The organism is Bacillus sp. FSL W8-1202, assembly GCF_038006165.1.
GTDB lineage: Bacteria > Bacillota > Bacilli > Bacillales > Bacillaceae > Bacillus > Bacillus subtilis.
Window position 1 is genome coordinate 1 of sequence record NZ_JBBOUR010000003.1, and the last position, 57671, is coordinate 57671.

69 protein-coding genes are annotated in these 57671 nt (G+C 35.9%); 20 read left to right on the top strand and 49 right to left on the bottom strand.

The window, feature by feature from the left end:
• Window positions 1-585 (bottom strand): hypothetical protein (locus tag NSQ09_RS21590; protein WP_341032644.1); only part of this gene is annotated, 585 nt, incomplete at its 3' end.
• Window positions 586-609: 24 nt separating this feature from the next.
• The gene (locus NSQ09_RS21595) at window positions 610-786 is read right to left on the bottom strand and encodes a hypothetical protein (protein WP_009966645.1); all 177 of its coding nucleotides are present in this window, start codon (window positions 784-786) and stop codon (window positions 610-612) included.
• A gap of 340 nt (window positions 787-1126) precedes the next feature.
• On the opposite strand from NSQ09_RS21595, the gene NSQ09_RS21600 reads away from it, so the two are divergent.
• From NSQ09_RS21600 to NSQ09_RS21660, 13 genes are all read left to right on the top strand, one after another.
• Complete coding sequence (locus tag NSQ09_RS21600; RefSeq protein WP_282281371.1) at window positions 1127-1543, top strand: hypothetical protein; 417 nt, start codon at window positions 1127-1129, stop codon at window positions 1541-1543.
• A 71-nt stretch (window positions 1544-1614) separates the two neighbouring features.
• Window positions 1615-2298, top strand: a complete 684-nt coding sequence (locus NSQ09_RS21605; protein WP_086343985.1) for an immunity protein — start codon at window positions 1615-1617, stop codon at window positions 2296-2298.
• A gap of 53 nt (window positions 2299-2351) precedes the next feature.
• Window positions 2352-9242: a transglycosylase CwlP gene (gene cwlP, locus NSQ09_RS21610; protein ID WP_341032645.1), complete on the top strand. Its 6891-nt coding sequence runs from the start codon at window positions 2352-2354 to the stop codon at window positions 9240-9242.
• A gap of 40 nt (window positions 9243-9282) precedes the next feature.
• On the top strand, window positions 9283-10044 hold the full coding sequence (locus NSQ09_RS21615) for a distal tail protein Dit (RefSeq protein WP_042976268.1): 762 nt from the start codon (window positions 9283-9285) through the stop codon (window positions 10042-10044).
• A gap of 12 nt (window positions 10045-10056) precedes the next feature.
• Window positions 10057-12699, top strand: coding sequence for a DUF7359 domain-containing protein (locus NSQ09_RS21620; RefSeq protein ID WP_068947497.1), 2643 nt, complete (start codon window positions 10057-10059; stop codon window positions 12697-12699).
• Window positions 12700-12713: 14 nt separating this feature from the next.
• Window positions 12714-13532 carry a hypothetical protein gene (locus NSQ09_RS21625; protein WP_068947646.1) on the top strand — a complete coding sequence of 273 codons (819 nt, stop codon included), beginning with the start codon at window positions 12714-12716 and terminating at the stop codon, window positions 13530-13532.
• 12 nt (window positions 13533-13544) lie between these two features.
• On the top strand, window positions 13545-15779 hold the full coding sequence (locus tag NSQ09_RS21630) for a tail fiber domain-containing protein (protein ID WP_068947496.1): 2235 nt from the start codon (window positions 13545-13547) through the stop codon (window positions 15777-15779).
• Between the two features lie 177 nt (window positions 15780-15956).
• Complete coding sequence (gene blyA, locus NSQ09_RS21635; protein WP_072692676.1) at window positions 15957-17060, top strand: N-acetylmuramoyl-L-alanine amidase BlyA; 1104 nt, start codon at window positions 15957-15959, stop codon at window positions 17058-17060.
• Between the two features lie 116 nt (window positions 17061-17176).
• Complete coding sequence (locus NSQ09_RS21640) at window positions 17177-17569, top strand: hypothetical protein (protein ID WP_017696898.1); 393 nt, start codon at window positions 17177-17179, stop codon at window positions 17567-17569.
• Between the two features lie 20 nt (window positions 17570-17589).
• A complete protein-coding gene (locus NSQ09_RS21645) occupies window positions 17590-17841 on the top strand; it encodes a phage holin (protein WP_017696899.1) in 252 nt (83 codons plus the stop codon).
• 127 nt (window positions 17842-17968) lie between these two features.
• Window positions 17969-19105, top strand: coding sequence for a Rap family tetratricopeptide repeat protein (locus NSQ09_RS21650; RefSeq protein WP_068947494.1), 1137 nt, complete (start codon window positions 17969-17971; stop codon window positions 19103-19105).
• Window positions 19095-19244 carry an aspartate phosphatase gene (locus NSQ09_RS21655; protein ID WP_341032651.1) on the top strand — a complete coding sequence of 50 codons (150 nt, stop codon included), beginning with the start codon at window positions 19095-19097 and terminating at the stop codon, window positions 19242-19244. Before NSQ09_RS21650 ends, NSQ09_RS21655 begins: the two co-directional genes overlap by 11 nt.
• 72 nt (window positions 19245-19316) lie before the next feature.
• Window positions 19317-20564 (top strand): IS256-like element ISBsu2 family transposase, encoded by a 1248-nt coding sequence (locus tag NSQ09_RS21660; RefSeq protein WP_031600262.1) that lies wholly within the window; start codon window positions 19317-19319, stop codon window positions 20562-20564.
• 124 nt (window positions 20565-20688) lie between these two features.
• Here the strand turns inward: NSQ09_RS21660 and NSQ09_RS21665 are convergent, their stop codons facing one another.
• Both NSQ09_RS21665 and NSQ09_RS21670 read right to left on the bottom strand, forming a co-directional pair.
• Window positions 20689-21939 (bottom strand): Y-family DNA polymerase, encoded by a 1251-nt coding sequence (locus tag NSQ09_RS21665; RefSeq protein ID WP_072692677.1) that lies wholly within the window; start codon window positions 21937-21939, stop codon window positions 20689-20691.
• Window positions 21932-22264: a YolD-like family protein gene (locus tag NSQ09_RS21670; protein WP_041336419.1), complete on the bottom strand. Its 333-nt coding sequence runs from the start codon at window positions 22262-22264 to the stop codon at window positions 21932-21934. The genes NSQ09_RS21665 and NSQ09_RS21670 overlap by 8 nt, the downstream gene beginning before the upstream one ends.
• 167 nt (window positions 22265-22431) lie before the next feature.
• Here NSQ09_RS21670 and NSQ09_RS21675 point away from each other — a divergent pair, with 167 nt between their 5' ends.
• Both NSQ09_RS21675 and NSQ09_RS21680 read left to right on the top strand, forming a co-directional pair.
• Entirely contained in the window at window positions 22432-23430 is a 999-nt protein-coding gene (locus tag NSQ09_RS21675) for a hypothetical protein (RefSeq protein ID WP_068947491.1), read from the top strand.
• Between the two features lie 155 nt (window positions 23431-23585).
• Window positions 23586-23675 carry a putative holin-like toxin gene (locus NSQ09_RS21680; RefSeq protein WP_341032652.1) on the top strand — a complete coding sequence of 30 codons (90 nt, stop codon included), beginning with the start codon at window positions 23586-23588 and terminating at the stop codon, window positions 23673-23675.
• 76 nt (window positions 23676-23751) lie between these two features.
• Here NSQ09_RS21680 and ltrA read toward each other — a convergent pair whose 3' ends face one another.
• The 8 genes from ltrA to NSQ09_RS21720 form a co-directional block, all read right to left on the bottom strand.
• Window positions 23752-25455, bottom strand: coding sequence for a group II intron reverse transcriptase/maturase (ltrA, locus tag NSQ09_RS21685; protein WP_065118570.1), 1704 nt, complete (start codon window positions 25453-25455; stop codon window positions 23752-23754).
• 860 nt (window positions 25456-26315) lie between these two features.
• Window positions 26316-26849, bottom strand: a complete 534-nt coding sequence (locus tag NSQ09_RS21690; RefSeq protein WP_014479996.1) for a GNAT family N-acetyltransferase — start codon at window positions 26847-26849, stop codon at window positions 26316-26318.
• Window positions 26850-26908: 59 nt separating this feature from the next.
• Window positions 26909-27463 (bottom strand): SMI1/KNR4 family protein, encoded by a 555-nt coding sequence (locus tag NSQ09_RS21695; protein ID WP_041336412.1) that lies wholly within the window; start codon window positions 27461-27463, stop codon window positions 26909-26911.
• 55 nt (window positions 27464-27518) lie between these two features.
• Window positions 27519-27977 carry a YrhA family protein gene (locus tag NSQ09_RS21700; RefSeq protein ID WP_014479998.1) on the bottom strand — a complete coding sequence of 153 codons (459 nt, stop codon included), beginning with the start codon at window positions 27975-27977 and terminating at the stop codon, window positions 27519-27521.
• A gap of 89 nt (window positions 27978-28066) precedes the next feature.
• Window positions 28067-28525, bottom strand: coding sequence for a type VII secretion system immunity protein YobK (yobK, locus tag NSQ09_RS21705; RefSeq protein WP_041336410.1), 459 nt, complete (start codon window positions 28523-28525; stop codon window positions 28067-28069).
• Between the two features lie 9 nt (window positions 28526-28534).
• The gene (yobL, locus tag NSQ09_RS21710) at window positions 28535-30337 is read right to left on the bottom strand and encodes an LXG family T7SS effector ribonuclease toxin YobL (protein WP_242304358.1); all 1803 of its coding nucleotides are present in this window, start codon (window positions 30335-30337) and stop codon (window positions 28535-28537) included.
• A 132-nt stretch (window positions 30338-30469) separates the two neighbouring features.
• On the bottom strand, window positions 30470-31003 hold the full coding sequence (locus NSQ09_RS21715; protein WP_041336408.1) for an SMI1/KNR4 family protein: 534 nt from the start codon (window positions 31001-31003) through the stop codon (window positions 30470-30472).
• 90 nt (window positions 31004-31093) lie between these two features.
• A complete protein-coding gene (locus NSQ09_RS21720) occupies window positions 31094-31345 on the bottom strand; it encodes a SunI/YnzG family protein (RefSeq protein ID WP_041336407.1) in 252 nt (83 codons plus the stop codon).
• Between the two features lie 181 nt (window positions 31346-31526).
• Here NSQ09_RS21720 and yokF point away from each other — a divergent pair, with 181 nt between their 5' ends.
• Complete coding sequence (yokF, locus tag NSQ09_RS21725) at window positions 31527-32417, top strand: endonuclease YokF (protein WP_041336406.1); 891 nt, start codon at window positions 31527-31529, stop codon at window positions 32415-32417.
• A 76-nt stretch (window positions 32418-32493) separates the two neighbouring features.
• On the opposite strand, the gene NSQ09_RS21730 is transcribed toward yokF, so the two are convergent.
• The 3 genes from NSQ09_RS21730 to NSQ09_RS21740 form a co-directional block, all read right to left on the bottom strand.
• Window positions 32494-33375 carry an HNH endonuclease gene (locus NSQ09_RS21730; RefSeq protein ID WP_041336404.1) on the bottom strand — a complete coding sequence of 294 codons (882 nt, stop codon included), beginning with the start codon at window positions 33373-33375 and terminating at the stop codon, window positions 32494-32496.
• Between the two features lie 92 nt (window positions 33376-33467).
• Window positions 33468-34307, bottom strand: a complete 840-nt coding sequence (locus NSQ09_RS21735) for an SMI1/KNR4 family protein (RefSeq protein ID WP_144461776.1) — start codon at window positions 34305-34307, stop codon at window positions 33468-33470.
• Window positions 34308-34685: 378 nt separating this feature from the next.
• Window positions 34686-35099, bottom strand: a complete 414-nt coding sequence (locus tag NSQ09_RS21740; RefSeq protein ID WP_181219641.1) for an NUDIX hydrolase — start codon at window positions 35097-35099, stop codon at window positions 34686-34688.
• Between the two features lie 450 nt (window positions 35100-35549).
• Here NSQ09_RS21740 and sprA point away from each other — a divergent pair, with 450 nt between their 5' ends.
• Window positions 35550-37187, top strand: coding sequence for a serine-type integrase SprA (gene sprA / locus NSQ09_RS21745; protein WP_017696910.1), 1638 nt, complete (start codon window positions 35550-35552; stop codon window positions 37185-37187).
• A 78-nt stretch (window positions 37188-37265) separates the two neighbouring features.
• Here the strand turns inward: sprA and sprB are convergent, their stop codons facing one another.
• From sprB to NSQ09_RS21775, 6 genes are all read right to left on the bottom strand, one after another.
• On the bottom strand, window positions 37266-37442 hold the full coding sequence (gene sprB / locus NSQ09_RS21750; protein WP_181219375.1) for a recombination directionality factor SprB: 177 nt from the start codon (window positions 37440-37442) through the stop codon (window positions 37266-37268).
• Window positions 37443-37444: 2 nt separating this feature from the next.
• Complete coding sequence (locus NSQ09_RS21755; RefSeq protein ID WP_341032655.1) at window positions 37445-38032, bottom strand: hypothetical protein; 588 nt, start codon at window positions 38030-38032, stop codon at window positions 37445-37447.
• Between the two features lie 362 nt (window positions 38033-38394).
• Window positions 38395-39069, bottom strand: a complete 675-nt coding sequence (locus NSQ09_RS21760) for a DUF559 domain-containing protein (protein WP_069322649.1) — start codon at window positions 39067-39069, stop codon at window positions 38395-38397.
• Window positions 39070-39103: 34 nt separating this feature from the next.
• Window positions 39104-39265 (bottom strand): hypothetical protein, encoded by a 162-nt coding sequence (locus NSQ09_RS21765; protein WP_155118623.1) that lies wholly within the window; start codon window positions 39263-39265, stop codon window positions 39104-39106.
• 38 nt (window positions 39266-39303) lie between these two features.
• Window positions 39304-39609: a hypothetical protein gene (locus tag NSQ09_RS21770; RefSeq protein WP_341032656.1), complete on the bottom strand. Its 306-nt coding sequence runs from the start codon at window positions 39607-39609 to the stop codon at window positions 39304-39306.
• 186 nt (window positions 39610-39795) lie between these two features.
• The gene (locus NSQ09_RS21775; RefSeq protein ID WP_061891166.1) at window positions 39796-40623 is read right to left on the bottom strand and encodes a metallophosphoesterase family protein; all 828 of its coding nucleotides are present in this window, start codon (window positions 40621-40623) and stop codon (window positions 39796-39798) included.
• 120 nt (window positions 40624-40743) lie between these two features.
• On the opposite strand from NSQ09_RS21775, the gene sspC reads away from it, so the two are divergent.
• The gene (sspC, locus tag NSQ09_RS21780) at window positions 40744-40962 is read left to right on the top strand and encodes an acid-soluble spore protein SspC (protein ID WP_009967454.1); all 219 of its coding nucleotides are present in this window, start codon (window positions 40744-40746) and stop codon (window positions 40960-40962) included.
• Window positions 40963-41069: 107 nt separating this feature from the next.
• Here the strand turns inward: sspC and NSQ09_RS21785 are convergent, their stop codons facing one another.
• From NSQ09_RS21785 to NSQ09_RS21850, 14 genes are all read right to left on the bottom strand, one after another.
• The gene (locus NSQ09_RS21785) at window positions 41070-41354 is read right to left on the bottom strand and encodes a hypothetical protein (RefSeq protein ID WP_033884587.1); all 285 of its coding nucleotides are present in this window, start codon (window positions 41352-41354) and stop codon (window positions 41070-41072) included.
• Window positions 41355-41390: 36 nt separating this feature from the next.
• Entirely contained in the window at window positions 41391-41612 is a 222-nt protein-coding gene (locus NSQ09_RS21790; RefSeq protein WP_032721847.1) for a hypothetical protein, read from the bottom strand.
• A complete protein-coding gene (locus NSQ09_RS21795; protein WP_032721845.1) occupies window positions 41613-41909 on the bottom strand; it encodes a hypothetical protein in 297 nt (98 codons plus the stop codon).
• A 3-nt stretch (window positions 41910-41912) separates the two neighbouring features.
• Window positions 41913-42275: a hypothetical protein gene (locus tag NSQ09_RS21800; protein ID WP_032721843.1), complete on the bottom strand. Its 363-nt coding sequence runs from the start codon at window positions 42273-42275 to the stop codon at window positions 41913-41915.
• Window positions 42276-42399: 124 nt separating this feature from the next.
• On the bottom strand, window positions 42400-42921 hold the full coding sequence (locus NSQ09_RS21805) for a dihydrofolate reductase (protein WP_041336479.1): 522 nt from the start codon (window positions 42919-42921) through the stop codon (window positions 42400-42402).
• Window positions 42921-43760, bottom strand: coding sequence for a thymidylate synthase (locus NSQ09_RS21810; protein WP_072692897.1), 840 nt, complete (start codon window positions 43758-43760; stop codon window positions 42921-42923). Before NSQ09_RS21810 ends, NSQ09_RS21805 begins: the two co-directional genes overlap by 1 nt.
• Window positions 43761-43816: 56 nt before the next feature.
• On the bottom strand, window positions 43817-44161 hold the full coding sequence (locus tag NSQ09_RS21815; protein ID WP_042976089.1) for a hypothetical protein: 345 nt from the start codon (window positions 44159-44161) through the stop codon (window positions 43817-43819).
• A 142-nt stretch (window positions 44162-44303) separates the two neighbouring features.
• Window positions 44304-44597, bottom strand: a complete 294-nt coding sequence (locus NSQ09_RS21820; protein WP_033885274.1) for a hypothetical protein — start codon at window positions 44595-44597, stop codon at window positions 44304-44306.
• Window positions 44598-44614: 17 nt separating this feature from the next.
• Window positions 44615-44770 (bottom strand): hypothetical protein, encoded by a 156-nt coding sequence (locus NSQ09_RS21825; RefSeq protein WP_033880504.1) that lies wholly within the window; start codon window positions 44768-44770, stop codon window positions 44615-44617.
• 217 nt (window positions 44771-44987) lie between these two features.
• A complete protein-coding gene (locus NSQ09_RS21830; protein WP_033880480.1) occupies window positions 44988-45902 on the bottom strand; it encodes an IS3 family transposase in 915 nt (304 codons plus the stop codon).
• Window positions 45899-46216 carry a transposase gene (locus tag NSQ09_RS21835; RefSeq protein ID WP_014479904.1) on the bottom strand — a complete coding sequence of 106 codons (318 nt, stop codon included), beginning with the start codon at window positions 46214-46216 and terminating at the stop codon, window positions 45899-45901. The genes NSQ09_RS21830 and NSQ09_RS21835 overlap by 4 nt, the downstream gene beginning before the upstream one ends.
• 72 nt (window positions 46217-46288) lie before the next feature.
• A complete protein-coding gene (locus NSQ09_RS21840) occupies window positions 46289-46507 on the bottom strand; it encodes a hypothetical protein (protein ID WP_341032661.1) in 219 nt (72 codons plus the stop codon).
• On the bottom strand, window positions 46497-47384 hold the full coding sequence (locus NSQ09_RS21845) for a hypothetical protein (protein ID WP_341032662.1): 888 nt from the start codon (window positions 47382-47384) through the stop codon (window positions 46497-46499). The genes NSQ09_RS21840 and NSQ09_RS21845 overlap by 11 nt, the downstream gene beginning before the upstream one ends.
• Window positions 47385-47432: 48 nt before the next feature.
• Entirely contained in the window at window positions 47433-47654 is a 222-nt protein-coding gene (locus NSQ09_RS21850) for a hypothetical protein (RefSeq protein ID WP_114168573.1), read from the bottom strand.
• A 67-nt stretch (window positions 47655-47721) separates the two neighbouring features.
• Here NSQ09_RS21850 and NSQ09_RS21855 point away from each other — a divergent pair, with 67 nt between their 5' ends.
• Together NSQ09_RS21855 and NSQ09_RS21860 are read left to right on the top strand one after the other, a co-directional pair.
• Window positions 47722-48396 carry an SOS response-associated peptidase gene (locus NSQ09_RS21855; protein WP_341032663.1) on the top strand — a complete coding sequence of 225 codons (675 nt, stop codon included), beginning with the start codon at window positions 47722-47724 and terminating at the stop codon, window positions 48394-48396.
• Window positions 48397-48465: 69 nt separating this feature from the next.
• On the top strand, window positions 48466-49278 hold the full coding sequence (locus NSQ09_RS21860; protein ID WP_341032664.1) for an ATP-dependent DNA ligase: 813 nt from the start codon (window positions 48466-48468) through the stop codon (window positions 49276-49278).
• 65 nt (window positions 49279-49343) lie between these two features.
• Here NSQ09_RS21860 and NSQ09_RS21865 read toward each other — a convergent pair whose 3' ends face one another.
• From NSQ09_RS21865 to NSQ09_RS21930, 14 genes are all read right to left on the bottom strand, one after another.
• Complete coding sequence (locus NSQ09_RS21865) at window positions 49344-49757, bottom strand: hypothetical protein (protein ID WP_341032665.1); 414 nt, start codon at window positions 49755-49757, stop codon at window positions 49344-49346.
• 332 nt (window positions 49758-50089) lie between these two features.
• A complete protein-coding gene (locus NSQ09_RS21870; protein WP_213383362.1) occupies window positions 50090-50611 on the bottom strand; it encodes a hypothetical protein in 522 nt (173 codons plus the stop codon).
• Window positions 50612-50789: 178 nt separating this feature from the next.
• Entirely contained in the window at window positions 50790-51704 is a 915-nt protein-coding gene (locus NSQ09_RS21875) for an IS3 family transposase (RefSeq protein WP_033880480.1), read from the bottom strand.
• A complete protein-coding gene (locus NSQ09_RS21880; RefSeq protein WP_014479904.1) occupies window positions 51701-52018 on the bottom strand; it encodes a transposase in 318 nt (105 codons plus the stop codon). The genes NSQ09_RS21875 and NSQ09_RS21880 overlap by 4 nt, the downstream gene beginning before the upstream one ends.
• A gap of 277 nt (window positions 52019-52295) precedes the next feature.
• Window positions 52296-52451, bottom strand: coding sequence for a hypothetical protein (locus tag NSQ09_RS21885; RefSeq protein ID WP_157883194.1), 156 nt, complete (start codon window positions 52449-52451; stop codon window positions 52296-52298).
• Window positions 52452-52465: 14 nt separating this feature from the next.
• On the bottom strand, window positions 52466-52681 hold the full coding sequence (locus tag NSQ09_RS21890; protein ID WP_061187773.1) for a hypothetical protein: 216 nt from the start codon (window positions 52679-52681) through the stop codon (window positions 52466-52468).
• Between the two features lie 187 nt (window positions 52682-52868).
• Window positions 52869-53051, bottom strand: a complete 183-nt coding sequence (locus NSQ09_RS21895) for a hypothetical protein (protein WP_268400818.1) — start codon at window positions 53049-53051, stop codon at window positions 52869-52871.
• A 19-nt stretch (window positions 53052-53070) separates the two neighbouring features.
• Window positions 53071-53745 (bottom strand): SLOG family protein, encoded by a 675-nt coding sequence (locus tag NSQ09_RS21900; protein ID WP_341032671.1) that lies wholly within the window; start codon window positions 53743-53745, stop codon window positions 53071-53073.
• A gap of 35 nt (window positions 53746-53780) precedes the next feature.
• Window positions 53781-54032 (bottom strand): hypothetical protein, encoded by a 252-nt coding sequence (locus NSQ09_RS21905; protein ID WP_101502248.1) that lies wholly within the window; start codon window positions 54030-54032, stop codon window positions 53781-53783.
• A 34-nt stretch (window positions 54033-54066) separates the two neighbouring features.
• Window positions 54067-54207, bottom strand: a complete 141-nt coding sequence (locus NSQ09_RS21910; RefSeq protein WP_154817148.1) for a hypothetical protein — start codon at window positions 54205-54207, stop codon at window positions 54067-54069.
• A complete protein-coding gene (locus tag NSQ09_RS21915; protein WP_032721704.1) occupies window positions 54197-54403 on the bottom strand; it encodes a hypothetical protein in 207 nt (68 codons plus the stop codon). Before NSQ09_RS21915 ends, NSQ09_RS21910 begins: the two co-directional genes overlap by 11 nt.
• A gap of 44 nt (window positions 54404-54447) precedes the next feature.
• Window positions 54448-56646, bottom strand: coding sequence for an RNA ligase (locus NSQ09_RS21920; RefSeq protein WP_341032675.1), 2199 nt, complete (start codon window positions 56644-56646; stop codon window positions 54448-54450).
• A gap of 44 nt (window positions 56647-56690) precedes the next feature.
• The gene (locus NSQ09_RS21925; RefSeq protein ID WP_326247918.1) at window positions 56691-57107 is read right to left on the bottom strand and encodes a hypothetical protein; all 417 of its coding nucleotides are present in this window, start codon (window positions 57105-57107) and stop codon (window positions 56691-56693) included.
• Between the two features lie 223 nt (window positions 57108-57330).
• The gene (locus NSQ09_RS21930) at window positions 57331-57489 is read right to left on the bottom strand and encodes a hypothetical protein (protein WP_326247890.1); all 159 of its coding nucleotides are present in this window, start codon (window positions 57487-57489) and stop codon (window positions 57331-57333) included.
• Window positions 57490-57671 lie beyond the last annotated feature (182 nt).

A 57671-nucleotide genomic window follows, 5' to 3' on the forward strand; every position in this document is an offset into this window, starting at 1 on the left:
ATACCAGCTATCAGTCATTGCCCCTTTTTCATATAAATCATATTTATAATACGCATCAGGGATTTGTTCTTTAGCCCAATAAGAGAATAAAATTGTGGCAGCCTTACTCCCCCATCCCAGCCCAGGGACAATACCGACTAATGACATTGTAACTGATAACGCATTTTTAGCTGCTTTTGTATGTCCAGATAAAGTCCCCACATAATGGTATCCTTTTTTAGGTTTTGCAGCCTGTGTTGTGAATTCATTAGAATTTAAATTATTGTTTTCATAATTTGTTCTGTTAGCAACATTTTCATCATACTCAAAGTTCAAGCCTTTTTGTTCTATGCCATCGACTTTTACAGTGTGATCATTTCCGTTCATCTGAACTTTGTGAGATTCATTTCCACTCACATACTCAATTTCAACTAATTTCCCGTTCGATGAAATCTTTTCACTTTTCATTTTGTAATGTTGTGCTAGTTCTTCGTAAGAAGGGGTTTTCTTAGAGTCCTCCTTAGCAGAAGCGTAACCTGCAGGTAAAAGTGAGCCTAAAGTCAATGATGCAGCCATAACACAAGTAATAACTCTTTTCTTTCTCAATTAAAATCCTCCTTGTGTTACACCTTAAGAATCTGAATTACTAAATACTTGCTTAATTTTATAAGCAATTACTGCGAGGTATAAAATTGCAACAAACACTAAAACTCCAGTGCCATAATCAGTTTTTGCAACTAGAAAAAGACTTAACACACCGAAAATAATGTACATTACAATATCAAAGATATTTTTCTTGTTGTTCATTTAAACTCCCCCGTTTAGCAATTGATTCCAGGTGCATATTTGATTGCAGCCCCAGTGTATTAAATACTTACAATTTTGTCCAATCCGAACTCTCTGGCAATATTACTTTAATCATATCGCAAAATAATTTTTCGAATTATTTTCAGCACACCTACTCTAACATGATTCTTTTTTGATTTACATAAAAAATCGAAAAATTGAGTCGTTTTTCCTTGGAGAATAACTGTGTATAAATCTTAAAAAGGACTATTCATTCATTTTGATAATTAGAGAAACGTACTCTTAGAAATCTAATTTCCATTAAAATCCTTTGCGTATTTGTCGATAATATGGAGAGGTGATGAAAATGTTCAATAAGAAAACAGTTAGACGAAAATTGGCGGAACTAGATGCATCAGAATTAATAAAATTTATAAGAACAGAATTTCCGTCTACTGGACAAGACTTCAATTCATTAAATACAAAGCTTCAGGTTTTAAAATCGTTAAACCATGAGGAATTATCCTCAGCAATAGCAAGGATGTCAAGAATTGAAACAGCATGCGATGTTTCAAAAACGATATCTTTATCCGCAATTGTTGTAACAAGTATAACGCTTTTATTTAAAACAGTGTTCGGTGATAATAGCTCAGTAATGTCCTTTTTGGTAATTTTTTGTGTCATAGCCATATACGGATACACTTTACTTGATAAAAGGACTCATACGACTGCTGTATATTTTAAAGACCTTCTCACTAGAATAAAAAGTGATAAATAAATCCTCTGCATTCATATAGCCCTACTGAAAACCATGGTATAATGTAGGAAAATGATACCGGCGGTGGTTGAATGGGATATAAGTTAATGGCTTATGGTGGCTATTTTTTATTCTGTCTTTTCTTTTTGCTAATGGATGGCTGGAGAGGCATGGGAATTTGCTTAATAATTGCAGGATTAGCCCTATTAGCACTTGAACCTTACAAAATTAAAAGCCAAAAAAATATAGATAAACTAAAAGAAAATGCGGAAACACTTAAGCACTTCGACGTTGGTTTTAAACCAGACAATTTCTTTAATACTTACAAAACTAAAATTGCTTTTAAAGAATCTGATTCTCTTGTGAAAATATATCTGCTTAATAGAGATGAACATATTGAAGAATACACAATCCCTTTTTCCAATATTATTGAATCCGAAATTACTTTGGACAATCAAATAATTTCTAAAGTATCAAAATCGGGAATTGTAGCTGGTGGCCTGTTAGCTGGAGGCATTGGAGCTGCACTTGGAGGGTTGTCTGCCTCTTCAATACAAAATGAAATGGTCAAATCCGTCACGCTAAAGATTACGGTTGAAGACCTCAGTAAACCTATCCATTACATCGATTTTCTCCCCACACAAGAAGTTGAAGGGTATAATACTCAGGGGTATAAGAAAGATAGCAATATCATTCAACAAGCACTTAAGAATGCAGAATATTGGCATGGTGTTATGGATGTAATTATTAAGAAAGCAAACAAAGTCGCTCAATAACTGAGTGGCTTTTTTCTTTGTCCTCTCCCCTACTGAAAGGAAGTGATTCTTACTTGAGTCAAAACCTCAAAATTATACTAACCCCACAAGCTGATACCTCATCTAAAACTGTCGAACAGTTAAATCAGCAAATTAAATCTCTGGAAAAGAAACTCAACTCCCTCAAGCTCAATACGAATATTGATTCTACAACCTTAAAAGCTCTGCAAGAATTCTCCTCTGCTGTCGATGCATATCAGAAAAACCTAAAATCCTATAATCAAACAGTTAGAGAAACCTCAACAGTAATTAAGAATGCTGACGGATCGGTTGAAAAACTCACCCAGCAATATAAGAAGAATGGTGAAATACTTCAACGCGAAACGAAAATAATCAATAATCGCAATACTGCTCTAAAGCAAGAAACTCAAGAGGTTAACAAGCTTACACAGGCCACTGAGAAACTAGGACAGGTTCAAAAAAAGACTGTGCAGAGAAATCTGCAAGGACAGTCAACAAAGGTTGTGCAGAAAAATCGTCACGGGTTCGATGATATTGTTTATACAACTGATCCTAAAACTAATTCGACTTCTTCAAAAACTACAACTAATTATGACCAACAAAGGAGAGCAATTGAGCAGCTTAAGCAAGATCTAGAGAAGCTTAGACAGCAAGGTATTGTTACTGATACGACCATCTCATCTCTTGGCCGAAAAATAAACACAGCTCAATCCGCTCAACAAATTGAAGCACTGCAAAATAGGATAAGGATGTTAGATGATAAATCTGCTGCAGTTGCGAAGAACAACGAATTAAAGAAAACCATTGAATTATATCAGCGACAGGCACAAGTAAATGTCCAAAACCTAAATACACGGTATGGCAGTTCAATGGGCTCTAGTAATAGACAAGCTGTTCAAGATTATTTGAATGCAGTAAATAGTCTTAATGTAAGCACTGGAAGCAATAATGTCAGATCACAAATTCAAAACTTGAATATGCAATTTAGAGAATTAGCCTCCAGCGCTCAAGCAGCTGCTAATCAAGCCTCTTCTTTTGGAGCAGAACTAACCCAAACCTTCAAAAGCATGTCCACCTATTTAATCTCCGGTTCTTTATTCTATGGGGCTATCTCTGGACTTAAAGAAATGGTATCCCAGGCAGTTGAAATTGATACGCTCATGACAAATATCCGCCGTGTTATGAATGAGCCGGACTATAAATATAATGAACTTCTCCAAGAATCTATTGACTTAGGTGATACACTTTCAAATAAAATCACAGATATTCTCCAAATGACAGGCGATTTTGGGAGAATGGGCTTCGATGAAAGTGAACTCTCCACGTTAACGAAAACTGCTCAAGTTCTTCAAAATGTCTCCGATTTAACTCCCGATGATACAGTTAATACTCTTACGGCAGCAATGCTCAACTTTAATATTGCAGCCAATGATTCAATATCAATTGCAGATAAATTAAATGAGGTTGATAATAACTATGCTGTTACAACACTCGATCTAGCGAATTCTATCCGGAAATCAGGTTCAACTGCTTCTACATTCGGGGTCGAGTTAAATGATCTTATTGGTTACACAACCGCAATTGCTAGTACAACACGTGAATCAGGGAATATCGTCGGTAACTCTTTAAAGACAATTTTTGCACGAATTGGAAATAATCAAAGCTCAATTAAAGCGTTAGATGAAATCGGTATTTCTGTCAAAACAGCTAGTGGAGAAGCTAAATCAGCAAGTGATTTAATTAGTGAAGTTGCTGGTAAGTGGGATACTCTTACTGATGCTCAAAAGCAAAATACTTCAATTGGAGTAGCTGGTATTTATCAGTTATCTCGTTTTAATGCAATGATGAACAACTTCTCTATTGCTCAGAATGCGGCAAAAACTGCAGCTAACTCTACGGGAAGTGCATGGAGCGAGCAACAAAAATATGCTGATAGTCTACAAGCTAGGGTAAATAAGCTTCAAAATAACTTTACTGAATTTGCTATTGCTGCTTCAGATGCTTTTATTAGCGATGGATTAATTGAGTTCACTCAAGCAGCAGGTTCTTTACTTAACGCTTCAACAGGAGTAATCAAATCAGTAGGGTTCCTACCTCCCCTTTTAGCTGCAGTAAGCACTGCAACCCTTTTGCTCAGTAAGAATACCCGCACATTAGCCACCACCCTAATTTTGGGCACACGTGCAATGGGGCAAGAAACTTTAGCAACTGCTGGGCTAGAAGCTGGTATGACTCGTGCAGCAGTTGCCTCAAGAGTTCTAAAAACTGCTCTTCGAGGGTTGCTTGTTTCAACATTAGTTGGCGGTGCGTTTGCTGCTTTAGGATGGGCGCTAGAATCATTAATTTCTTCTTTTGCAGAAGCTAAAAAAGCTAAAGATGATTTTGAGCAGAGCCAGCAAACCAATGTCGAAGCAATTACGACCAATAAAGACTCCACTGATAAACTAATACAGCAATATAAAGAGCTTCAAAAAGTTAAAGAGTCAAGATCTTTAACTTCAGATGAAGAGCAAGAATACCTTCAAGTCACTCAGCAATTAGCACAAACATTCCCTGCATTAGTTAAAGGCTATGATTCTCAAGGAAATGCAATTCTTAAGACAAATAAAGAGCTTGAAAAAGCGATTGAGAATACTAAAGAGTATTTGGCTTTAAAGAAACAAGAAACAAGAGACAGCGCAAAGAAAACATTCGAAGACGCTTCTAAGGAAATTAAAAAGTCTAAGGATGAACTAAAGCAGTACAAACAAATAGCTGATTACAACGATAAAGGTAGACCTAAATGGGATCTCATTGCAGATGACGATGACTATAAGGTTGCAGCTGATAAAGCTAAACAAAGCATGCTCAAAGCTCAATCTGACATTGAGAGTGGAAATGCTAAAGTTAAAGATAGCGTCCTTTCAATTGCAAATGCTTATAGTTCAATTGATATCAGTAATACTTTAAAGACGAGTATTAGTGATGTTGTCAACAAACTTAACTTAAAAGATGATTTAGATCCTGAAGAATTAGAAAAATTCTCCTCTTCTTTAGGAAAGCTTCAAGAAAAAATGCAAAAAGCTTTAGATTCAGGTGATGAAAAAGCTTTCGATAACGCAAAAAAAGATCTTCAAAGTCTCTTAGAAACATACTCCAAATCCGATTCTTCTATTGATGTTTTTAAAATGAGCTTCGACAAAGCACAGAAGAACATAAAAGATGGAGATAAGAGTTTATCTTCCGTCAAATCTGAAGTTGGTGATTTAGGTGAGACGCTGGCAGAAGCAGGTAATGAGGCAGAAGATTTTGGTAAGAAGCTAAAAGAAGCTCTGGATGCAAATAGTGTTGATGATATTAAGGCAGCTATTAAAGAAATGTCAGATGCTATGCAGTTCGATTCCGTTCAAGATGCCTTAAATGGGGATATTTTTAATAACACCAAAGATCAAGTAGCTCCTCTCAATGATCTTCTGGAAAAAATGGCTGAAGGTAAAAGTATTTCTGCAAATGAAGCTAATACCCTTATTCAAAAAGATAAGGAACTTGCCAAGGCTATTAGCATCGAAAATGGCGTTGTGAAAATTAACCGTGATGAAGTTATCAAACAAAGAAAAGTTAAACTTGATGCTTATAACGACATGGTTACCTACAGCAATAAATTGATGAAAACAGAAGTTAACAACGCTATCAAAACTTTAAACGCTGATACCTTACGGATTGACAGCCTGAAAAAGCTACGAAAAGAACGAAAGCTTGATATGTCTGAGGCCGAACTGTCAGACCTAGAAGTTAAGTCAATTAATAATGTTGCAGATGCAAAAAAAGAACTTAAAAAGCTTGAAGAGAAAATGCTTCAACCTGGTGGATACTCCAATAGTCAAATTGAAGCAATGCAAAGCGTTAAATCAGCTTTAGAATCTTATATTTCTGCATCTGAAGAAGCCACCAGTACACAAGAAATGAATAAACAGGCACTTGTTGAAGCTGGAACTTCATTGGAGAATTGGACAGATCAACAAGAAAAAGCCAATGAAGAAACCAAGACTTCCATGTATGTTGTTGATAAATACAAGGAAGCATTAGAAAAAGTTAATGCTGAGATTGACAAGCACAACAAGCAGGTCAATGATTATCCTAAATACTCTCAGAAATATCGAGATGCAATCAAGAAAGAAATTAAAGCACTTCAGCAAAAGAAAAAGCTTATGCAGGAACAAGCTAAGCTGCTTAAAGATCAAATTAAATCTGGTAACATTACTCAATACGGTATTGTAACCTCTACAACTTCTTCTGGCGGAACCCCCTCCTCAACTGGTGGTTCCTATTCAGGCAAGTACTCAAGCTACATAAATTCAGCAGCTAGTAAATACAATGTTGACCCTGCCCTTATTGCAGCTGTAATTCAGCAAGAATCAGGGTTTAATGCTAAAGCACGATCTGGTGTAGGTGCCATGGGATTAATGCAACTGATGCCAGCAACAGCGAAAAGCTTAGGAGTAAATAACGCTTACGATCCTTATCAAAATGTTATGGGTGGAACAAAGTACCTCGCCCAACAGCTTGAAAAGTTTGGCGGTAATGTTGAAAAAGCATTGGCTGCATATAATGCTGGGCCTGGTAACGTAATTAAATATGGTGGTATCCCTCCTTTTAAAGAAACACAGAATTACGTCAAGAAGATCATGGCCAACTACAGCAAATCCCTCTCCTCTGCCACTTCTTCAATCGCCAGCTATTATACAAATAATAGCGCTTTTAGGGTAAGCTCCAAATATGGACAACAGGAATCTGGTCTCCGCTCCTCCCCACATAAAGGAACTGATTTTGCTGCAAAAGCAGGTACAGCAATTAAATCTCTTCAAAGTGGTAAAGTCCAAATTGCTGGCTACAGTAAAACTGCAGGTAACTGGGTTGTTATTAAACAAGATGATGGAACAGTTGCCAAGTACATGCACATGCTTAACACTCCTTCTGTTAAAACAGGTCAATCAGTTAAAGCCGGTCAAACTATTGGTAAAGTTGGTAGCACAGGGAACTCAACTGGAAATCACCTTCATTTACAGATCGAACAAAATGGAAAAACAATCGATCCTGAAAAGTACATGCAAGGTATTGGAACTTCTATTTCAGATGCGTCACAAGCTGAGGCAGAACGGCAACAAGGGATAGCCCAGGCTAAATCTGATCTTCTCTCCCTTCAAGGAGATATAGATTCAGTCAATGATCAGATTCAAGAACTTCAGTATGAACTAGTTCAATCCAAACTCGATGAGTTTGATAAAAGAATTGGGGATTTTGATGTTCGGATAGCTAAAGATGAATCAATGGCTAACCGATACACTTCTGACAGCAAGGAATTCCGCAAATACACCTCTGATCAGAAAAAAGCTGTTGCAGAACAAGCTAAAATCCAACAACAAAAAGTTAATTGGATTCAAAAAGAAATAAAAACAAATAAAGCATTGAACTCCGCTCAACGTGCCCAGCTTCAAGAAGAGCTTAAACAAGCCAAACTAGATTTAATTTCTGTTCAAGATCAGGTTCGTGAGCTACAGAAGCAACTTGTCCAATCTAAAGTTGATGAGACGCTTAAGTCAATTGAAAAGTCATCTTCTAAAACCCAAGGGAAAATTAAAGATGTTGATAATAAAATTTCAATGACTGAAGAAGATGAGGACAAGGTTAAGTACTATAGCAAACAGATAAAGCTCATTCAGCAACAACAAAAGGAAGCCAAAAAATATATCAAACAGCTTGAAGAGCAAAAGAAAGCTGCGAAAGGTTTCCCTGACATCCAGGAACAGATCACTGAAGAAATCGAAAACTGGAAAGATAAACAGAAAGATTTTAACCTTGAGCTTTATAACACCAAGAAGTCGATCAAGGATATTTATAAATCATTGGCTGATGAAGTTGTATCCATCTACAAAGAGATGTACGAAAAAATGCGGGATATTGAGTTAGAAGCCCATCAGAAAGCGACACAAGATAAGATTGATGAGATCGACAAAGAAGACGAAGAAGCTAAATATCAAAAGGAATTGAAGGAGAAAAACCAAGCAATACAGGAAACAAAAGATAAGATCAGTAAACTTTCCATGGACGACTCCTCTGAGGCTAAATCACAAGTCAAAGACCTAGAGAAACAACTTCAAGAACAACAGGAAGCTTTGGATGAGTACATAAAAGATCGCAGCAACACAAAACGGAAAGAAGCCCTTCAAGATCAGCTTGATAAAGATGAAGAATCAATTAACAACAAGTACGATGACCTGGTAAATGATGAACGAGCATTCAAAAAGCTTGAAGATAAGCTTATGGATGGTAAAATCACTGATATCGCTAAACAGCTTAATGAATTCACCAAGTTCATTAACGAGAATATGAAGTCGATTGGGAAAAGTATTTCTAATAACTTGATTGATAAGCTTAAGGACGCTGCCAGTGCATTAAATACCGTTACAACTGGAAATACAACAGGTAAAAAGGTGTCATCATTTGCTTCTGGTGGATATACAGGCACAGGACTTGGAGCAGGAAAGCTTGCATTCTTACATGACAAGGAACTTATTTTAAACAAGACAGATACTGAAAACATGCTGGAAGCTGTGAAACAAGTTCGTCAAACGTCCACTGATAATTCAGTAAAGACTACCTCTAAATGGGGTCAACCTGGTAAAATTTCAGATGTTTTAAGTAAGAGTATTTCTCTTGTTACACCAGCAATGAACGCTGCAGTTGCTAGTCAAACAAGTCTAACTAAAGGCTTAATTCCAACTCTTAAGAACTTCTCGACACCTACTGTAACCCCTTCTACACCTCAAGGAAATACATCAAACAATCAGAACTCATTCACAATTAATGTAACAGAAGCTAGTAATGCTAAAGAAACTGCAAGCTTAGTGTACAAACAATTAGCAAATGGTCTTAAAAATACTGGACTGAATTTCAACATAACATGAGTCGGCTAAAGCCGGCTCTTTTTATATTGGGGGTGAAAAATTGATTAGACAGAGCCAATATTTCCTGTTTGACAACGAAAAGTCCATTGACTACGGAGTGGAAAACGTTAATACAGAGTCTGGGTTAGTTGAGGAATCTTTTTTGGGTTCACGATCAGTTAATGAAACTTATGTAAAAGGAAGATCAGAGCCGTACACTGAAGGTGTCAAAAGAGAAGCAAAACAATTTCCTTTAAACTTTTATGTTGGTGAAAATTATGATGAGAAAAAAATAAGAGCAATTAAGCGCTGGCTAGATGTTGATGATTACAAGCCCTTAGCTTTCAGTGAAAATTTAGACATTGTGTATTATGCAATGCCCGTAGATACCAGTGATCTAGTCCATAATGCGGCTAGACATGGATATGTTCGTTTGACAATGAAATGCAACTCCCCTTATGCATATAGTCGAAACACAAGTACTCATTCCTTTGATATATCATCAGGAATGAAAACCATTGAACTCCATAACAAAGGCGATGTTGCGATTTACCCTACTGTTGAAATTCTTAAAATTGGCGACGGCGATGTAAAAATCGAGAACCTGAGTGATTATACTGATCCCTTTATATTCAGCAATCTAAAAGACAGAGAAATTGTTAAAGTGAATGGTGAAAAAGAAATAATCGAGTCGTCTTTATATGGGAATGAAAGATATGATGATTTCAATGACAATTATATTAGATTGGATTACGGAAAAAATCGATTAAAAGTGACCGGAAAATGCAAACTGAGATTCACTTTCAGATTTAAGTATCGGTAAGAAGGTGAAAAATTGATAACTATTCGCAAGGATACAGAGATAAAAAACATACGCTTATCCCTTGCTAAGCCAGATAAGACTAAAATAGCCAACATTGATGAAGTTCTGAATCCAACTGTAACTTTAAATCATGGAAGCAGCGTTCACGAACTCTCCTTCTCTATTCCGCTTAAGGCCACCTATGATGGGGTCATTAAAAGGAATCATGTTGTAGATTTACTAAAACCCTGGTACCTAATTAAAACTGAGTTCTATGGGCTTGCGATTTGGTTTATTATCACAAAAAGAACCAAGTCTTTCAGCAGTGAAATGGATACTGTACAAGTTGAGTGTAGATCTCTTCAACATGAATTGAGCAGAATAAGCGTTCTTAAATATGAGGAGACATCTAAAAATCTGCAGGAAGTAGTTACAGACTGTTTAAAGAATACCAGTTGGACGGTTGGATACATAGATACTCTCTTTAACGTAAAACGAAGACAGTTTGATGTATCATCAACTAACAAGCTTGATTTTTTATATTCAATCTGCGAGAAGTTCGATGCAGTTCCAGTCTTTGATACATTAAAAGAAACTGTAAGCTTTTATAAAGAATCAGACATTTCGAAATACAAAGGCCTCAAACTGAACCCTCGGCAATATATGATTAGCATGGACGATTCTGATGATGCAGACGAATTGGTAACAAGACTGTATGCTACTGGAAAAGATGGCATAAGTATTAATTCAGTGAACCCGACTGGTCAATCGTACATTGATGATTTCTCTTATTTCCTCTTCCCCTTTCAACGTGACGAACAACGAAATGTAATTTCCCACAGTGCCTATATGCCAGATGAACTTTGTCATGCAATTCTTGATTATAATGATCTTGTTAATAGCGAAGGAAATGCGTTTAATAAACTTCTCACCCAAAAGAACGAAGCTGAAACTGGTTTAACCGAATTGAATAATGAGCTTTACACACTTGATCTAGAAGTCCAAAAGTTATTAGATCGAATTGAAGTTGCGAAGAAAGCTGGAGATGACACAAGTCAACTAAAAGCTCAACTTGCCGTAAAGCAGAAAGCAGTTGCAGAAAAGAAAAACCAAATTGCTACGATTGAATCAACAATTTCTCAAATATCTGCTTCAATTTCTAAGCTTAAAGAAAAGCTTTCTTTTGAGAACAATTTTAGTGAAAATCAGCAAAAACTGCTCTCACGTTTCATTTCGACAACTGAGTGGTCAAATGACAGCATCTATGATGAGAATGAACTTTATGATGATGCCAACGAAGAACTCGAAAGTCGTAATACACCGCCAGTGAATGTAACACTCGATATTGTAAACTTTTTTAACTGTATTAGTGAAAAACATAACTGGGATAGGTTCAGTTTGGGAGACATAGTAGGAGTTCAACAGAGTGATTTAAATACCGATATTAAAGCCATTCTTTCAGCAATAACAATTGATTTTGAACAATCAAATATTAGTGTCACAGTTACAAATGGAAAAAGAGTTCAATCTGATTTTGAGAAAGTCATTAAGACCGTTTACAGAACAAACAAAATAAGTACTGAATTAAACAAAAGAAAGATTGAATGGGACAAAGTAACTGAAAACTTCAATATTCGAAATGACAGAATCTCAGTGCAGCCAGCACCCCCTGTTATTGCTTCTGACGGCACGGCAATTACCCATAAGGTAAATGATAACGGGTCAGTTGATATTACCATTCAGTGGAACTATGTTGATTCCAATGAAGACAAATACAACATTGATGGGTTTGAGGTTTACTTACACGGTAGTGATGACAATGAGGAGTACACATTTGGCTCTGTGCAAGCTAGTGAAAATTTACAAAATGTTAAATATGACAGGCGAACAGCTACTTTTACCGGATTGCCTTCAAATATGTACTATACAATTGGTGTTCAAGCATATCGAAGAGTAGATGCGGATATCGATATTAATCAAATTCTTCTTTCGGATATAGTTAAGTCAAATCATCCTTCTGAAAACCCCTACCTCCCTACTCCTTCAATTGAAGTAAAAGGAAGCCTTAGTGGAAAAGTTAATGGTCTTTATACAATTTCCACGGAATCTAAGCCAGAAGATCCAGAGACAGGAACAATTTGGATTGACCCAAAGACTAATAAACAGGAACTGTTTAACGGAGAGGAATGGATTGTTTCATCTGCTGGTTCAGCAGACTCTCTGAATGGTTTTACAGCTTCATTAACCACCTCACCAAACTCTATACCAGTACGTGATCAATCAGGGGTCATTAGTGGCTCAATAGATGGAAATGCAGAGATGTTAGGTGGACGAGCAGCTTCTGACTATGCATTAACTGAAAATATCCCCGTTCCTCCCAAGTTTGCTAAAGGTGTTTACACAGGAGACGGCACTTTAAGTAAACAAATTCCGCTTGCCTTTACCCCCGATTTAGTTAGAATAACCCCGATTTCACCTGAAGACAGTCAACTAGTAATTGAAAGTCAATTGGGGGGCTATGCCTATCAAGTTACTTCAACCGGACTTTCCCTTATTGGAGGAGATTTAAGCTATGGTGCTTTGGGAAACAACCTTTTTATCACAGGCTCAGATAGTAACTGCAGAGGAAATAAATTAAACGTTAAATATATCTGGGAAGCTTACCAACAAAATTAACGGAGGTGATTAAACTGGCTGATTTTGCTGAATTATATAATGACCCAATTTTAAGTAAAAAGAGAATAGGTTCTGTTGAAGACCCGTATCTAACTTATAGCGAGACATTAACTGTATACAACGGAAGAGCACTCCTAACTGAGATTCCTAACAGAGAGTTTCGTGTAGAAGTTATTGGAGATAAGAAGGAATGGCGAGAAATTGAAGATGGTGAACTAGAAGACAATTATTTTAAGGTTGACTACCTTATGGGAGTTGTCTTTTTTAATGCTTCAAATGAAGGGAAATCGCTAACCTTTAATTATAGTGGTGAAGGAGCTTCCTTCTTCCCTGCCTCTCGAATTTGGATTAAACGCCAAGGCAATATGGTTATTGAGACTCTACAAGGACTTATCGATGATGCTGAAGACACAATAATTCGGATGAATGAGCGAATTGCTGAATGTGAACGAGTAACAAAACGATGCATCGAAATAACAAACTGGTGTAGACAAGCAACTTCTGATTACGAGTATGTAGTTGAGAACACTAGAAAAATATATTTGCCGATGGTTTATACATATCAAGATTTAATGGATACTTACCCAAATCCTCAAATTGGGTGGGTTGTTACTGTTCGAGATACAGGTATTGAATATCGCTGGGATGGTTTTGACTGGATTAATATTAGCATTTCAGACCAATTCGATGGTTATAACGTTGTTTCAAGTTATATTGAACCTTACAATATTCGAACAGTGTGGCTGAGGACAAATAGCCCGCCTAGCAAAAAAAGAGTAAAACCTTCTAAAGATGCACCTGACGGTAGCATGGTTTGGATAAGGAAAGGATAAGGAGGAACATTATTGAGTGACAATCTAATTCCAGTAAATACAATGGGCTATTATGATGAAGAAACCAAACAATGGGTACCTATTGACGCTGTAGCTTTAAAATCAGAGAATAATAGGTTTACTGCAGATGACATCAGTCAGAAATTTAATAAAATTGGCGATATAGACGCTATTAAAGCCACAGGAAACACACTGTCTGAAAAGATTATTAGTGAATTTAATTATAGAGGAATCAATATTTCCTGGTTAGGAGCCAAAGGCGATGGAACAACTGATGACTCTAGTGTGTTTTCTTCCATAGAATCGACTTACCAAGATAATGTGTTTGATTTGGCAGGTAAAACATATGTCGTTAATAGCTTTCCGAATAAAAATAAATACTTGAACGGTTACTTTATCATTGACGGAAATAAATATTTCTCTGGATATGTATCATCGTTTCAAACAGGAAATTCAAATATCATCATCGGGAACAATGCTGCTAAAAACTTCCGACCAGGAGATCAATATAAAGGTATTGCAGGTCATAATATTATTGCTATCGGTGAAAATGCACTTTCAAATGCAAGTGAATACACTAAAAACACTACAGCAATAGGAGCCGGAGCACTATTTAATAATAAATATGGCGTTTATAACTTGGCCATTGGTTTACAAAGTCAATATTATGTTACCGGTGTACAAGGAGATGCTTTCAAAGGGACTCGGAATACATCTGTGGGCGATAATTCTATGCGCTTTAACAAAGACGGGTATTCTAACGTCGCTATGGGTAGAAACGCTTTACAGACAAATGAAAAGAGTCTTTGGAACACTGCTTTAGGTGCTGCTGCTATGTCTGGGTATGCCCCATTAAACCTGGACAGTAAAACAATTATAAATAATTCCCCTCAAACTGCCGGATACCAAGTTGCAGTCGGAACTAACTCCCTTTATTGGTCAAATGGAATTGGCAATGTGGGAGTGGGAGTAAACGCTGGACGGGAAATTAAAAATAGTCAGCGGAACGTTGCAATGGGTTACTATGCTATGAGTCAACTCGATTCTGATGTCTCATTCGAAGGAAAGCAAAGATTCTTCCCTAGTATTCAAGCAGGATACACTTGGATAGGTCAAGACATCACCCTTACTCATATTGGTCACACCTTTATTGTTGGCCAGAACTTGTCTTTAGCATTAGATGGTGGAGAGAAGTTTTCTACTACGGTTAAGAGCATCACTGTGGATACCTTCACAGTAAGCACTACACAGATCGCCCAGAATGAAATCTCTGGTATGGCTCAAGTGTCAGAGTATTACACGACTACTGGAACTTACGTATGGAAAGACAATAATATTCAAGTCTCCATGGGGAATCATCCTTTCCAAAATGGATATAAAGTTTTAATGTCAGTAGGTGGACGGGAAGCTATTTACTTTACTGTCGCTAATTCGACATCCTCTGGTTTCACTGTCTCTACAGATATTATCGGAGATGAATCAGGCGCAGTAAAAATCACAGAGTACTCCGACACTACACCAATGGCAGTTAATTATGATAATACAGCTATTGGTGTAAAGGCTGCATGGAAAATGAAAAAAGGTAGTTTTAACACTGCTATCGGTGGTCTTTCACTCGAAAACAACAAAGGCGATTATAACACTGCACTTGGCTACATGGCTCTTAAAAATAACACTACAGGAAATCAAAACACTGCATTAGGATATGGTGCATTAAGATTTACAACTGGTGGAGATGAAATGAAAGATATAAGCAACTCTACCGGCGTTGGTTTCAATTCAAGGGTTTCTGGAAGCAATCAGATTCAACTTGGTGATGGAAATTCTACTCCATACTCATTTAATGCACTGCAAAATAGATCTGACCTCCGTGATAAAGCTGATATTCGAGACACAGTTCTAGGCCTAGATTTCATAAATAAAGTCAGACCTGTTGATTATAAATGGGACATACGTGATGAGTATGTTGAAATTAAAGAAGATGGTACAGTAATCACCCATGAGCGAGACGGTTCTAAAAAGAAAAATAGATATCATCACGGTGTTATCGCCCAAGAAATTCAAAAGGTAATTGAAGCTGAAGGTATCGATTTTGGTGGTTTCCAACACCATGAACTTTCTGGTGGCGAAGATGTAATGTCAATTGGTTATACAGAATTTATTGCTCCTCTAATCAAGGCTGTACAAGAGCTTTCAGCAAAAGTTGAAGAGCAAGCAAAAGAAATAGCCGCTCTTAAGAAAGCATAATAAATTTTATGTATTTCTTTTAGGAGGTGGTTATGTTCTAGATAAAATATAGATTTTATTTAAAATACATACTTGAAAGACAGAGATAACAAGAGCATACGTGAGATAAAGAGAGATTGGGTTTAGTCACCTTCTCTCTTTTTTGTGCTCAAATTTAATTATTAGGAGAGATGTTTTTTGTCAGCTTATACAAACAATTATATTCCAGTAAACAAATATACTCGCCCTGGTTTAAAGTTAAATGGTGTTAAGAAGCTAGTTGTTCATTACACAGCCAATCCGGGTGCCGGGGCAGACAATCACCGAAGATATTTTAGCAATGCGCAAGTTTATGCGTCAGCTCACATTTTCGTTGATAAAACTGAAGCAATTTGTATCATTCCGTTAAATGAAGTAGCTTACCATGCTAATGATATTCAGCAAAGAGATAGTGCCGGAAATCCTTATCGAGGAGTTGCTGCGCTGAAACCTAATGCTAACTTTCTTTCTATTGGAGTTGAAATGTGCCTTGAAAAAGACGGTTCATTCCATTCAGATACAGTTGAAAGAACTGAGGATGTGTTCGTTGAATTATGTAATAAGTTTGGTTTAGATCCTATTGATGATATTGTTCGTCATTATGACATCACCCATAAGAATTGCCCTGCACCATGGGTATCTAACAGCCAAAAATTTGTAGACTTTAAAAATCGAGTAAAGGCAAAAATGTCAGGCAAATCTGTTTCAAAAGCTTCTCCAACTAAACCAACAACCTCCTCCCCTTCCACTTCCTCAGCAGCAAGTGGTTCACTAAAATCAAAAGTTGACGGTCTTCGCTTCTATTCAAAACCATCTTGGGAAGATAAAGATGTTGTCGGTACAGTAAATAAAGGCATTGGATTTCCTACAGTTGTTGAGAAAGTTAAAGTTGGATCTGCCTATCAATACAAAGTTAATAACTCTAAAGGCGCTACATATTACATCACTGCTTCTGACAAATATGTTGATGTTACAGGATCAGTTAAAACCTCTTCCTCTGCCCCAAAAACAACATCAACTTCTTCAAGCTCCTCATCTATTAAATCAGTTGGAAAAATCAAAATTGTTGGTGTATCAAGCGCTGCAATCGTAATGGACAAACCTGATCGAAATAGTTCTAAAAATATTGGCACAGTTAAGCTTGGAAGCACTATTTCAATTTCTGGTTCAGTTAAAGGTAAAAACAATTCAAAAGGTTACTGGGAAGTTATTTATAACGGTAAACGTGGATACATCTCAGGACAATTCGGTTCAAAAATTTAATTATATTCAATTATCTCGGAGGATATTTGCTGACCTCTCCGAATTAGCGAATATCCTCTTTATTTTAGGAGGTGATGTAATGTCACCTTTCTATTATCATTAAAGGTTGGTGACAAATGGATAACTTTGAGCAAAGCACCATTTCAAGATTAAGTGCACTAGAAGAAAAAGCTAAGCACACTAATAACAAGATTGACTCTCTTGAGGAAAGAACAAATGTTATCGGTCGTATAGCTACACTTGTTGAGCAACAAGTTGAAATTAATAAAGACTCTCAAGCACAATCAAGAGAACAGTTCAGTACTCTTAACGAAATGAGCAACAGTTTAAAAAATCTAAGCAAATCATATGAAAAACTAGATAATCGAGTTGAAATATTGGAACGCTCTGATTCTACTCGTAAAATTGATCCCTCACAATTTACAAAAGACCTTGTATTCAAGGTGCTACCAAGTGTAATTGCCACTATTATCGGTGCATGGTTACTCATACATTTTGGCCTCAAATAAAATTAACAGGAGACGATTTAATGACTAAAATCAACTGGAAAGTAAGACTGAAAAAGAAAACATTTCTTGTCGCAATTTTCTCTGCAACGCTGTTATTCGTACAAGCAATTGCCTCTGCTTTTGGATATGACTTGACTGTATTTGGTGACGATTTAACAGAGAAATTTAATGCTCTACTGACTTTTTTAACTGCAATGGGTATCATTGTTGACCCAACAACTCAAGGTATTTCTGATAGTGAACAAGCAATGGATTATGATTCACCGAGATAAAACCCCTACCCTTCTCTTAATCGAGGAGGGTATTTTTTTCGTTATTTAAGATAACATTAATCTTCCTTATTCATTTAAATATGATAAAATATTACATATTTAGATATTTAATATAGGAGGGCTTGTGTTGGAGCAGATGATCTCTTCTTCTAAAGTTGGAGTGAAAATAAATGAGTGGTATAAATACATAAGATTATTTAGTGTCCCAGATTCGGAAATATTGAAAGCTGAGGTCGAGGAAGAAATAAGGCATATGAAAGAAGATCAAGATTTATTGCTGTACTATTCTCTCATGTGTTTTCGCCATCAGCTGATGCTGGACTACCTTGAACCAAAAACATTGAACGAAGAACGACCTAAAATTTCAGACTTATTAGAAAAGATCGAAAGTAGTCAAACTGATTTGAAAGGGATTCTTGAATATTATTTTAACTTTTTCCGGGGAATGTATGAATTTGAACAATACGAATATCTTAATGCCATAAGCTTCTATAAGCAAGCCGAGAGAAAATTATCACTTGTTGCAGATGAAATTGAAAGAGCTGAATTCCACTATAAAGTTGCAGAAATTTATTATCATATGAAGCAAACACATATGTCGATGCACCACATTGTTCAAGCAATCGATAGTTATAAAGCACATGAAAACTACACTGTAAGAGTTATTCAATGCTCATTTGTTATCGGACTGAACTATTTGGATATGGACTACCCTGAAAAAGCGATCCCTCATTTTAAAGATGCTCTAGATAAAGCAAGAGAAATCGATATGTCACGATTAATCGGATCATCTCTTTACAATCTCGGCTTATGTTCCTTTGCTGAGGAAGCTTATGAAAAGGCATCTGAGTACTTCAAGGAGGGCATTAGAGTATATCAGGATAATGGGTATGAACATTCAAATCGCATATTAGATATCTTACTTATGTTGACAAAAACCACTTTTAAAATGAGAAATCACTCCGAGGGAATTTCTTGGTGTGCACACGGTCTGTCTTTGTCCAAAAATTTAAACGATGAGATTATGGCAAAAATGTTTGAATTCATTCATGCCTTATATGTAGATAATGACAATGAAAAATTAAATTCAATTCTAAATTATTTAGAATTAAAGTCAATGCTTTCAGACGTGGAGGATTTAGCATCAGATGCAGCGAAGTATTACAATGAAAAAGAAGACCATAAAGTGGCTGTTGCTTATTATGAAAAAGTGCTTTATGCCCGTAAACAAATTCAGAGAGGGGATTGTCTTTATGAAACTTAAGCATGCATCTGTCTTTATTTTAGCCATTGTTTTAATTGGATTTATAAGCATTTATTTAACTAACACTCAAAAAGATGTCCAAGAAGCACGCAGAGGACATACAGCCAGTATTGGTGGGAGTGTAATATTAACTGTGTAAGTAAGGAATGCGTACGGTTCCTTACTCACACAGTTTTTTATTTGATAGAATAATAAGTATAAAGCTAAAGGAGTGGTTTCAGTGGGGAAATTGAAAAGAGATCCGAACTCCGTAGAATTAGCTAACAAGATTATCGAACAGTATCAGCCTAAATCAGTAGAAGATATGCAAGAAGCATTAAAAGACATATTTGGTCCCATGTTTGAGTCAATGCTAAAAGGTGAAATGAATCACCATTTGGGCTATGAATCCAATGACAAGGGAGAAAAAGAAACAAGAAATAGAAGAAATGGATATGGCAAAAAGATCGTGAAAACAACAGCAGGAGAAGTTGAAATTGCAGTCCCCCGTGATCGTGATGGTTCATTTGAACCGCAGTTGATTCCAAAGCGTAAAAGAGATGTATCCTCTATAGAGGATAAGGTCATTTCGATGTATGCCAGAGGAATGTCACAACGAGACATTTCTTCCACGATAGAAGACATCTATGGCTTTTCTGTATCTCATGAAATGGTATCCGACATTACGGATACTGTACTTCCTAATTTAGAAGAGTGGCAAAATCGTCCCTTAAGTAACTGTTACCCTTTTGTGTTTGTCGATTGTCTTTACACAACCATTCGTAATGACTATGAAACGAAGAAGTATGCCGTTTACACAATACTAGGATATACCATAGAAGGTAAAAAGGACATTCTAGGTTTGTGGTTGAATGAAACGGAAAGTAAACATAAATGGATGCAAATTTTTGATGAAATCAAATCTCGTGGTGTAGAAGATATCTTCTTTCTCTCAATGGATGGCGTTAGTGGTCTGGAAGAAGGAGCACGTGCGATTTTTCCTGATGTGACCGTACAGAGATGTATTGTTCATTTAATTCGAAATTCGATTAAGTATATACCAAGTAAAGACTACAAGCCTTTTACTGCTGCCTTAAAGAAAGTGTATGGAGCTCCAAGCCTTAAGGCTTGTCACAGTGCATTTGAATCTTTTGAAAAGCAGTGGTCTACGTACCCTGGAGCTGTAGACGTATGGAAACGAAACTTTTCTCATGTGGAACAACTTTTCGATTATGGTGGTAATATTCGTAAAATCATGTACACTACAAATGCCGTTGAAAGTATCCACTCTAGCTTTCGAAAAGTCACGAAAAAAGGAGCATTCCCCCATGAGAATGCCCTATTAAAAATATTGTTTTTACGAACAAAAGAATTAGAAAAGAAATGGGATGGTGGACGCATCCAGCAATGGGCTATGGTCATGAATCAACTATTAGTTCATGACCACCTAAAGGAACGTGTGAAGAAATATCTAGAATAACTTACACACTTTTCTTGACAAGCCCGTATTGGTTTTACTGATGGTCATTCGTATGAAATTGCAAGCAGAGGACATACTTCTTAATATGTTTTTCTTATCCCCCTCCAAATTGAGGGGGTTATTTTTATGATTTATGTCCACCAGTAAGTCCAGCTCTATGAAGCGCTGTCCCTGCAGATGTATAAGAAACTGCTCTCAGAATCGCTTTCGATCCGTATTTACTTCTAATCCCATCCATTACAAACCCAAGTTTCCTTCTCTTTTCATTATCTACTTCAAATAAACTCAGCTGCTGATTCACATCATCCTCAATATTTGATAACGTAACTGAGATACTTCTCACAGTCTTACCTGAGTAAAACTTATTAAAGAGTATCAAGCAGCATTTATAAATATCCATCGTGATATTTGTGGGAAGCTCAATTGTTTTAGATCGATGAAATCCGCCACCAAGCTCATCTTTACTGTAACCAATTCCCAGGCTAATTGTTCGACCAACTTTGTTGTGTGTACGAGCCCTTCTTGCGACTTCTTCACAAATCTCCAGAAGAACAGCCTTAATCTCTTCTCTCCTTGTGTAATCCCTCAGTAAAATCTGACTCTTACCGAAACTAATCTGCCCCTGCATCAATGGAGCACCTATTTCAGATAAATCGATTCCATGGGCATGATAATACAACTGGTTCCCCATTATTCCAAATTTCTTCTCAAGTAGCTCTAATGGAAATTTGGCTAACTGACCTACTGTTGATATTCCCATCCGATTCAGATTTCTTTCCATCCTCCCTCCTATCCCCCACATTTTTGACAACGGATGAACATTCCAGAGTTTATTTGGCACATCTTCATATCTCCAACGTGCAATACCACTCTTCGTTTTCTTACTTTCCAGGTCAAGCGCAAGCTTACTTAGCAACATATTGTCTCCAATGCCTACAGTACACATCAAACCGAACTCTCTCCACATACTGCTTTGAATTGCTTTGGCCATTTCTTCAGGATCTTCTTTTCCTGCATCTAAAAAAGATTCATCAATTGAATACGTATGAACACATTTTTCTGGCACAAATCTGTAAAACAGCTTTGTAATCTCAGTTGAAACTCTGATGAAAAGCTTCATTTGCGGATTTACAATGTGTATTCTTGGATCTTCAGGTATCTCGAACAATCTCGACCCTGTTTTGATTCCAAAATCTTTTTTAAGTGCAGGAGATGCAGCTAATACTACACTTCCCTGTCTCTCCGTATTCCCTACAACGGCAAGATAACATGTTAAAGGATTAAGCCCCCTTGTTACAGCCGATACAGAAGCATAAAAGGATTTCATATCGACACAAAGTATATTCTTTCGTGGAAATTGTGAGTAATCAATCATTGTATGTAACTCCTATGATGTCATTCATGTTGATATAAACTGTATTGTCATTCTGGTCTTTTACATGAAGCCTGTGTTGTTCAAAATTAATGTAATGGACTCTGCCGGTGACATTTTCAACGAATCCATTGTTAAAGAGTTTAAATCTCAACTCTTTATTAAATTCAAGTGCCTCGGAGACGAGAAGATCCATCTCTTCAATTTGTTGGTCATCTAAGGATGGTTTTTCAATTTTTGACACATCAATCAAATCTTGTTTAAGTTGTGTTAAATGTTCTGGAAGCATCATTGATGTCCATTTGATTGTTCCTCGATCCCTAAGCATATCGACTCACTCCTTTATTGATCTAATATTAACAGAACAAACGTTCTTTATTCAATATAAAAGAGAACAAAAGTACGATGTAAATGTTGGTAATGAATCGATACTATGACAATTTAAACGTGATACACTTATTAACAAATGGATAAGTTAATTGAGGAGATGAAGTAATGTCATTGATTAGCAAACTAACAAGCAAAAAACAAAAAGACAAGGAATTTAAAAATATCCTTGCTTCTATAGAGCCATTAAAAGAAGATTACTATACCCTGAGTGGTAATCTTCCTTTTTCAAAAGAATATTCAACATATGTTCCCTATGCACTTGAAAATCAATACGATTCAAGTTTAGTGGGTGTTGCTTTTGATTACTTAGCAAGGTTTAGAATTGGACAATTCACGAATAAAGAGGAGGCAAGAGATCATTTAATTGCCTATAAGGGACTGAGGAAATTAAGTAACAAAACTAAGAACTATTCGCTCACGGATACTTTCTATATACCCTTAATAAACGACATTTTAGACTTTATCAGAAGTGAGTCGAAAATTTCTCCAGATATATGTCAAATAGCATTAAAGCTAGCCAAACTAGAACAGCTATACAGATCTCGAACAATTGGAGAGACAAATGTTGATTTTTATACTTGTATAGATTCTTCTGATGAAATAGTCAATGACCTAATAAGCCTGCTAGAGGTTTTCGAAAATAAGTTCATAAACAGTGGCATATTAACAAAAAACAGCGAAGTTGTTTTTAACCCTTCTTTTGGCATTAGCTCACCATTAGTAGGCGGTGCAGACGCAGATATTTGGATTGATGGGACGTTGTATGATTTTAAAACAACGAAAAAGAACTCTTTGGATAAAAATGATAACCTTCAGTTGATCGGCTATTTTATATTAAATGAACTCGCTCAAGAAGTTCACGCTGCAATAGGAGCGCCTCCCCTATTAGACATAGATAGACTGGGTTTTTATAAAGCAAGGTATGGAGAGATTGAATTTTACGATATAGAAAAATTGATTACAAAAGAAATGCGCGACCAAACATTAGTTGAATTGGCTAAATACTTTAGTAAAAATCCAGGTAAGTTAAATTTAGTTCATGACCCTTTCTTTGTAGAGGATGCAAAGGAGGTTCTAAAATCAATTAGTGCACGGGGAATTTAGAGATACGTTCTATCCAATCTTAAAACATATGATTCATATTGGTAATTTATTGTGAATTTTTAACGACAAGGGGATTTATGTATAGTATAATATTTCCTGTACATTAAGTTTGCTCACTCAAGGGAGTCTTGCTCATCCCCTAATGAAAGGGGGTGATGCTAATGTCAACATTTCAAGCATTAATACTCATGCTTGCATTTGGGTCTTTTATAATTGCCCTGTTGACGTATATAAACGTCGGGTAAGTCAGGGCTTTCACAAGCCCCTTCTCCCCTAAGAACCGTACTTGTCTCTTTCAAGACATACGGCTCAAGCCTTCCATTATCCAAGACAGTTCATTTCCTTTTGATGTCTTTGTATGTGGCAGGATGTATGTATAAGCCTTAGATTCTTGTACTCATCCTTTCCACCAAGATACTTAGGTATGATGTGGTCTACCTCAAGTGATTCTTCGCCAACTAATGATTGTTTACATAGTTCACATTTGAATTTTGTCTTTTTTGCCAACTTTTGCTTACTTAAAGTGTTGAATCGCAAGAACTCTTTCTCATCCCGTTTTTTCCAGTATTCTTTTAGCGTAGGATCATCTGGACTGTTTTTGAATTTCACCATCAGGTGTCGTTTGATTGGTACCCATCTGAATTTCTTAACTTGTTTCGTAGTATCATTTGGGTCGGTTAATATCCATTTATCTTTACTTACGCCAGTGTGATCAGGTCTGAAATATTGCTTCCTAATCCATCCCCACGACTTTCCACTGTGCATTCGTTTAAGGAATTTAACCGTCTTATTGAATACATGATGATCCATTATGCTAAAGGTTTGACTAGCGACTTGGCTTGACCAGTAATTTGCAGCTCCTCTAATGACGGGATTAAGTTTATAAATAAGCTCTCTTACAGGTCTACCTAAGTAAGTTTTAAAAATGTCATTTATAGTCTGCTTGGTCTTTTTAATACTGGCATTGGACGGTTTGATTAGAAGTCTTTTTTCGTCCCTGCCTCTATTCCTTACTTTATATTGTCTGAGATTGAAGCCCAGAAAGTCGAACCCTTCAGTTATGTGGGTGACTTTCGTTTTATCCTCGGCTAATTCAAGCCCTCTTTTCTTGAGATAAGGGGCTAGTAATGTATACATGTTTTCAGCTTCATCTCTTGTTTTGCAAAGGATGACGAAGTCATCGGCATACCTAACTAGCGCATTAGATCCTCGTTTAATATGAATACCTTTGTATTCTATCCCGATCTCCTTTTCCATCCCATGTAAGGCTATATTAGCTAGGAGAGGTGAGACGATTCCACCTTGTGGTGTACCTGTCTCAGTTTCGTGGAATGTGTCATTATTGACATACCCAGCTTTAAGCCATTTATAAATCACATTTTTGTTTGGGAAGTCTTGAATGCACTCTAAGATATACTGGTGATTTAAATTATCGAAACAACCTTTGAAGTCTCCTTCAAAAATCCAAGTTTTGTTGCTCCTCGAATTCAATTTGGTAAACAGATTCTCGATTGCGTCTATGGTGCTTCTTTTAGGCCTAAACCCGTAAGAAGTGGCTTCGAATCGCGATTCCCATTGAGGCTCCAAGGCATTTTTAATGATATTTTGGTAGATTCGATCTTTTATCGTCGGTATTCCAAGAGGTCTTAACTTGCCATTCTTTTTTGGAATATACGTACGTCTAGCAGGTTTGACTTTGTGATGTCGTATTGTCTGTCTACACATTGTATTGTATAGCTTTATTCTTTCTTTAGGTGACAGAACTTTGTATCCATCTACACCTGCGGTGCGTTTCCCTTTGTTTATTTGTGTGATTCTTTTAATTGATAGTAGCAAATTGGCTTTACTTCTTATCATTAGTCGTTGAAGTCGTTTAACTTTCCGTTTTTGACCTAACTGTTCGGCACGAAAAATCCGTTGGCGTAGTCTCTTGACATATTTATTGATGTTTTTCCAATTGATTGATTCCCAATTGGTAATATGTAGAGAGGAAGACGCTGACTTATGTTTTTGATAAGTGTTCATATCTTAACCTCTCTTTTTTAGAGTTCTACTTTCCGTTTTTTCTCGTGTTGAAGACCATGCGGAATTCTGCACGCTTTCACGTCATACCATAGGTACTATCCATCGAGTTATGTTTTCCCCTAGGCTTTCGCCCTGATGGCTTTTGCTTACTCCGCAATCCTTTACCCCCTCCGCATTGTGACTTCTTTGCAGTTGTCCTACTCCTGTATTGGAGAGCGAGTGGGGCTTACCAAGTTCCACTTGTAATAGATACGATAAGGTTAGGTATTTCCTTTACTCCGATAGTTCTGTGGGTCGTATCACTGTGTCTTTTTTAATACACATTTCCTGACTATTCGACAAATGTATCAACGCATTTCATTTGCTAGGTCTGACGAAGATTATAGAAATTCACTTTCGTTTACCATGCCTATCTTTCCCTCGCCCGACTTCAGTGTGCGTTCACCTACGTCTTAGGCTTTCTCTCATGCAACCAACCTTTCGATTACTCAAAAGGCTGTTTCGAGTGGGAATATCCCTTACGACTGGGATAGCGTTTGCACTATTACCAAGCGACTTCTTGTCGCACAAAAAATAGACCTCCCTTGAGCCCTCAGAAAGTTCAGGGAATGGTCTATCTCAACTAAGAACCAATGAGCAAGCCCTTTGATGGGCAGCTTTTTGTACAGATCCGGGGTGTTGGTAGCACCCTGGTCTTTTTTATTTTATGCATTTCATTAAACAAAATGCAAAAAATAATTATATAATTGTATCATTAACCTAATTATAACCATATAAAAATGGTATTTGCAATACTATTGCTTGGTGGATAAAACCATTATTTTATTGGAATCCAGTACTTTATCGATGCACAAGTGATATTATCCATGATTCAGTTCAAATTCTTCTCTTGTCATTCCAAAGCAAAAACCATCATAATAAGCACCTTTAGTGAAAATGATCTTTCTTAGTTGTCCCTCTTTCATGAAACCTAATTTTTCATGTAATCGTATGGATGGATTATTAAAAGAATAAACAGTTGTATTTACTTTTTGATAAGCAAGTTCCAAAAAGAAAAAGCGAAGAACCATCAAGATCATTTCTTTGGCAAATCCTTTTCCCCTATATGGCTCGAATACAGCCAAATAATAACCGAAGGTACCATTTTTCCTATCACAGTCAAAGGTTTCAATTATACCTACTATATTATTATCACTATCAACTGCAATAAAACGGAATTCATCTTTTTCTAATTGTTCTTCTACCCATTCTCTCATGTTATTAGCTGAACGAGGAAAATGTAGCGAGTCCATATTTCGCAGAATTTCATCATCTAACGAATCAAATATAACGATATCTTCAGGTTGAATTGCTCGCAGTATAAGATTCTCCCCTGTCCAATAACTAACTGCCATTTTAACTTTCCCTCCAGTTATTTCCATACGCTTTCTTAACTGCTTAGTAAGTCATCATCTTATTCAATATACAGAATTCCATCATCTTCTTTATCAGCTTCAATTGGTTCATCAACTAAACTGAAGACAAACTCCTCAAACGAATTGGCAATTAAGAAAAAGTCTTTGTCGGGATGACTTAATTCATGATCCCAAAACAATATCTTTCCATTATCGATATCCATGCATATTTCATTCCCGCCTGCAGAGCTTGCGATAGGAATAATATTTCTAGGAAAGCGATCAGAATATGTATCGATTGCTTTCTGAAGACTGTCATGATCGTTCGCTAAACCATAAAAACCTTCTAACAATTGTGTATCATCGCCCTTGCCCATCCAAGGATCTTTCTCTATAGGTTTATAGCAAACGTCATACTCAATCTCATCTGATGTTTTTTTACTTTCTAAATAACAGCCGCCATATTCCTTCAAAAAGTCCTTATAATCAGAAGGTAATTGTTTTCCTATGTTCATTTCAATTTCTTTGGGTTGTTCATTTTTATTGATTCTGGGATCTGTTTTTGCATCAATTAAAAACTCTTTCAACTTTTGTTTGACATTATTGAAGCTCATATTAATCCCCTCCGCATTGCACATCTTTAGCAATGAACAATTGCAATACTTTTGTTTAATTGTCTAAACTAACTTTCAATGCATCAGCTAGCATGGCGTTAAAATCATTAAATTTGTTCATCAGTGTTCCAGAGGGTTTATCAAGCTCTAAGTATTCATTCTGAATTACATCTAAACAATACCAAGCTGTATCTGAGTCACCAAAAAACAGATATTTTTTCTGCTCATCATTTTCGTGCCACTGTTCATTTGTTTCAATAAAACCATAAACTTCTTCATCATTTTCTTCTCTCAGTAATTCTTGATCCAATCCATAGATTACCAAGCCATTAAAATCTAATCCGTTTACAGTTTGAAGGAATTTTTTATATCCTGAAGGAATTTCATTTACAGGGAACTTACCTAATACCGCTTCTTCAAAATTTCTTATTTCTTGGTCTGTAACAGGAGAATTTAATTCATCTCCATACTTTGCTTCAGTTTTTCGAATTTCTTCTAATAAATTTACCCACATAATACTGCCCCTAATTTATTACTACGCCAACTCGTAATCGAAGAAAAGTCTCTTAGCAAGAGCTTAATCATCAATTGCAATACTTTTGCTTAATCGTCCCAGTCTTCATCCTCATCCCAGTCATCTTTCGCTTCCTGAATCTTATTATAAAAAAATTCAATAAAGCTGTCTGCAACAGTATCTTGATAACCAATTACCCTATCCCATTCAACTACAGGGCATTCTCCGTCTTTCATTTTATTTGTATCTAGACAGTAAGCAAAGTAATCAACATCTTCAATAACCACAAGTCCATCAGTAAGGCCATAGTGTTCTTTATATTCATTAGTTCTATTTACAACTGATGCATGATCAAAGTTGTAGCCTAAAACTAAAACGCCGAATAAACCACCAGCACCGTATTTTTCTAAAAACCATTTATAACTGTTGGGGAGATCGCATTGGAGGTTTTCTTCAATGCGACCAATGTTTTCATGACTTGCGCCATCTGTAAATATAGCATTTTGTTTATTTTCATTAATAAAGTTTTCAACCTTCGAATAAATCATTTAAACACCTCAATTTCCATTCTCAAATTGTTTCGCTCTCCACTTCCAATATCTCTTTCTGAAGCTCTCGTATTGTGCTTTTAAAACCTTATCATTTCTAAAACTTTCACCATCAGACTTAAGCTTATGAATGACATCACTATATTTTGTATGTAAACTGTTCGGGATTTCAAGCATTGGGCCAGGTTCTTCTTGAATCAAGTGATGTAGATTAATCTGTGTGCCATCTTTTGCATAAGGGGCATTCCCGTTTTTCATTAGCTGAAGATTTGTAACGCCGAATTCTGTTTTTTGATTAATATCTATATCTTTCATAGTATACACTCTTCGACTTACATCTTTAACTTTCCCCTTCGCCTTTACCTTCCCCTTTATTTCATACGCTTCATACTTTTCTTTATTTAGCCATGGGGGACTTATCTTTTGGCCAGTAAACGGTTTTCTTGTTCCATCTGGTATTTTCTTCGCATTAGTCAAAAGTTCATTCTTAAGGCTTTGGCTATCAACCACATTGTATGGCACACCCCCTGCCATAGCAAAGTCGTACTTAGGATTATAAGGCAGCAAATCTGGAATCTTGACGTCTTTTATTTTCTTCCCTACCTGACTTGCTTTGTTTATGACCTTGCCCGCTGCATCTGCTTTGTTAATGGCTCCTGCACCTTTGGTTCCAAAAACAGCTACAGCCACTGAACCAACAGCATACGTTACCCATCTTGATCTAGAATAGGCATCTCCATTCACCATATCCTTTTGATATGACTCTTCTATTGCTGCTGAAATGGTATCGTAAGTTTTCACTGGATGAATAACTGCATTTCCCAGTGCTGATAGTGTTTCTCCTGGATCGGTGATGAAATCCCATATGCCGGTTACAGTGTCTTTACCAACATCATATAAGCCTACTCCTACACCTTTTACGATATCCCAGGTGATTTCTCCTGCTCCTTCTAGCTGCTTCGCTTGTTCAATTTGCACTGCAAGCTGCACTTGAGCTGGCTCCAGATTCTCGTACCCTACTTTCTTAGCAATCTCTAAATATTCAACAGGGTCAGAGACACCGTCATTAAGTTTTTTCTTTAATTCCTTGATTTCACGGTCCTTTGCTTCTTCTTTCTTCACGCTTAAGTAAGCTTCAGAATGCTTCTCTATGTCGCCTTTTTTCTTATGTATGTCACTTTCTCTATACGCTTTGGCGTTATAGTGAATCGGAGTGGCGTTCTTCCCTTTGCCTGTTGATTCCTGCAGCTTTTTAAAATCTTGCTGGATGAACTGTTCGTTAGGCTCTGTTTCAGCGTATTCTGTTTTTAAATCCTCATCAAGCTTGTTTAGCTTATCGATTGTTTTTTCACGTTTGTCATCTGCAGAAGAAAGTTTGTCTTTGAAGTCTTCTGTTGAAAATATTTCAAGGGGAAGAATATCATTGATGTCGTTTAATATGTCTTTCATTGCTTTTTTCTGTTCAGACATAATGGATTTTGATTTTGTATAGGCGTTAGCCAACTCGTGTTCTAAAAAGGATTCTTCTATGTAAGCATCAGACATCTTAGCATCTTCAAGTTTTGCAGACATGCTGCTTAAGAAAGCAATCTTCATGTCAATTAAATCAATCCATTGATCAGTAACACCGACATGATCATGATAAAATGCTTTAATGTTGTCTGCACCCTTACCTGAAAACTCGCTGTCGTCTAGGTCAGCTACAGCTTTAAACGCTTTTTTGAGCTTCACCATTTGCGACCTTAGTTCCTTATACTCTTTGGTTCTTTTATCCGCTTCAGAGAGTAGTGAATCAGCTTCAAAAACCTTCATATCATTCTCCTTCCATTCTTACTCTATGTAAATTTTACCACAATCAACTATTTCAATAACAGAAAAAGACAGCCAAATATGACTGCCTTTAATGATTAACATGTGAAACCTAAAAAATCTTTGGATGCATCTTTAATTTATGTTCTTATAGTAAGCTTTAGCATCTCTTTCAACTTCCCAGTACTTATTTCCGTTCGAACTTAAAAGTCGATCAAACCAAATTTCAAAATTGGCTTTTAAATCCACCGCTTCATCAAAATGTTCAATTGAATCCAAATAAAATAGGTAATCTAAGTTCCCTTTTTCATATCTATTTGAATCTATAACATACCTTCCATCAAAATGATATCCAATCAAAAAACACTTTTCTGGTAGGTCTTCTGTTTCATTATATTTCATAACATCTTCAATACTGAGAATTTCGATTCCATCAAGTAACTCCAATCCATTATGTAGAGCTAGGAACTCCTTATAATCTTTGGGTAAACTTACATTGAAATGTGATTCTAATTTTCTAATTTCGTCTTCTGTTGCAGGTTCATTAAATTCAAATGTGGCATCTTCTAATACGAAACCACCTGGTTGAATCATTGGAAAAGTGCCATACTTAGAAACAGCTTCTTTAATACCAGCAAGTGTCAAATGAATAAGTTTGCCTTCTTCCATATCCCATCCCCCTATCAACAATAATCTAGATTTCGCCATGTCATACAGTATAAGGAAAGCATTACATTACTAATAGGACATTTATTGGTATTAGGAAACAATTTTACTCATAATAGAAGCAGCATTAGTGGTGAACAAAATGTAAGTGTTATTTGCTGTTTTAATCACTACCCTATCCGTAGAGCCATAAGGAAATCCAATCCTTACTGCACTTTTTTCCTCTCCCCCATAGTTTGGATCAAGAAATACATCATTGATTTCTTTGATTGGAATTTCAATTTTGGATAGCTGCCAATTGATAGTTAAGTTTTCATTTGATTTTTCAACGTTGATTCCAAGCATAAAAAACATTCCCCTTTTGACTATGAATTCAGTGAAATTTTAACATGTGCCTGGAAGTTTTAAAGAGAAATGCGATGATATTAAGGAAAAATTAAATTCACAATAATTGGATACAGGATTATAATTATTGATGGTTTACCGATATAAATAGAGAACAAACATTCTAAAAGGGGAAATGAAGTTGAAGAAAGTATTATTAGGTTTTGCGGCATTCACTTTGAGCTTATCTTTGGCAGCCTGCAGTTCAAATGATTCTGAAAAAGTAAGCACAGAAAAAGAAACACCACAAGCGTCTACAGATGTAGAAAAGAAAACAGAACAAAAGGAAGCTACTAAAGAAAAAACTACTAACAAATCTAAAGAGAAAGACAAAAAGGAATTGGTCGATGTGACATTAGACAGAGCTGTTGATGGTGACACAATTAAAGTAAGCTACAATGGAAATGTAGACACAGTCCGCTACTTGCTCATTGATACACCTGAAACTAAGAAACCAAATTCTTGTGTTCAACCATACGGTGAGGATGCATCTAAACGGAACAAAGAATTGGTCAACAGTGGTAAACTGCAGCTTGAATTTGATAAAGGTGACCGCAGAGATAAATACGGAAGACTATTAGCTTATGTTTATGTGGATGGCAAATCTGTTCAGGAAACATTGCTAAAAGAAGGATTGGCCAGAGTAGCATATGTATATGAGCCAAACACCAAATACATAGACCAATTTAAGAAAGACGAGCAGGAAGCAAAATCAGAGAAGCTTTCAATCTGGAGCAAGAATGGATATGTGACCGACCGAGGATTTAATGGCTGTGTGAAAGAGAAAACCACTGCAGTTAAAAAAGCAACAACATCTAAACCGGCAGCTAAACAGCCTACTACTCCAAAGGCATCAAGTGAAACTTCGACTACAACTGAGAAAGAAGCTTCTTCAGAGACAACTGGAGAAACAGAAACATTTAAAAATTGCACAGAGTTAAGAAAGAAATATCCGAATGGAGTGCCTAGCTCTCACCCTGCTTACCGATCTAAGATGGACAGGGATCATGACAACTATGCATGTGAACGCTAATTGAAAGCCCTTTGTGGCTTTCTTTTTTTAGCATGTGATATAAAAACCCCTCCTCTAAATAGAGGAGAGGAATGATTTATAGAGAACCCCAGATAGATTTACCACCTGTATGTCCGGTTTTTTCATGTATAGTTCTATTTACTAATTGCAATCTGCCTGTATTTTCGTGATGGTGCCATATATACCCTCGTGGAGTTTTCCCATTTTTAATATCTTGAATCTGATACTTATTGAATTTTTTCGCATGCTCCCAAGTATTAATTGCCTTCTTCAAAGAGGCGTTTGCATTTTTAAACTGAGTACCATTTGAAGATTTAATTAGACTCATAGGGAGATTGTAATTGTATTTAGATGCGAAAACAGGAAAACCTTTAGAATTAAATTTCACTCCAGTCTTAGGGTGTTTCTTTCCTGCGAGCTTACCATTTCTGACTGCAATTTTCTTCGTAGTTGACTTTAACGTTTGTTTGACTAAAAGCTTACCACCGACACGACTAACTACAGCAATTGCAGGCGGAATTAACCAAACCCATTGAGCATGATAAGATTCATCCTCACCTACATCGTCAGTTTCTGGTTCAGTGGCGCTTTCAGTCGGAGTCACAACATTTTCTTCAAATTCACTATCAGGAACATTTTCGTCTTTAATGATTTCCTCTTCAGCAGCTCCATCTTCTAATAAATTCTCGTCTTCATAGGCAGGGGCATCTGCTAAATTATCATAATACGAATCTTCCGAAACATCAGAGTAATCTTCGTATGTATCCTCTTCGTAGTTAAAGTCATCCTCATACTCTTCATACTCGGAATCAACCGGATTCTCTTCTGATCCTTGAACTTCTGTTCCAGGTTGAACCGGCTGTTCAATTGACTGCGCTTCAGCAAAGTTCGGCAATACAAAAGTTAGCAGCAGAAGCAAACTCAAAACGACACTCAAAATCTTTTGATAGCTTTTCATTAATTCCCTCTTTTCTTTAGGATTTTTAACACACTTCCATTCTAGTACAAATGATGTTAAAAATAAACAAAAAGAGGAAAACAATACTTATTTTACAAAAAGTCTTTAAGTTGATCTAGTATAATCTCAGCATCTTCGTTTTTAGACTTTCCTAACTCTTGAGCAGCTTCTTGTACGACAGATTTTAAATTATTCGACTTTATTTGGTGTGAGTATGATGAAACAACTGACATCAATACGTCAGCCAATTCAAAAGCCATGTCACCTCGTGCCCCTAAGGAATTATGTTTAATAATGTTCAGCAACCATTCTAGGTCTTCAACACTTTGGATTGGAAAAAGAGAAATCCTATGAATCTCCATAGGGTTCTTATTAGTAAGAATTTTTTCAACTTCTTCCTTCTGAATAGCATCTGGATCATTTGGATCAATGCTACGAATTTCATCAAAGTCTAAATTTTCGTCTTCTTGATCTTCTTCATATTCATGTGTGTATAACTTTGATAAAAATTCATCAAATGAATCTGCAATCTTAAAGTCATTATTTAATTCAAGGTCAAAGTAATGAACAGGTGGATTTTCATTAGTTAGGCGATAATCTAATGCAACCCAATTGTGTCCATCCCCTTGTATTAACAATAATCTTTGTGGTAGACCCCACTCTTTTATTAGGTATTCACTCTCTAATATACCTAAATCTTTTCCTATTCCTCTTATATGATCAACTTCAATGTGGTCGTCAGCCCAAGATGTTTCCTGATCTGTTGGGAACGCATTAAAATTAATCAATCCACCATTTTGTTGAATGATCAATTTTTTATATTGTTCAGGCAAAGTTAAGTTTAACTTTTTTTCAACCTTTTTTATTTCATCTTCACTGATATCTTTTAACCTAAAAGGATCATATTCACTGTTCTCCCAAATCTCACTCATAGTATTCCCTCCTATGGGCTATGTAATGTTTCTCCAAGACATATACGCTTTTAAATTCGGAAAGTTTCATTCTATTGCTGGAAAATAAACAGACGGCGATGTTTTTCACTTGAGGCTTTTCTTAGAAAAAAAGCCAGAGAGTATGTGAGGGAACTCTCTGGCCTATAGTGGCTGATATACCAACTATGATACATATATAGGATACTTTAAATTTAGGGTGTATTCAAGCAGCTTTTAGGTTTAAATAAAATGGGAATTTTATTTAGATCAGCTTCTTATAACTATGTATATTAAAACTTAAATTCCAAGACACACCTAACATGCAACACCGTCTCTTGTGAGAAATTTAGGATATGCTATTATATTACAATCTTTATTTCATATTGTTCCTTGATTGTTATACAGCGCATTTCCTTTCATAAGGTTATTAATCCCTTCGGGGTAATAAGGCATTCGTTGACTTGCTTGTTCTATGTCAACCCATTCTATTTTCAATATTTCTTGAGCATTTTTAATTACTTCTGTTCCTCCTATAACGTTTGCTTCAAATGTAAAAAATATAGCGTGATGATTCCTCTTTATAAATTTCGCTTCATTAATAGCTAATATATTTCCTATTTCAACTTCTAGCCCTGTTTCTTCATATACTTCACGGATAACAGCTTCTATTAGATTTTCATCAAGTTCAACTCTTCCACCTGGAAGTGACCAATGCCCCTCATGATTATCTACCATTAATATCTGATTGAGCTCATTTTTAATCAGTGCATATACAACTTTGACTTCTTCCATGATAATCCCCTTTTTAAATAAATTATAATGGTATGCCGGGTTTCTTTATATTTAATATAAAGGATATAAGGCTTATCTAACAGCTATTTCTTTATCATCAAACATAAATAGACCCCAACAAAAAATCATTATTAAAATCTAAACCCCTTTTCCCCCGAATCATCAGGGGATTCCCTCGCTTTAGGCAAAATCTCCACCATGTACAGAATTAGGCTTTGCATCTCTCCCCTTGCATCAGCACTATTAGCTCAGCAGGTTCCTACGAATCCATCTGCTAGATGATCAATACAAACAGCACATATACCTAAATCTAAAACGAGATATGTATCAGCATTCAAAGAATACAAATCTTTCAAATTATTTTGTTGTTTTCGTATTCAATGTTAGATAGAATGTTTTTACAGATACTTCTGTTTTGACATTAAACACAAATAAAGAGGTGCTAAATTTTTGGAATTAAAAAACATTGTCAATTCTTACAACATCACAAATATTTTAGGCTATCTAAGACGTTCTCGTCAGGACATGGAACGAGAAAAAAGAACAGGTGAAGACACACTCACAGAACAAAAAGAACTTATGAATAAAATACTTACGGCCATTGAGATCCCTTATGAATTAAAAATGGAAATTGGATCAGGAGAAAGCATTGAGGGGCGCCCTGTTTTTAAAGAGTGCCTTAAAGATCTTGAGGAAGGCAAATATCAGGCAATTGCAGTTAAAGAAATAACAAGACTTAGTCGTGGGAGTTATAGCGATGCAGGACAGATTGTTAACCTTCTTCAGAGCAAACGATTGATCATAATTACACCATATAAGGTTTATGACCCTAGAAACCCTGTAGACATGCGTCAGATTCGTTTTGAATTATTTATGGCTAGAGAAGAATTTGAAATGACTAGGGAGCGTATGACAGGCGCTAAATACACTTATGCAGCACAGGGGAAATGGATATCTGGACTGGCGCCTTATGGATACCAATTAAACAAAAAGACGTCTAAACTAGATCCAGTTGAGGATGAAGCAAAAGTAGTTCAATTAATTTTTAACATCTTTCTAAATGGGTTGAATGGAAAAGATTATAGTTATACAGCAATTGCTTCACATCTAACAAATTTACAAATCCCCACACCGTCAGGGAAAAAACGTTGGAATCAATACACAATCAAAGCAATTCTCCAAAATGAAGTTTATATAGGAACTGTTAAATATAAGGTTAGGGAAAAAACAAAAGACGGAAAGAGAACAATCAGACCTGAAAAAGAACAAATTGTAGTACAAGATGCGCATGCTCCTATAATTGACCAAGAACAATTTCAACAATCACAAGTAAAAATCGCAAACAAAGTTCCCCTTTTGCCAAATAAAGATGAATTTGAATTAAGTGAACTGGCCGGTGTTTGTACTTGCTCAAAATGCGGTGAGCCTTTATCTAAATACGAATCTAAACGCATGAGAAAAAACAAAGATGGAACTGAAAGTGTTTATCACGTTAAATCGCTCACATGTAAGAAAAATAAGTGTACGTATGTGAGATATAACGATGTTGAAAATGCAATTCTGGATTACCTCTCTTCCTTAAATGACTTAAATGATAGTACTTTAACAAAACACATCAATTCGATGCTTTCAAAATACGAAGACGACAACAGTAACATGAAAACAAAAAAGCAAATGTCTGAACACCTTTCACAAAAAGAGAAAGAGCTAAAAAACAAAGAGAACTTCATCTTCGATAAATATGAAAGTGGCATTTACAGTGATGAACTTTTTTTGAAGAGAAAAGCTGCATTAGATGAAGAATTTAAAGAGCTCCAGAATGCGAAGAATGAGCTCAATGGATTACAAGATACCCAATCAGAAATAGACAGTAATACAGTGAGAAACAACATAAATAAAATAATTGACCAGTATCACATTGAATCAAGCTCAGAGAAAAAGAACGAGCTATTAAGGATGGTCTTAAAAGATGTTATTGTTAACATGACACAAAAAAGAAAAGGGCCTATACCAGCTCAATTTGAAATAACCCCTATCCTAAGGTTTAATTTCATTTTTGACCTCACAGCCACTAATAGTTCTCACTAATAAAGTAGTAAGTATCTTAAAAAACAGATAAAGCTGTATATTAAGATACTTACTACATATTCAAACGAAAAAAGAAGCTTACTCTGCATTCCTTTCCAGAGCAGCTTCTAATAAATGTTGAGCAAATTGTTTATAAAACTCATCTAAGTCATTACTTGCTTCATCCTGAGTTATATATCGAATGCTGTAATTTTTTTTATGGACTACCTTTATGGTTTTTTTCTTTAATTCCTCATAACGTTGGTAAGGTTCCAATGCTACACCCCCGTTTTCACAGGAGTATTATATGTATGTAATGGTTTGTCTCTTGACTGTTCTTTCTTAATTAGTTCACCACAAAGCTTGTTTAAATAATATGTAAAATTCACTTTCTTTTTCATCCAGCGCACTTCAGTACCAATCTCTTCACAAATCGCAATCGGGATACTGGACTTGTTAACTTTATTATTATATGTATGTTCTAACTGTTTTTCGGCTATGCTTTTGTATTTCAAGAAATCATCAATATGTACGAAATAAACCTTATTCTCAGGCTCTCTAAATTGAAACAGAAAACCAGGGATTATGTTTGGATATTGTGTTGCTTCTTTTAAGTGTTTAATCTGCTGCGGCTTTATGATCTTCTCGCTGAAGGAAATGGACTTGTTCTTTGTAGACTTTAGCTCAAAGGGGAACAAGTATCCGTTAAAATGCAGGAAACAGTCATATTTGTTTTTCGATACTGCTGCCCCTCTTTTCAAGAACATTGGATTAACATCTTTAATCCGGTAGAAGAACAACTTCTGATCTGCTGCTGATTTTTCAATATTCGCTTCAAAAACTTTTCCTTGATTGTTTGCTCCCAATCAATCACTCTCCTAATCTATATTGTAGGCAAAATATGGATATGTTAAAATTGATCATGTATTAGTCTTGAATGTTGGAAAGGTGGTCAAAATGAACCTTTATTTAATTCCAGCGCTCGTTATTTCACTTTGCCTTAATGTGTTTTTATATATTCAATTAGCAAAGAATAAAACTGATGAATCCACTAAAATTGGATGGAAAGAAAGGATTGGACTTAACAATCCCTTAACAGCTTTGATTTGGGCTTTTCTTTGCATTTCAATAGTGTTAGGTCTCTTTGGCTTATTAGTTGGACTTTTCAGCTCATAAACCCCTTAACTTATCCACTAATTTTATTTTTATCCTAAATAAAAGACCGATTTTATGCAGTTTGACATTCCATAAATACTCTGTTGATCAGTTTAAAAATCGATTCCTCACTATCTGGATTGAATCTAATTAGTTTATATCCTTTTCTTTTTATGTATTCTTCTCTTTCCAATTCCTTATGTTTTGAGTAATATTTATGACCATGTTCATCACATTCAATAGCAACCTTTTTATCTATCACATAATCAATATAGTAAACTCCACACTTCACTTGCTGCTCTATGATAAACACATTTTTAAAAGCTGTATTAATAAACAAGCCTAACTTCTTTTCTTTTGCTTTATACTCTGAATTGCCAATCACCACTTCACTAAGCCTTTTAGGCAAGTTTAGATTACGCACTTTTTTCTGAAATTGTCTTGCAATGAAACTATCCTTTAAAAGTAACCCAATTCTGATAACCCCGTTTATGTTAACTAATGAGAGTTTCCTCACCTTTTTATATCTACCTAAATGAAGAAGTAAGTCAATTTCCATATTTTTCGATTCAATTAACCTTAATTCATCATAGTGTTTTAAAACCTTCATATTTCTTTTTACAACTGTCCTGATTGTTTCAACCGACACCTCATAATAATCACTGAGCATATGTAAAGTTAATTCTTTTGTTGTCGGCAAAGTTTTAATCTTTTTTACTTGATTAAGAATCTGCAAAAAATTATTCAACCCTTGTCCCCCTTCTTGTAAATGAAATCAAATATTAATCTGTTGTAATCGTAAATGAACCATTATCTTCATCTAGAGTAATAACAATTTCACGAATACCATTACTGCAGTCACTAAATTCTTGCATTTCCCTTCCTAATTTCTGAATTGATTTAGCCAATTCCTCCGGTGTATTTGCCCCTCTTTGGGTACTCATTATTAAATTCTCTCCCTTCCGATAAAATCAACATTTTATCAATAATAAAACTCCATTAACGCATCTCTTCCTGCTCTGTTCAATAATTCAATATCGAATATTACATCTCTTCCCTTTAATTCGTTGTAATGATAATTAGGGTCATGCTTTTCATTGTAATGAATGAAGGAGACGTTATGAGAAGTATATACGTCATAACGATTTTTCAAAATAATCAACATTCCATTTATCTCAATTGCTCCGATTGAAACATTGTTTAACATTGTCCTACTGGGTAAAGAATGACGTAGTACACTTCTAAGTTCTTCGAATTTTTCACTTCTCTTATAACAATAACTGTTCATATTGATCGTGCTCCTTTTCTGTATAAAATTAGAATTTTATTTAGTTGCCGTAAAGATAATCTTCAAAAATGCTATCGTAACATCTATCTTCTTCAACACCTGTTAATAATGGTTCACCATAGACAATCTCATTATCTGTTTTCATTTCAACATCCCCTTAATGTAAAAAAATCAAAATAATTGAATCTAAATCTCAAATGTTTTAAGTTCAAACGTTTTATATGAATCTACTTCTTCACCAGGTATCACATTGACACTCGGATAATTATCATAGTCATACGGGTATCCGATACAATTCATGTGAAAGCTCGTTTCATCTTTGTCAAACTCGGCTTGTAAATGATCATGGCCACAAATCCAATGTTTTGAGTTAATGAACGGTACATCAACCATATAACATGTATTAGGCTCAAACGGGGAATAAGGATTGTGAACAGGTGGAACATGGGAAACAAATACATCAACTTGGATGTTTTCAAGCGTTTCGTACCAATCCATTGATTCTTTCCACATCGCTCTTACCCCATCTTCTTTGTTATAGCCATTAATACAAATGTAATTCGAGTCATTAGATACTCCTTTAAAGAAGTCCCATCCTTCGATTCCTTTTGGAAGGTACCACATTACATCTCCTGCAAAGACTTTTCCTTTGTATGTTTCAGTTGTCTTAATTAATGGTGTTACATTTTTCATGTCAGCAGCTTTTTGAATTAGATCATTCAACCTGCCTAACGAGTCTGAGTATTTCCTTTTTTGGCTCTTGCTAAGTAAATAAAGATCATGATTACCATATGTAAAGTAAACCTTCTCGTATTGCTTTGCTGCCTCATCTAAAACCCATAAAGTTTGTTGATTCCATTCGGTAAAATCACCGGCAATGACTAATACCTCCCCATTACCGTTTGAGATTAACCTATTTACAATTTCTCTTGTTCGCTTCTCCCACTTAATCTGATTTACATTCCAAGGTATCCAATGATTTATATGGAGATCTGATACATAGTCAATTTTCATTTTGTCCTCCCACCTTTCTTAATGAAAAAATTTATTTCTTTGCGTGTATAAATTAAAACAATCTCTCCATAATATGATTCAAACAAGCTTGTTTTCATTACACTTTAGGAGATGAATAAGATGGCTCAACAAAGCAGATCAAGATCAAACAACAATAATGATTTACTAATTCCTCAAGCAGCTTCAGCTATTGAACAAATGAAACTCGAAATAGCTTCTGAGTTTGGTGTTCAATTAGGTGCTGAAACTACTTCACGCGCAAACGGTTCAGTTGGTGGAGAAATCACTAAACGTTTAGTTCGCTTAGCACAACAAAACATGGGCGGTCAATTTCATTAATTTATGAGGGGGATTATTCCCCTCTCTTTTTATACTCCTTCTCTAAACCTGTACTAATGTTACTGTATTCATCCAGAAACTCTCATAAAAATACCTCGATTATCAATCTAAAGCCTGCAATAATCTTCTTTCAGCCATTTATAAATTTTTTCTCCGATCTCTGTGTCATTCCATCCCCATTCTTCTGCTAATAAATGAATATCTCTCGGCAGGTGTTTATGTATATGAATTACAGATGTCGGGTCTGGTTTTTTATCATAATAATCATAATAACAATCGTGAATCTGATCATATACTTCTTCGTTTATCCACACATAATGACAAACCGCACACCCTGGAATTCCCTTTGGACAAGGTATTTTAACCCTATACCTGCCATTGATTTTCTCCATAGCTCGTTACTCCTCTCCATAAAATACAGATTTTATTTAATAATCACTTTCTTGGACAACTTTTTCACTTATTTCAATTTCACAGTCTTCCTTAAAAACTACACACAATTTCATTCTTATGTCGTCTTCAGTTGTGTACCAAGTTTTAACCAAATATGCTTCTTGTATAAAATCTTCTTCTACTATTTCATAAACATGGCCTACAAAATTTTTGTACCATCCATGCCCCTTTATAATCCGTAAATTTTCTGGTTTCATTTATTCGTCCTCCTTTGCCTGCTCAACGATCTCATCGCGGCGTATTTGTGTGCTTTTCTCCGGCCGCCATAAACGTTCCTCTAGTGTCGTACAGACCGGAGTCGTTACCGTATTCACATCGCCAGGAATAATAACAACATCTTGATTCGTTTTTGCGTAGTGAACTACAAATCTATATGAATATGCTCCCCCAATAACGATATCTCCAAAACGAGACTTATAACCAAAATATTTATCGTCCTTCTTTTCAAATACCGTATTCGCATTATTGATTACCGTTTGACTCACATTTTTCATTTTTCAGCCTCCTGAGATATCATTTAATTGTTGTTTCAGGTCAAAGAATTCATCATGAAGAATTTTAAATTTATCCTTATTTATGTATGCTTTGTCATCATTAAAATCAAAAAGATATAAGTATTTTCTTTTATTTCTTCTAATAATTCGTAAAGCAATCGTGCAGCTTACCCATTCTTCATCTTCCAATTGGGTTAAGACTTCGCTTAACTCGAATAAGAATTCAAGCTTCTCTTTGTTTTGCTGAGTTTCAAGTCTTAAAAGATCCCTCTGTTTTTCAAGTAATGTTGTTTCAATTTGATATTTCTTTTCCTTTAAGACTCTTATCTGTTCGTTGGTGTTATGTATTTTGTCTCCTGCCTCCAATGAATCACCTCCTTAAAGTTTGAATAAAATATTAGTTTTATAAAAATGTATATTTTTTGTTTTTGTAATTTAAATAAAAAACTGTTATCTCATCACCATCTTATTATCATATTATACATATTTTTTAACTTTGTCTATATTTATTTTCAAAAGTTAGAAAGGAATAATTGTATTTGTTCTTTTCATCGGCTTTATTATGCAGTTTATTAGTCAATTTCCAACGATCATCTAACATAGGAAAATATGAATCTGCTTCTCTTGACGCTGAGTCAACAATTGTCAAATACACTTTATCAGCGTAGGGCAAGAATGCTTTGTAAATCATACTTCCCCCTATCACCATCACTTCCTCATCAGTGTTAACTTGCCCTTGAATGAGTTTTAAAACCTCCTCAATTGAATGATAAACAAAGGACGAATAATCTGGCTTAAAGTTCTGATCCCTAGTAAGTATAATATTCCTCCTATTCTGTAGAGGCTTACCTGTCATACCGATAATTGATTCGTATGTTGATCTTCCTTGAATACATATTTTCCCCTCAGTTTTTCCTTTGAAGTGTTTCATGTCAGCAGGCAAATGATTCAGTAATTTGTTTTGATATCCAATGGCCAGATTTTTATCACAGCAAGCAATCAGAGATAGCATTAAACTGCTACCTCAAATAAAAGCTTGTCCCCATGTTTATAGTTGATTAACTTGAAATCATCAATGGTAAAGTTATAAAAATCTTTCACTTCAGGATTGATCCATAGTTCAGGTGCTTCAAACTGTTCTCTTTCCATTTGAATTTTCAAATTGTCTATATGACGTGTGTACACATGGCAATCCCCAATGTTAAAGATATATTCACCAAGCTCATAACCAGTCACTTGAGCAATCATGCGCTGCAACACATTATACTGGAATACATTGAATGGATTTCCCAATGCCATATCATTGCTCCGTGCTCTTACCTCAAGGTGGAGTTTCCCATGTTTAACGTACCATTGTGTCTCGTATACACATGGCGTTAAGGCCATTGCGTCTAATTCATCAGGATTCCACAGCATTGTAATGTGTCTGCGTGAAGATGGATTGTTCTTCAATTGATGAAGAAGATAGTCTACCTGATCCACTTTTTCTCCATTTAGACTTCTGTTTTTCTTCCCCAACTGAAATCCATATGCATGTCCGATGGTGCCGTCTTCTTGTTTCCATTGATCCCAAATATGTACGCTCATCTTGTTTAAATCATTAACATCATTAGATTTCAGCTGCCAAATCCAGAGCAACTCTTTAATGGCTGTTTTCCAGGCAACCTTTTTTGTCGTTAAAATCGGAACCTCTGAGTTGTCGAATCTCATTTGCTTACTAATCACGCTTAGTGTATGAGCAGATGTTCCATCTGATTCCCACTTGGTTCTTACATCAAACTCTTCGTCTGAGATTCCATTATTGATGATATCCTTTATAATTGAATTGTATTGTTTATCGAATTGAGTCATGATTCTCAGTCCTTTTGGAAATAGTATTTGAAAAAGCAAAGCATTAATTAAATATTTTATACGAATATATCTGCCAAATAAAATACAACAAAAAGAAAATTCCCACAAACAAATAACAAGTAAAAATATGTGTTTTGCTTGATTCTTTCACCGTCTAATACATCTAAAACTTTAAACATACTAAGGACAACATAAATAAGTGAAACTGCTGTCCAAGCAAGCATTAGAATGTTATCATGCATAATTAATCCGATATAAGCCAAAGGGACAATGAAAGATATCCCCTTGAGCAAAGTAAACAGGTAAATCAAATTCTTATTTCGTTTCATATTTTCTAATGATGAATTATCGACCACATTCTTTACTTTTCTATACGCATTACCTTCTCCTCGAACAATCAATCTGACCTCATTAATGTTTAATGCAATTAGATAAGCTGCTAGAAATAAAGTTACATATGTTATAATAAACATCTCCTAATTTTATATTTGTGTTTGATTAGCTATTACTCACCCTCAAATTCAACACCATTCATATTTGCTTTTATTCAAATAGCTCCCCTTTAAGACCATTCACTTGATCAGCAATACTTTCTTTAATTGCATGTGGTAACTGATCAATCCCTTTTACAATCCGTTTCTGACCAGTTTTCCTGATTTTTGTAGTCATCTCTTTAAAACACTCTAAAGCAGTATCTGAGATTTCATCATATAGCCCCTGAATTTTCACTAATACACTTAAATATTCTTCGTCACCTTCTTCAAATAGTGACAACCCTTCTTCAAGTTTGTTGATCTTTTCAATACTCTTTAATATTTTATTTTTATCCTTTAACAATTAATCACCCGCCTATTTTAATTATGGTCGATCATCTTTAAGAAATTAGTTGCTGCACTTTTGTATCTCAGGTCTTTCTCGTACTCAGCAACTTGTCTCATATGTTCAATGAATTCATCTTCAAGTCCTTGCAACTGAAGAAATCCAAAGCAAAGACCGTTCCTATAAAGCATATCATCATATTTTGCTTGTAAAGCTCTTTCTTTGTTGTTGATGTTCTCTTTCCTCCTTATTGATTTTAGATAAAAGTATTCTTTATTTTCTAATTTAAATTGATATTTGTTATGAGGAAACCGGGTTAACCCCCTAATTTTGGACACATACTACTCTTAGCTCATTATTTCATAGAATTGCTCTTTATTTTAGGTGAGGCAAGAAAATCATCCTGCCTCATACTCTCACTTCTTTAATCGTTAGCTCTTCTGTTTGGTTTCGTTGATAAAATTCATTTGGTGCTAAATCTAAAATACTCGAATGGATTCTTCGATTATTGTAGAAATCCATGTATTCAGCCACCTCATGATACGCATCTGCGTAGGAATGAAAAGCGAACCGCCTCAAACATTCATACTCTAGTAATCGGTGAAACGACTCGATATGGGCATTCATATTCGGTGTTCTCGGCGGAATGCGTTCATGTTCGATGTGGAACGTTTCACATGCTTTCTGAAACGCTAGAGAAATAAATTGTGGACCATTATCCGTTCGAATGACTGGCTTTGTTTCTCTTTCAAATTGCTGACGCTTAAACAAGGCACGCTGCACGAGTTGGCCAGCGTCGTGTCCGGTACAATGTAAACCAATATGATAATCAATGATGGAACGGTCATATACATCAATGAGCGATAGAATAAAGAAGAAACGCTCTTCACCTTCGATGTAGCCGTATTTAATATCTGCTTCCCACAGCTGATTCGATTCAGTGATGATCCGGTTCCTCGCTAATTTTCTTGGATAGTGGAACTTCACTTCTCGCTGTGGCTGTAGGATATCGAGTTCCTTACATAATCGGTACACTTTCTTTTTGTTAATCTGTAGCGCATACTCGCTTCGAAGGCGGAGGCACAACTTTCGATAGCCATAGACACCGGCTTCACCTGAGATGAGTTCCATCAGCCATTCCTGTATTTGTTCATCCGGTATTTTTTTGCCGTTCTTAGTGAGTGAATAGCCCGGAATGGGTCTGCCCTCACTTACTGACTTTTCTTCTTTCTTGTATTGATAATAGTACGTAGAAGGAGAAATCTCTAAAATCTTCAGGACTTTACGGACGGCATAACCTTTCGCAATCCACTCATTCGCTATTTCAAGCGTTTCAGTAAGTGAGGGTTCTTCTTTTTTAGTACGTCACGGAGAATGGAAATTTCTAAATCTTTTTCGCCTAACAGCTTTTTAAGCTGGTCATTCTCCTCCTCCAACTGTTTGATCCCTGAGGGAGAAACAATATCTTGAATGCCGGAATGATCTAGATTGCCTTTTTCCTGAAAAGCTTTTACCCATTTGCTTACGAGATTTGGACTGAGCTCGTGACGTCTCGCCACCAAAGCTTTATTGCCTGTTTCAATTGCTTCTTGTACCACCTGTTGTTTAAATTCAGCAGAATGTTTTCGTCTTTGCATCACAAAAGCCCCCTTATTTGGCAACCATAAGTATAAAACCACTCTTAGTAGGTGTCCAAATTCATTAGGGGGCTAAATAGAATCCACTTGATCTTCAAATTCCCAAGGGCTTTCATACTGGTTTTCAGTTGCGCCTTTGCTATAGAAAGTTTCAAAAAAGCGACCCTGATATGAGAACACAATTCTATAGTGAATGCTCCACCTAGACGTGTCAGTGATTTCTTCCAGTAGTGAAGATTCCGGCAGCCCCAATTCATTTACCATGTAGTCTTTGTCCAATTTAATTTTCATTTAAAATAACTCCTCTTCCTTTGCAGCATTTACATTCAACTAAAGGCTCGTTGATTTTAGCCATCAGATCATCTAAAAATTTCTTAATATTACTCTTTAAATCTTCAACGTCCTTTCCACTAAACGGTTCTACAATTGGGTAGCTCTGATAGGCTTTAGGTGCAACATTGTAAATTTCAACTTCCCGCTTTGTTTGAAATCTTTTCTCAAGTTTAGGCTTTCTCCGTTTGTACATTGCATTAAGATCTACTACATACTCGTGAGGTTTGTAAAGCTCCAAAACTTTGACCACAGTTAAACAGAAATCATAATCACTTGTGATTCTTGCAAACTTAGGGTTTATATTGGCTTTTATATGGTTTCTGATAATCTTATAGCTTTCTTCTCGGGACAAGTAGCACGGCTTTGTTTCAAGAAGCATTGGATGAGTTTGAATTCTATCCAGTAAGTTATAATTCAAGTTAAAATTATGACTTTGCAGCTTAAGTTCTCCGTCAATCTCTTCAATTACGTTCATTTCAAACTCAATTTTTTGATTCTGTTGTGGGACTTCTTCAAATTTCAAATCATATAGACCTTTCACTTCATAGTATTCACTGTCTTCACCTATGTAAGAAGCTTTAATTACTTTTGGAGTTAATTCAGATTCTTGGAATCCCTTTTTTAATTCATACCTATGATTGATTTTTCTAGCTGGCAATTGCTTTTCAATAATTCTTGGCTCCTTATCTAGTTTAAACCAGTCTGACTTATACGTTTCAGATGCTCGTTTCCCATCGAAAAGCAATTCATCTAATTGACTATGAAAATATCTCTTGCCCTCAATATTGTCTGACACCAAAAAACAGTTACTTGTTTTAATACCAATTAGCTTCATCAAAATTCCCCTTTTTAATTTTATTTTTATTCTTATATCATCTCTGTTTTATCTAGATCTTCTAATTTTATTTTTATCCAACAAATCAATTATGTAAGTCTCATACATGTCATCCCAATAAGGATTTGTTCTTGCTATGTACTTCTTTACTCTCCCATTCTCCTCAATCTTAAAGGTTTGCCCCTTTTGAATATCAGTGAACTTTTTCTTCCTCCAGATTCCCCTGATCAACACTTCAACTTCTTTAACCTCTACTGTTTGCTGCATCACATTCCTCCTTTTTGATTTTCATGCATCAAGCCTGTACAATATTCAAAAACCCTAAAGGATGATGAACATGTGTGGCAGGTTCACTTTATTTTCTGAGTTTGATGACATCATTGAGCAATTCAACATAGATCAATTCTTACCCGAAGGTGAATATCACCCAAGCTATAATGTCGCTCCTTCACAAAACATCCTGACAATCATCAACGATGGATACAATAATCGTCTGGGCAAACTTAGATGGGGTCTTATCCCTCCTTGGGCTAAAGACGAAAAAATCGGTTATAAAATGATTAATGCTCGAGCTGAAACATTGGCCGAGAAACCAAGTTTTCGAAAGCCACTCGTCAGCAAACGTTGTATCATACCCGCTGACAGTTTTTATGAATGGAAGCGTCTTGATCCAAAGACTAAGATTCCTATGCGGATTAAACTTAAATCATCCAATCTCTTTGCTTTTGCTGGTTTATATGAGAAGTGGAACACACCAGTAGGCAATCCACTGTACACTTGCACAATTATTACAACAAAGCCTAATGAGCTTATGGAGGACATTCATGATCGGATGCCAGTTATCCTGACCCATGACAATGAAAAAGAATGGCTCAACCCTAAAAATACTGATCTTGACTATCTACAAAGTTTACTGCAACCATACGATCCTAATGACATGGAAGCATACCAGGTTTCATCTTTAGTGAATTCGCCTAAAAACAATTCACCTGAGCTAATTGAATCCCATTAAGTACCACTGCCATATCGCTTTATATATCACCTTCGCTTAGCTAATATGTTCTAAGTAGGAGGTGATATTTTGTTTGTATCGCCAATGCTATTGCATTCAATAAAAGAGCCATTTGACGACGAGAACTATATCACTGAGCTCAAATTTGATGGAATCAGACTCATCCTTTCTAAATTTGATAATCAGATTAAGCTATACACTCGTCACAACAACGAAGTAACAAGCAAGTTTCCAGAACTCTTAGACTTAGATATTCCAGATGGAACAGTACTCGATGGTGAAGTTATTGTAGCTGCCCCAGGTGGTGCTCCTGACTTTGAAGCTGTAATGGAACGTTTCATGTCCAAAAAGTCAGCTCATAAGATTGTTTACTGTGTTTTTGATGTTATCTATAAAGACGGTCAATCAATAGCAGCTAAGCCAATCACTGAGCGTAAGATAACTCTAAACTCACTTGAGCTAAATCATCCTAATGTCTTTGTAATCGAAGGAATTCAAGGTAACGGACTAGCTTACTTCAACCTGGCCAAAGAAAAGAACTTAGAGGGAATCGTACTCAAGAAAGCTGACTCCCCTTATGAGATCAATAAACGTTCACATAATTGGCTCAAAGTGATCAATTACGATTACACCGAAGTTCTCATAACCGGCTACACGAAAAAGGATATAAAATTCCTTCTGTCTTATCCTGATGGAACTGCAGCTGGATTTATGGAATTCATGCCAAACGCAGAACGTGGCAAATTTCATTCTATGAAACAAGTAAAGTCTGAATCTGATGATTATGTATTTATTGAACCTATCTTATGTAAGGTTAAGCACAGATTTAAGACTAAGCACGGAAAACTCCGCATACCTTCCTTCGAATCCTGGAGAGTATAATCTCTCCGTTACATAACTCCTTAGAGCATAGCCTTTTAAAATTCAATGAAAATTTAGTACATGGATCAATTAGTATTCATCCGTTCATCGAAGCTATAAGGATAATCAACAGTCTCTATAAACCCTATTTCTTTTGCCTTCTGACGGATTTTCATACACCCTTCATAGCTGTATGCCCAAATTTCCTTATAATCTCTTAATTCACCGCATTTCCCTGTTATAATGAACTTTCTAAAGCTGTTGACCAGTTGCCACATGTTGCCTCCATGCGAAAAACCGTTTGGACTACCGTATCCCATTTCATACGGGTAAACGTCATCCCCCGTGTAATCATCAACGAAGAACAGTTTTTTCTTAAATCTGAAATACGCTATGCGATCCTTTGACTTGCGGTAGAATGTACGATGATCAATGTCAGCAATTAGCTTTATCAAGTCATTAATATCATTCATGCGTTTTATTTGCTCTTGATTTGGCAATTTTGTTCCCCCTATTCTAATAAGTTTAATATTTTATTTTGATTCTAATTTGATCACCAATCAAGTCCTAAATCGTCCATAATACTTGTCATTGCATCATCCTCTTCTTCTGTTAATCCGTAATCAGCAAGCCTGTTTAAATAGTCTTCCCGTTCTTGTTTGGTCAATTCTTTTCCCCCTAACACTTTTAAACCATCGCAAACAAGGTATATAAGCTATTATTAAATTTGGAGGTGATGTTATGTTGGAAGTATTTTTGTCCGACTGGTGTCTTGGTACAAATAAAGGCACGAACAGCAACCTCCATTTAGATTCTGTTTAAAAACTATCTTTTATTTAGAAGTCTCTATTGATTTCCAGTCAAACGTTTCAAGTATCTTAAACAGCCGCTCAACTTTCGGTGCTCTCCAAGCTGTCATTGCGTAAGTATGAGCTTCTGAAGTGTAATGGTGCTTATTCAATCTGATGTGTCTCTTTGCTTCTGCTTTGGTCAAAAACATTGTATTTGGTTGTATAATGTGAACCTTTCTTTCTGGAATTAGTTCTGCTTCTTCATCAATATATTTTTGAATCCACTCAATAGCATCATCATAGTCGTCCTCAATTTCTTGCAACTCTGTTAGGGCTTCCTTAGACAGCTCACTATCCTCTTTTATTTCTTCTAGATAAGCATCAAAAACATAGGCTTCTGCAATATATGGCAGGTATACAGAATAACGCTCTGCGTTTTCCTCCCGAGCTTCAACCCATTCATAATCACCGACTGTCCAAAATCGAGGTTCAGCTTGAGAGTCATGATCCTGTGTTTTCAATTCATTTTGAAGCTCTTTTAAAAATTGAATATCCTTGTTCATTCGTTTCCCCCTAATCACGGTTTCATCATCACTATCTGATGATCTTAAATTTCTTTTCTATAGATAAGCAGCGCTGTATTATCGGGTTAACCCCCTAATTTTGGACACATACTACTCTTAGCTCATTATTTCATAGAATTGCTCTTTATTTTAGGTGAGGCAAGAAAATCATCCTGCCTCATACTCTCACTTCTTTAATCGTTAGCTCTTCTGTTTGGTTTCGTTGATAAAATTCATTTGGTGCTAAATCTAAAATACTCGAATGGATTCTTCGATTATTGTAGAAATCCATGTATTCAGCCACCTCATGATACGCATCTGCGTAGGAATGAAAAGCGAACCGCCTCAAACATTCATACTCTAGTAATCGGTGAAACGACTCGATATGGGCATTCATATTCGGTGTTCTCGGCGGAATGCGTTCATGTTCGATGTGGAACGTTTCACATGCTTTCTGAAACGCTAGAGAAATAAATTGTGGACCATTATCCGTTCGAATGACTGGCTTTGTTTCTCTTTCAAATTGCTGACGCTTAAACAAGGCACGCTGCACGAGTTGGCCAGCGTCGTGTCCGGTACAATGTAAACCAATATGATAATCAATGATGGAACGGTCATATACATCAATGAGCGATAGAATAAAGAAGAAACGCTCTTCACCTTCGATGTAGCCGTATTTAATATCTGCTTCCCACAGCTGATTCGATTCAGTGATGATCCGGTTCCTCGCTAATTTTCTTGGATAGTGGAACTTCACTTCTCGCTGTGGCTGTAGGATATCGAGTTCCTTACATAATCGGTACACTTTCTTTTTGTTAATCTGTAGCGCATACTCGCTTCGAAGGCGGAGGCACAACTTTCGATAGCCATAGACACCGGCTTCACCTGAGATGAGTTCCATCAGCCATTCCTGTATTTGTTCATCCGGTATTTTTTTGCCGTTCTTAGTGAGTGAATAGCCCGGAATGGGTCTGCCCTCACTTACTGACTTTTCTTCTTTCTTGTATTGATAATAGTACGTAGAAGGAGAAATCTCTAAAATCTTCAGGACTTTACGGACGGCATAACCTTTCGCAATCCACTCATTCGCTATTTCAAGCGTTTCAGTAAGTGAGGGTTCTTCTTTTTTAGTACGTCACGGAGAATGGAAATTTCTAAATCTTTTTCGCCTAACAGCTTTTTAAGCTGGTCATTCTCCTCCTCCAACTGTTTGATCCCTGAGGGAGAAACAATATCTTGAATGCCGGAATGATCTAGATTGCCTTTTTCCTGAAAAGCTTTTACCCATTTGCTTACGAGATTTGGACTGAGCTCGTGACGTCTCGCCACCAAAGCTTTATTGCCTGTTTCAATTGCTTCTTGTACCACCTGTTGTTTAAATTCAGCAGAATGTTTTCGTCTTTGCATCACAAAAGCCCCCTTATTTGGCAACCATAAGTATAAAACCACTCTTAGTAGGTGTCCAAATTCATTAGGGGGCTAAATAGTTATGAGTGCGACCAGTATTAAAGGAATTGTATTTTATATCAACAACTTCAATTGACTCTGATCTTATGAAACCATTTATTAACCTATCAATTTCAACCCATTCTCCATTACAATACTCATCTTCGAATAGCCTTGTTTTAATCATTATTAATCCCTTTCTTTCAACAATTTCATAACTTACTCTTATCAGCTTCATTTAGACTAATGCTTTTTCTTGCTGTCTTTCGATCAACTTTCGAGAAAATTTTTGAACTCTTATTTTGCGTTTCTCCTCAAGTATCTCTCTTTCGTTGGCTTCTAACATCTTCTTCAGACTCAGATTTTTTCTAATAAGCTCTTTCATTCTGTCCAATTTCTAATCCCCCTTTAAGCAAGATATTTCTTTCTATGCGGTCTTTTATGTATGAAATCAAATGCTAAATCAACTTTCTCCGGTTCCCTTTCCTCTGTTACTCGCTGCGTAACAACAATTAGTTGACCATTTTCTTGGCGATCAATACTCTGAACTGAATATCCTTTAGCAGCGTAATATTCTCCAATAATCTCATCAACGTGGTTGCTAAGCAGATTCCTCTTTATCATTTTTATAACCTCCACTTATTTTATTTTTACTCTTTAAACATTTATATGTATTCCATCCGCAGCCATCAAATACGCTTATGTCCGCTCCTAGGTGCCATTTAAACCAAACTATGTTAAACCAAGCTGTTTCAATTATGTATTTAATATAACCTATCCTCTTGTCCTCCGTTCTGAATAAATAATCCTTTTATTTTAATTCCCTCTTGAACCGATAAAACTGTTTTATTTGATTGAGATCAATTCCAACCCAGCGATTGTCTACTATCCACCCTTTTGGTTCTAATTCACTTACGAAATGCTTCTTCGCTTCAATATCATCAGAATATATGTACAATCTTTCTTCATATGTTATTTCTTCAATTAGTTTCAGAAAAGTTCACCTCTCATTATCATCCAACTATATAAGTAATATCTAATTCAAAATTAAAATCAGGATGAAGTCTCCATAGTTGATGTCCTAAGTAAGTTTTCTTGGCGTAATTTAAGCAGTTTCTTGTGCCACTTTTACTTCCATCATAAACAGCTACTATTGCTTCACTGTGATCAATCATGTACTCATTTCGCTTTTGCATCTTAGCCGGCGAAAACTCTCCTGGTTTATCTCCACTAACTTTATATTTACCTAATTCTTCAACATTAATAATCTCATCTGCAACATCAAGCATACGTTTGTACCACATTTTTTGGTCTGCAGACCAAACTTTATCTTGTTCTTTGAAAGGTGTGGCAATTATGTTTTTGATATGAGGGTATTTCTTCTTTAGAATATGTACACACCAGCAAGCAGCCTGGTCAGTTCCTAATGCTCCTCCAGTTATAAACCTGGACTTCTCTTCTTTTATGATTAACTCCTCAATCACTTCAAGCAGCTTATCTTTGAGTTTGAGCATTGTGGGATTTCTCATATCATAGCCACCCAATTTATTTGGTCTATGACCGGTAAAGCAAACTGTCTTCTTTCTCAGTGTTTCTTGTTCTTCTAATTGCCGCTCACGTTCTTTTCTTTCATCAGCCCACTGCTTTTTCCATTCTGGATCACTTAGTTTTGCAAAATCAATTGCCATGGTTCAGCTCCTTTCTCTTTAAAACAGTCTTTTTATCAGAATCCCCAACTGCCTATTTTCACTTCAATTCCGCTGGATAATGCTACTGTAATTGCTTCAAGCTTTACTTTTATTGAATCACCTTTATCGTTTATCATCCCATAAATCAAGAATGATTCATTGTTTTCTAAAATAATTCCATAATCTGTATATTCAGTATGTCTACCTTTATTCCAAACCACTTTAATAGGATTCCCAACCTTAATAATGTCTGGATTAAAAATGTCAATTTCCTTTTTTAATAACACAGTACTCCTCCTTTAATGTGATAAAACTTCTATCTTATTTAGTTTCTAATGCTGCAATAATCTCTTCTAATTGATCTCTACTGATCCGGTAATATCTAGTGCCATCTGTTCCCCTTTGTGAAATGTTATTTTCAATCATTTCCTTTAAATCAACAACCAATATTTTATTTTTCATTCTTGAGGCCTCCTATCTGATCGTCAGAAAGCTCTTTAATTAACAACTGTCCGAGTTCATCACTAATATATCTCCAGTCAGCTCCTTCAGGCGTTCTAATGCCAAGAGAAAAACCGCCACACAGTGTATCTTCAGCCAACCTTAAAACACCATCACTTGTTTTAAGTAGCTCATGTTTAACCATCCCTTTAATCATTTCTCCTCTTCCTCTCTCTTTAAAATTTTACTTTTATCTAGAATTCATTTGGCTTCCAATACCACAGTTTCTTTTTCAAAATCATTTCTCAATTTGATAATGGAAGTTGATTTTAGATACCCTCTGTCCTTTGTCTTAGCCCATGCAAAAAATCTATTATGCAAAGGAGTGTAAAGGCTTCCTGTGTTAACCATATGCTCATGTTTGTTGCTGATCTTATGCTTTACTCCCCTCATTTGTTTCCAAAAGTTATAGTAAGGGAGCTTAAGTTTTGTCATGAAGCCAGCAGCATCTTCAATTACATAACCCTCTTCCTCAATTGAAAAATCTTGTGACACGTCCAGATACCATCTATAGAAATCTGTCCAGTTACTAAACTCCGCAACTTGTTTTTTGCACTCAATGGATAAACACTCTGCAGTAGCTTTCACTTCACTGTAAGGGAGTTTTTCATATGACATCTGTCTTTTTACTATGTCTAAGAGGACTAGTTTGTCTTGATTGTATTCAATGATATGTGGATCTTTTTCTGGAAGTATTACTTCAAAAACGAATGAAACATTATTTAGCTTCAGATAATATTTAATGGCATTTACCGTAAATTCATCAAAGGTCTTCAAGAACAACTCCTCTACCCATTTCGCATGGTCATTTGATAATTGAGATGTAAAGGATTTAGAAGTGAATACCAACTGATCTGACAAAGAGTCATACCCCACAGTCCCTAAATATCCATTTGCCTTATCGAACACTGTTACAGGAAACTTCATTGTATCTACGAGATGATGCATTCTTGTTTCAGATCGTTCTCCAATGTTAAAAAATTTATCATAGCTTCTACTTACAATTTCATTATTCTGGGTGTTAATAAACAAACCCCTTGCCTTAATATTTGTTTCATCCCACTTTTTCTTTCTAAATGCTTGCTTTGTAAAATTAAATGATGAGATATTGTTTGGCATCTTGTTCTCTTGGACATATTCATGATCACGTAAGTGGGAAACCAAATCATCAATTGTTCCAACAGTTACACTATTACTCTGCACATCACTTGAACTTTGTTTAAAAACTTTATTCTTCACTTCATGCGTTTCAATTCCGTTCTCAGACAGTGTAACGACTCTAAGATGACCTCCTCTTTCCACTTGCCCTTCCAGGTTATAAGATCTTTCTGCTGCTAACACAGGTAAACGGTACATGTTTCTATGTCCATGAATCTGTACAACATTTTGGTCAGCCGTATTTTTTGCAAATTCATAATCAATATCGTCTGAATAATCTCCAACTCCATTGATAAATTGTGTTGTTGCGGTCATCAAGAGATTTTCAGGTACGGTTGAAACTCCTCCATGAGTTACAATGTATGTAGTGTTTTTATATGTAAAGTAAACTAACTGATGAAACTTCCTGGCCAACTGTCTAATGTCTTTTTTATCAATGTTGGATTGTTCGATTTCTGGCTTAGTTTTGTTGTTAAATGTGTTGCTAGGTGTTTCTTCATCATTCCCATACATATTGATATATCTATCATGATTTCCTTCGAGAATAATCACATTTTTATAATCTTTAATTTTGATCATGAATTCTAACAGCTGTGCATTTTCAATACCTCTGTCGATAAGATCTCCTACAAAAATGTATAGTTCATTTTCATTCAAATCACCGTTTAAGTACTCTTGAAGCACAGTATTACACCCATGAACATCTCCGAAAATATGTATCTTTTTATAATCGTCAAAACATCTCGGCTTATAAGTCATCGTGTTTTCAAACTCATCTGGTTTTAGAACAGTTACCCAAGATGGCACTTTTTCTGTTGTCATTCTTTCATAAATATTTAGAATACTGCTTTCAGGAACATGTTTATGTTCAGCCCTCATTTTATTTCTTTTTAAGATTCTCCGAACATTCACATCAGAAAAATCAACTACATATACACGGTATCTATATTTTTGAGCTAGTGGCTTATATCTTGAAATCATGCTTTGCTTTGAATGAGTTGCATCGACAATTGTGAATTCACCGCGATCCATCCTATCTTCAAGCAACTTTAGTAATAAATCCCACACCTTGTTGTCGTGTTTTGGAGAGATTTCATATTTTCCACTTTTGTTTAATACAGGTGACTGAAACAGCAGTCTAATGTTGTCTGCAGAAAGAGTGTATTGCTCAAGTCCATTTTCCTTAATCCAAGTTGATTTCCCCACTCCTGGGCAGCCTCTTAATAACACTAATGTTCTCAAATTCTATCAACCTTTCTGATTTTTATTTGTTTAAAATGCATCTTTTATTCACTTCTTTGTGCATAGCTTTCAAAGAATTCTTCAACTGATCTTAGGTAACGGTATTTATTTGGATCTTCCGGATTTCTGAATCTTTTCGATAGCACCAATGACCAATTAAACATCAACGGGGAAAACCTCGCCCATTTGCTAAAGCTTAACTGAAGACCTTTCCATTCTCTTCCCGCTAATTCTGCTAATTCCAGAATTTGATCTTCTTTTAAATTCACTTCTTCTTCAAACATCACTTGAATTTCTTCGTATGGCTTATGCCCAAAACAACAATGACGTGTTTTTAATCCCATCTCGAAATTTAAAATATCAATTAAATTAATCATTTGTGTATCAAGTTCATCATATGGGATACCATTTCGGATGAATTTTTCTCTTTGGTTTGTTTTCACATTATCCTCCGATAGCAGATTAGAATTCTCACTCACTCCGCGCCCTCCTTCTGACATGCGGGGCATAGAGTTTCAAAACCGTTCCCCTTCTCCGTGAATGTGTAATCATGGTGTAAAGCGCCGTTCATATGCCCCTCCCACGATAACGGATGCCCTATGTTTAAAACCTTCTCTTTACCGCACTTATCGCAAATAACAACCGTTTTGTATATAGTCTCAATCACTTCTTTGTGAAATGCCATTATTCCGCGCCCTCCTTCTTTTCGTAAACATCACCAATGATTCTGATATTCTCTCCGTAGTCACCCGGTACATTGTGGATTCCTCCTGATGTTTCGATTGTTTTGGTCAATCTCACCATTTTAGAAGGGATGGAAAAACCATTGCCGGGATAAATCATTTTTCCAGTTTCGTCCTTTAACCCTGTTCCCCACATGAGAGAAGTATTTTTTGAGCACTAGACGCAATACAGATGGGATAAAGAGCTCCAACGATATTGCGACACAGCCTCCATTCTCCACCCGAGATAATAAGACTCAGCTCACCATCATCCCAATAATGCATCTTCTCGCCGTCCCAAAC

Coding starts and splice junctions, on each gene's coding strand:
- NSQ09_RS21595 (WP_009966645.1), bottom strand. CDS start 786: ATGAACAACAAGAAAAATATCTTTGATATTGTAATGTACATTATTTTC.
- NSQ09_RS21600 (WP_282281371.1), top strand. CDS start 1,127: ATGAAAATGTTCAATAAGAAAACAGTTAGACGAAAATTGGCGGAACTA.
- NSQ09_RS21605 (WP_086343985.1), top strand. CDS start 1,615: ATGGGATATAAGTTAATGGCTTATGGTGGCTATTTTTTATTCTGTCTT.
- NSQ09_RS21640 (WP_017696898.1), top strand. CDS start 17,177: ATGGATAACTTTGAGCAAAGCACCATTTCAAGATTAAGTGCACTAGAA.
- NSQ09_RS21645 (WP_017696899.1), top strand. CDS start 17,590: ATGACTAAAATCAACTGGAAAGTAAGACTGAAAAAGAAAACATTTCTT.
- NSQ09_RS21655 (WP_341032651.1), top strand. CDS start 19,095: ATGAAACTTAAGCATGCATCTGTCTTTATTTTAGCCATTGTTTTAATT.
- NSQ09_RS21665 (WP_072692677.1), bottom strand. CDS start 21,939: ATGATTGATTACTCACAATTTCCACGAAAGAATATACTTTGTGTCGAT.
- NSQ09_RS21670 (WP_041336419.1), bottom strand. CDS start 22,264: ATGCTTAGGGATCGAGGAACAATCAAATGGACATCAATGATGCTTCCA.
- NSQ09_RS21675 (WP_068947491.1), top strand. CDS start 22,432: ATGTCATTGATTAGCAAACTAACAAGCAAAAAACAAAAAGACAAGGAA.
- NSQ09_RS21680 (WP_341032652.1), top strand. CDS start 23,586: ATGCTAATGTCAACATTTCAAGCATTAATACTCATGCTTGCATTTGGG.
- ltrA (WP_065118570.1), bottom strand. CDS start 25,455: ATGAACACTTATCAAAAACATAAGTCAGCGTCTTCCTCTCTACATATT.
- NSQ09_RS21690 (WP_014479996.1), bottom strand. CDS start 26,849: ATGGCAGTTAGTTATTGGACAGGGGAGAATCTTATACTGCGAGCAATT.
- NSQ09_RS21695 (WP_041336412.1), bottom strand. CDS start 27,463: ATGAGCTTCAATAATGTCAAACAAAAGTTGAAAGAGTTTTTAATTGAT.
- NSQ09_RS21700 (WP_014479998.1), bottom strand. CDS start 27,977: ATGTGGGTAAATTTATTAGAAGAAATTCGAAAAACTGAAGCAAAGTAT.
- yobK (WP_041336410.1), bottom strand. CDS start 28,525: ATGATTTATTCGAAGGTTGAAAACTTTATTAATGAAAATAAACAAAAT.
- yobL (WP_242304358.1), bottom strand. CDS start 30,337: ATGAAGGTTTTTGAAGCTGATTCACTACTCTCTGAAGCGGATAAAAGA.
- NSQ09_RS21715 (WP_041336408.1), bottom strand. CDS start 31,003: ATGGAAGAAGGCAAACTTATTCATTTGACACTTGCTGGTATTAAAGAA.
- NSQ09_RS21720 (WP_041336407.1), bottom strand. CDS start 31,345: ATGCTTGGAATCAACGTTGAAAAATCAAATGAAAACTTAACTATCAAT.
- NSQ09_RS21730 (WP_041336404.1), bottom strand. CDS start 33,375: ATGAAAAGCTATCAAAAGATTTTGAGTGTCGTTTTGAGTTTGCTTCTG.
- NSQ09_RS21735 (WP_144461776.1), bottom strand. CDS start 34,307: ATGAGTGAGATTTGGGAGAACAGTGAATATGATCCTTTTAGGTTAAAA.
- NSQ09_RS21740 (WP_181219641.1), bottom strand. CDS start 35,099: ATGGAAGAAGTCAAAGTTGTATATGCACTGATTAAAAATGAGCTCAAT.
- NSQ09_RS21765 (WP_155118623.1), bottom strand. CDS start 39,265: ATGAGTACCCAAAGAGGGGCAAATACACCGGAGGAATTGGCTAAATCA.
- NSQ09_RS21770 (WP_341032656.1), bottom strand. CDS start 39,609: ATGAACAGTTATTGTTATAAGAGAAGTGAAAAATTCGAAGAACTTAGA.
- NSQ09_RS21775 (WP_061891166.1), bottom strand. CDS start 40,623: ATGAAAATTGACTATGTATCAGATCTCCATATAAATCATTGGATACCT.
- sspC (WP_009967454.1), top strand. CDS start 40,744: ATGGCTCAACAAAGCAGATCAAGATCAAACAACAATAATGATTTACTA.
- NSQ09_RS21785 (WP_033884587.1), bottom strand. CDS start 41,354: ATGGAGAAAATCAATGGCAGGTATAGGGTTAAAATACCTTGTCCAAAG.
- NSQ09_RS21790 (WP_032721847.1), bottom strand. CDS start 41,612: ATGAAACCAGAAAATTTACGGATTATAAAGGGGCATGGATGGTACAAA.
- NSQ09_RS21795 (WP_032721845.1), bottom strand. CDS start 41,909: ATGAAAAATGTGAGTCAAACGGTAATCAATAATGCGAATACGGTATTT.
- NSQ09_RS21805 (WP_041336479.1), bottom strand. CDS start 42,921: ATGCTATCTCTGATTGCTTGCTGTGATAAAAATCTGGCCATTGGATAT.
- NSQ09_RS21810 (WP_072692897.1), bottom strand. CDS start 43,760: ATGACTCAATTCGATAAACAATACAATTCAATTATAAAGGATATCATC.
- NSQ09_RS21825 (WP_033880504.1), bottom strand. CDS start 44,770: ATGCTTTATAGGAACGGTCTTTGCTTTGGATTTCTTCAGTTGCAAGGA.
- NSQ09_RS21835 (WP_014479904.1), bottom strand. CDS start 46,216: ATGCAAAGACGAAAACATTCTGCTGAATTTAAACAACAGGTGGTACAA.
- NSQ09_RS21840 (WP_341032661.1), bottom strand. CDS start 46,507: ATGAAAATTAAATTGGACAAAGACTACATGGTAAATGAATTGGGGCTG.
- NSQ09_RS21845 (WP_341032662.1), bottom strand. CDS start 47,384: ATGAAGCTAATTGGTATTAAAACAAGTAACTGTTTTTTGGTGTCAGAC.
- NSQ09_RS21855 (WP_341032663.1), top strand. CDS start 47,722: ATGTGTGGCAGGTTCACTTTATTTTCTGAGTTTGATGACATCATTGAG.
- NSQ09_RS21870 (WP_213383362.1), bottom strand. CDS start 50,611: ATGAACAAGGATATTCAATTTTTAAAAGAGCTTCAAAATGAATTGAAA.
- NSQ09_RS21880 (WP_014479904.1), bottom strand. CDS start 52,018: ATGCAAAGACGAAAACATTCTGCTGAATTTAAACAACAGGTGGTACAA.
- NSQ09_RS21890 (WP_061187773.1), bottom strand. CDS start 52,681: ATGATAAAGAGGAATCTGCTTAGCAACCACGTTGATGAGATTATTGGA.
- NSQ09_RS21900 (WP_341032671.1), bottom strand. CDS start 53,745: ATGGCAATTGATTTTGCAAAACTAAGTGATCCAGAATGGAAAAAGCAG.
- NSQ09_RS21910 (WP_154817148.1), bottom strand. CDS start 54,207: ATGAAAAATAAAATATTGGTTGTTGATTTAAAGGAAATGATTGAAAAT.
- NSQ09_RS21915 (WP_032721704.1), bottom strand. CDS start 54,403: ATGATTAAAGGGATGGTTAAACATGAGCTACTTAAAACAAGTGATGGT.
- NSQ09_RS21930 (WP_326247890.1), bottom strand. CDS start 57,489: ATGATTTATCCCGGCAATGGTTTTTCCATCCCTTCTAAAATGGTGAGA.